The organism is Micromonospora sp. RTP1Z1 (genome assembly GCF_033804685.1).
Taxonomy (GTDB): Bacteria; Actinomycetota; Actinomycetes; order Mycobacteriales; family Micromonosporaceae; genus Micromonospora.
Genome location: NZ_JAPFQV010000010.1, coordinates 54,832 through 110,080 on the forward strand (window position 1 = coordinate 54,832; position 55,249 = coordinate 110,080).

55 protein-coding genes, 1 tRNA gene and 1 pseudogene (2 of these 57 running past the window's edge) are annotated in these 55,249 nt (G+C 73.4%); 21 read left to right on the forward strand and 36 right to left on the reverse strand.

Features of this window, described 5'->3' with window-relative positions; translation table 11 throughout:
* From SLP03_RS07880 to SLP03_RS07895, 4 genes are all read left to right on the forward strand, one after another.
* On the forward strand, window positions 1–158 hold the 3' portion of the coding sequence (locus tag SLP03_RS07880; RefSeq protein WP_319459852.1) for a hypothetical protein. 22 nt of this gene lie to the left of the window's left edge; 158 of the gene's 180 nt are visible here — the last part of the coding sequence; the start codon falls outside the window, past its left edge; the stop codon is at window positions 156–158.
* A 13-nt stretch (window positions 159–171) separates the two neighbouring features.
* Entirely contained in the window at window positions 172–636 is a 465-nt protein-coding gene (locus SLP03_RS07885) for an AraC family transcriptional regulator (RefSeq protein ID WP_319459928.1), read from the forward strand.
* A gap of 5 nt (window positions 637–641) precedes the next feature.
* Entirely contained in the window at window positions 642–1,268 is a 627-nt protein-coding gene (locus SLP03_RS07890) for a glyoxalase (protein ID WP_319459853.1), read from the forward strand.
* A gap of 123 nt (window positions 1,269–1,391) precedes the next feature.
* On the forward strand, window positions 1,392–1,844 hold the full coding sequence (locus SLP03_RS07895; RefSeq protein ID WP_319459854.1) for a pyridoxamine 5'-phosphate oxidase family protein: 453 nt from the start codon (window positions 1,392–1,394) through the stop codon (window positions 1,842–1,844).
* Window positions 1,845–2,001: 157 nt separating this feature from the next.
* Here SLP03_RS07895 and SLP03_RS07900 read toward each other — a convergent pair whose 3' ends face one another.
* The 6 genes from SLP03_RS07900 to SLP03_RS07925 form a co-directional block, all read right to left on the reverse strand.
* Window positions 2,002–2,127, reverse strand: coding sequence for a hypothetical protein (locus tag SLP03_RS07900; RefSeq protein WP_319459855.1), 126 nt, complete (start codon window positions 2,125–2,127; stop codon window positions 2,002–2,004).
* 405 nt (window positions 2,128–2,532) lie between these two features.
* Window positions 2,533–3,756, reverse strand: coding sequence for an FUSC family protein (locus tag SLP03_RS07905; protein WP_319459856.1), 1,224 nt, complete (start codon window positions 3,754–3,756; stop codon window positions 2,533–2,535).
* A gap of 369 nt (window positions 3,757–4,125) precedes the next feature.
* Window positions 4,126–5,145, reverse strand: coding sequence for a low temperature requirement protein A (locus SLP03_RS07910; protein ID WP_319459857.1), 1,020 nt, complete (start codon window positions 5,143–5,145; stop codon window positions 4,126–4,128).
* A 7-nt stretch (window positions 5,146–5,152) separates the two neighbouring features.
* Window positions 5,153–5,245: a low temperature requirement protein A gene (locus tag SLP03_RS07915; protein ID WP_319459858.1), complete on the reverse strand. Its 93-nt coding sequence runs from the start codon at window positions 5,243–5,245 to the stop codon at window positions 5,153–5,155.
* A 795-nt stretch (window positions 5,246–6,040) separates the two neighbouring features.
* The gene (locus SLP03_RS07920; protein WP_319459859.1) at window positions 6,041–6,247 is read right to left on the reverse strand and encodes a bleomycin resistance protein; all 207 of its coding nucleotides are present in this window, start codon (window positions 6,245–6,247) and stop codon (window positions 6,041–6,043) included.
* A gap of 30 nt (window positions 6,248–6,277) precedes the next feature.
* Window positions 6,278–6,703, reverse strand: a complete 426-nt coding sequence (locus SLP03_RS07925; protein ID WP_319459860.1) for a VOC family protein — start codon at window positions 6,701–6,703, stop codon at window positions 6,278–6,280.
* Between the two features lie 322 nt (window positions 6,704–7,025).
* Between SLP03_RS07925 and SLP03_RS07930 the strand changes: the two genes are divergently transcribed.
* Together SLP03_RS07930 and SLP03_RS07935 are read left to right on the forward strand one after the other, a co-directional pair.
* A complete protein-coding gene (locus SLP03_RS07930; protein ID WP_319459861.1) occupies window positions 7,026–7,214 on the forward strand; it encodes a hypothetical protein in 189 nt (62 codons plus the stop codon).
* 310 nt (window positions 7,215–7,524) lie between these two features.
* Window positions 7,525–8,271: a phosphotransferase family protein gene (locus SLP03_RS07935; RefSeq protein ID WP_319459862.1), complete on the forward strand. Its 747-nt coding sequence runs from the start codon at window positions 7,525–7,527 to the stop codon at window positions 8,269–8,271.
* A 590-nt stretch (window positions 8,272–8,861) separates the two neighbouring features.
* On the opposite strand, the gene SLP03_RS07940 is transcribed toward SLP03_RS07935, so the two are convergent.
* Window positions 8,862–8,945, reverse strand: a tRNA-Tyr gene (locus SLP03_RS07940).
* Window positions 8,946–9,094: 149 nt separating this feature from the next.
* On the opposite strand from SLP03_RS07940, the gene SLP03_RS07945 reads away from it, so the two are divergent.
* Entirely contained in the window at window positions 9,095–9,589 is a 495-nt protein-coding gene (locus SLP03_RS07945) for a YajQ family cyclic di-GMP-binding protein (RefSeq protein ID WP_319459863.1), read from the forward strand.
* Between the two features lie 271 nt (window positions 9,590–9,860).
* Here SLP03_RS07945 and SLP03_RS07950 read toward each other — a convergent pair whose 3' ends face one another.
* The 9 genes from SLP03_RS07950 to SLP03_RS07990 all read right to left on the reverse strand — a co-directional run bounded on the left by SLP03_RS07950 (window position 9,861) and on the right by SLP03_RS07990 (window position 19,403).
* On the reverse strand, window positions 9,861–11,123 hold the full coding sequence (locus tag SLP03_RS07950) for an MFS transporter (protein ID WP_319459864.1): 1,263 nt from the start codon (window positions 11,121–11,123) through the stop codon (window positions 9,861–9,863).
* A gap of 136 nt (window positions 11,124–11,259) precedes the next feature.
* Window positions 11,260–12,138 carry a zinc metalloprotease HtpX gene (htpX, locus tag SLP03_RS07955; protein WP_319459865.1) on the reverse strand — a complete coding sequence of 293 codons (879 nt, stop codon included), beginning with the start codon at window positions 12,136–12,138 and terminating at the stop codon, window positions 11,260–11,262.
* A gap of 128 nt (window positions 12,139–12,266) precedes the next feature.
* Window positions 12,267–13,760: an NADH-quinone oxidoreductase subunit N gene (locus SLP03_RS07960; RefSeq protein WP_319459866.1), complete on the reverse strand. Its 1,494-nt coding sequence runs from the start codon at window positions 13,758–13,760 to the stop codon at window positions 12,267–12,269.
* Between the two features lie 43 nt (window positions 13,761–13,803).
* Complete coding sequence (locus SLP03_RS07965) at window positions 13,804–15,306, reverse strand: NADH-quinone oxidoreductase subunit M (RefSeq protein ID WP_319459867.1); 1,503 nt, start codon at window positions 15,304–15,306, stop codon at window positions 13,804–13,806.
* 55 nt (window positions 15,307–15,361) lie between these two features.
* Entirely contained in the window at window positions 15,362–17,314 is a 1,953-nt protein-coding gene (locus tag SLP03_RS07970; protein WP_319459868.1) for an NADH-quinone oxidoreductase subunit L, read from the reverse strand.
* Window positions 17,311–17,709, reverse strand: a complete 399-nt coding sequence (gene nuoK / locus SLP03_RS07975) for an NADH-quinone oxidoreductase subunit NuoK (protein ID WP_319459869.1) — start codon at window positions 17,707–17,709, stop codon at window positions 17,311–17,313. The genes SLP03_RS07970 and nuoK overlap by 4 nt, the downstream gene beginning before the upstream one ends.
* Window positions 17,706–18,227: an NADH-quinone oxidoreductase subunit J gene (locus SLP03_RS07980; RefSeq protein WP_319459870.1), complete on the reverse strand. Its 522-nt coding sequence runs from the start codon at window positions 18,225–18,227 to the stop codon at window positions 17,706–17,708. The genes nuoK and SLP03_RS07980 overlap by 4 nt, the downstream gene beginning before the upstream one ends.
* A complete protein-coding gene (locus SLP03_RS07985) occupies window positions 18,224–18,814 on the reverse strand; it encodes an NADH-quinone oxidoreductase subunit I (RefSeq protein WP_319459871.1) in 591 nt (196 codons plus the stop codon). The genes SLP03_RS07980 and SLP03_RS07985 overlap by 4 nt, the downstream gene beginning before the upstream one ends.
* A 157-nt stretch (window positions 18,815–18,971) precedes the next feature.
* Window positions 18,972–19,403: an ester cyclase gene (locus SLP03_RS07990; RefSeq protein WP_319459872.1), complete on the reverse strand. Its 432-nt coding sequence runs from the start codon at window positions 19,401–19,403 to the stop codon at window positions 18,972–18,974.
* 56 nt (window positions 19,404–19,459) lie between these two features.
* On the opposite strand from SLP03_RS07990, the gene SLP03_RS07995 reads away from it, so the two are divergent.
* Entirely contained in the window at window positions 19,460–20,554 is a 1,095-nt protein-coding gene (locus SLP03_RS07995) for a glutathione S-transferase family protein (protein WP_319459929.1), read from the forward strand.
* 9 nt (window positions 20,555–20,563) lie between these two features.
* On the opposite strand, the gene nuoH is transcribed toward SLP03_RS07995, so the two are convergent.
* Together nuoH and SLP03_RS08005 are read right to left on the reverse strand one after the other, a co-directional pair.
* On the reverse strand, window positions 20,564–21,526 hold the full coding sequence (nuoH, locus tag SLP03_RS08000; RefSeq protein WP_319459873.1) for an NADH-quinone oxidoreductase subunit NuoH: 963 nt from the start codon (window positions 21,524–21,526) through the stop codon (window positions 20,564–20,566).
* Window positions 21,526–22,296: an NADH-quinone oxidoreductase subunit C gene (locus SLP03_RS08005; protein WP_319459874.1), complete on the reverse strand. Its 771-nt coding sequence runs from the start codon at window positions 22,294–22,296 to the stop codon at window positions 21,526–21,528. Before SLP03_RS08005 ends, nuoH begins: the two co-directional genes overlap by 1 nt.
* Before the next feature lie 116 nt (window positions 22,297–22,412).
* Here SLP03_RS08005 and SLP03_RS08010 point away from each other — a divergent pair, with 116 nt between their 5' ends.
* On the forward strand, window positions 22,413–23,459 hold the full coding sequence (locus SLP03_RS08010) for a glucose 1-dehydrogenase (protein ID WP_319459875.1): 1,047 nt from the start codon (window positions 22,413–22,415) through the stop codon (window positions 23,457–23,459).
* A 19-nt stretch (window positions 23,460–23,478) separates the two neighbouring features.
* On the opposite strand, the gene SLP03_RS08015 is transcribed toward SLP03_RS08010, so the two are convergent.
* Together SLP03_RS08015 and SLP03_RS08020 are read right to left on the reverse strand one after the other, a co-directional pair.
* Window positions 23,479–24,795, reverse strand: coding sequence for a DUF2252 domain-containing protein (locus SLP03_RS08015; protein ID WP_319459876.1), 1,317 nt, complete (start codon window positions 24,793–24,795; stop codon window positions 23,479–23,481).
* Window positions 24,796–24,831: 36 nt separating this feature from the next.
* Complete coding sequence (locus tag SLP03_RS08020; RefSeq protein ID WP_319459877.1) at window positions 24,832–25,407, reverse strand: NADH-quinone oxidoreductase subunit B family protein; 576 nt, start codon at window positions 25,405–25,407, stop codon at window positions 24,832–24,834.
* Window positions 25,408–25,542: 135 nt separating this feature from the next.
* Here SLP03_RS08020 and SLP03_RS08025 point away from each other — a divergent pair, with 135 nt between their 5' ends.
* From SLP03_RS08025 to SLP03_RS08040, 4 genes are all read left to right on the forward strand, one after another.
* Window positions 25,543–26,109, forward strand: a complete 567-nt coding sequence (locus tag SLP03_RS08025) for a sigma-70 family RNA polymerase sigma factor (RefSeq protein ID WP_319459878.1) — start codon at window positions 25,543–25,545, stop codon at window positions 26,107–26,109.
* On the forward strand, window positions 26,102–27,310 hold the full coding sequence (locus SLP03_RS08030; protein ID WP_319459879.1) for a hypothetical protein: 1,209 nt from the start codon (window positions 26,102–26,104) through the stop codon (window positions 27,308–27,310). The genes SLP03_RS08025 and SLP03_RS08030 overlap by 8 nt, the downstream gene beginning before the upstream one ends.
* A gap of 146 nt (window positions 27,311–27,456) precedes the next feature.
* On the forward strand, window positions 27,457–28,395 hold the full coding sequence (locus SLP03_RS08035; protein ID WP_319459880.1) for a hypothetical protein: 939 nt from the start codon (window positions 27,457–27,459) through the stop codon (window positions 28,393–28,395).
* A gap of 148 nt (window positions 28,396–28,543) precedes the next feature.
* A complete protein-coding gene (locus tag SLP03_RS08040) occupies window positions 28,544–29,482 on the forward strand; it encodes a hypothetical protein (protein ID WP_319459881.1) in 939 nt (312 codons plus the stop codon).
* Between the two features lie 69 nt (window positions 29,483–29,551).
* On the opposite strand, the pseudogene SLP03_RS08045 reads toward SLP03_RS08040, so the two are convergent.
* Both SLP03_RS08045 and SLP03_RS08050 read right to left on the reverse strand, forming a co-directional pair.
* Window positions 29,552–30,106 (reverse strand): annotated as a pseudogene (locus tag SLP03_RS08045) (aspartate aminotransferase family protein); the annotation flags it as partial.
* A gap of 1 nt (window position 30,107) precedes the next feature.
* The gene (locus tag SLP03_RS08050) at window positions 30,108–30,422 is read right to left on the reverse strand and encodes an MGMT family protein (protein ID WP_319459882.1); all 315 of its coding nucleotides are present in this window, start codon (window positions 30,420–30,422) and stop codon (window positions 30,108–30,110) included.
* Between the two features lie 13 nt (window positions 30,423–30,435).
* Here SLP03_RS08050 and proB point away from each other — a divergent pair, with 13 nt between their 5' ends.
* Window positions 30,436–31,593 carry a glutamate 5-kinase gene (gene proB, locus SLP03_RS08055; protein ID WP_319459883.1) on the forward strand — a complete coding sequence of 386 codons (1,158 nt, stop codon included), beginning with the start codon at window positions 30,436–30,438 and terminating at the stop codon, window positions 31,591–31,593.
* A 10-nt stretch (window positions 31,594–31,603) separates the two neighbouring features.
* Window positions 31,604–32,845, forward strand: coding sequence for a glutamate-5-semialdehyde dehydrogenase (locus SLP03_RS08060; protein WP_319459884.1), 1,242 nt, complete (start codon window positions 31,604–31,606; stop codon window positions 32,843–32,845).
* A 13-nt stretch (window positions 32,846–32,858) separates the two neighbouring features.
* Here SLP03_RS08060 and SLP03_RS08065 read toward each other — a convergent pair whose 3' ends face one another.
* The 6 genes from SLP03_RS08065 to SLP03_RS08090 all read right to left on the reverse strand — a co-directional run bounded on the left by SLP03_RS08065 (window position 32,859) and on the right by SLP03_RS08090 (window position 40,732).
* The gene (locus SLP03_RS08065; RefSeq protein ID WP_319459885.1) at window positions 32,859–33,776 is read right to left on the reverse strand and encodes a squalene--hopene cyclase; all 918 of its coding nucleotides are present in this window, start codon (window positions 33,774–33,776) and stop codon (window positions 32,859–32,861) included.
* Window positions 33,777–33,831: 55 nt separating this feature from the next.
* Window positions 33,832–35,052, reverse strand: a complete 1,221-nt coding sequence (gene moeZ / locus SLP03_RS08070) for an adenylyltransferase/sulfurtransferase MoeZ (RefSeq protein WP_319459886.1) — start codon at window positions 35,050–35,052, stop codon at window positions 33,832–33,834.
* Between the two features lie 70 nt (window positions 35,053–35,122).
* Window positions 35,123–35,875, reverse strand: coding sequence for a DUF3152 domain-containing protein (locus SLP03_RS08075; protein ID WP_319459887.1), 753 nt, complete (start codon window positions 35,873–35,875; stop codon window positions 35,123–35,125).
* A 234-nt stretch (window positions 35,876–36,109) separates the two neighbouring features.
* Window positions 36,110–37,018, reverse strand: coding sequence for a DUF3152 domain-containing protein (locus SLP03_RS08080; RefSeq protein ID WP_319459888.1), 909 nt, complete (start codon window positions 37,016–37,018; stop codon window positions 36,110–36,112).
* 5 nt (window positions 37,019–37,023) lie between these two features.
* A complete protein-coding gene (locus SLP03_RS08085) occupies window positions 37,024–37,998 on the reverse strand; it encodes an alpha/beta hydrolase (protein WP_319459889.1) in 975 nt (324 codons plus the stop codon).
* Window positions 37,999–38,044: 46 nt separating this feature from the next.
* Window positions 38,045–40,732: a hypothetical protein gene (locus SLP03_RS08090; RefSeq protein WP_319459890.1), complete on the reverse strand. Its 2,688-nt coding sequence runs from the start codon at window positions 40,730–40,732 to the stop codon at window positions 38,045–38,047.
* A gap of 148 nt (window positions 40,733–40,880) precedes the next feature.
* Here SLP03_RS08090 and SLP03_RS08095 point away from each other — a divergent pair, with 148 nt between their 5' ends.
* Both SLP03_RS08095 and SLP03_RS08100 read left to right on the forward strand, forming a co-directional pair.
* A complete protein-coding gene (locus tag SLP03_RS08095) occupies window positions 40,881–41,519 on the forward strand; it encodes a TetR/AcrR family transcriptional regulator (RefSeq protein WP_074472473.1) in 639 nt (212 codons plus the stop codon).
* Between the two features lie 65 nt (window positions 41,520–41,584).
* Window positions 41,585–41,812, forward strand: a complete 228-nt coding sequence (locus SLP03_RS08100) for a DUF3107 domain-containing protein (protein ID WP_007073114.1) — start codon at window positions 41,585–41,587, stop codon at window positions 41,810–41,812.
* Between the two features lie 63 nt (window positions 41,813–41,875).
* On the opposite strand, the gene SLP03_RS08105 is transcribed toward SLP03_RS08100, so the two are convergent.
* The gene (locus SLP03_RS08105) at window positions 41,876–42,529 is read right to left on the reverse strand and encodes a ferritin-like fold-containing protein (RefSeq protein ID WP_319459891.1); all 654 of its coding nucleotides are present in this window, start codon (window positions 42,527–42,529) and stop codon (window positions 41,876–41,878) included.
* 314 nt (window positions 42,530–42,843) lie between these two features.
* Between SLP03_RS08105 and SLP03_RS08110 the strand changes: the two genes are divergently transcribed.
* From SLP03_RS08110 to SLP03_RS08120, 3 genes are all read left to right on the forward strand, one after another.
* Window positions 42,844–44,580 (forward strand): DEAD/DEAH box helicase, encoded by a 1,737-nt coding sequence (locus SLP03_RS08110; RefSeq protein WP_319459892.1) that lies wholly within the window; start codon window positions 42,844–42,846, stop codon window positions 44,578–44,580.
* 154 nt (window positions 44,581–44,734) lie between these two features.
* Window positions 44,735–45,901, forward strand: a complete 1,167-nt coding sequence (locus SLP03_RS08115) for an SAM-dependent methyltransferase (protein WP_319459893.1) — start codon at window positions 44,735–44,737, stop codon at window positions 45,899–45,901.
* Between the two features lie 214 nt (window positions 45,902–46,115).
* Window positions 46,116–46,532, forward strand: a complete 417-nt coding sequence (locus SLP03_RS08120; protein WP_319459894.1) for a helix-turn-helix domain-containing protein — start codon at window positions 46,116–46,118, stop codon at window positions 46,530–46,532.
* A gap of 4 nt (window positions 46,533–46,536) precedes the next feature.
* On the opposite strand, the gene SLP03_RS08125 is transcribed toward SLP03_RS08120, so the two are convergent.
* The 4 genes from SLP03_RS08125 to SLP03_RS08140 form a co-directional block, all read right to left on the reverse strand.
* A complete protein-coding gene (locus tag SLP03_RS08125) occupies window positions 46,537–47,544 on the reverse strand; it encodes a hypothetical protein (RefSeq protein WP_319459895.1) in 1,008 nt (335 codons plus the stop codon).
* Complete coding sequence (locus SLP03_RS08130; protein ID WP_319459896.1) at window positions 47,537–47,767, reverse strand: heavy metal-associated domain-containing protein; 231 nt, start codon at window positions 47,765–47,767, stop codon at window positions 47,537–47,539. Before SLP03_RS08130 ends, SLP03_RS08125 begins: the two co-directional genes overlap by 8 nt.
* 151 nt (window positions 47,768–47,918) lie before the next feature.
* Window positions 47,919–50,045 (reverse strand): RecQ family ATP-dependent DNA helicase, encoded by a 2,127-nt coding sequence (locus tag SLP03_RS08135; RefSeq protein ID WP_319459897.1) that lies wholly within the window; start codon window positions 50,043–50,045, stop codon window positions 47,919–47,921.
* A gap of 114 nt (window positions 50,046–50,159) precedes the next feature.
* Window positions 50,160–51,977, reverse strand: a complete 1,818-nt coding sequence (locus SLP03_RS08140) for a BTAD domain-containing putative transcriptional regulator (protein ID WP_319459898.1) — start codon at window positions 51,975–51,977, stop codon at window positions 50,160–50,162.
* Window positions 51,978–52,118: 141 nt separating this feature from the next.
* On the opposite strand from SLP03_RS08140, the gene SLP03_RS08145 reads away from it, so the two are divergent.
* The gene (locus tag SLP03_RS08145) at window positions 52,119–52,928 is read left to right on the forward strand and encodes a hypothetical protein (protein ID WP_319459899.1); all 810 of its coding nucleotides are present in this window, start codon (window positions 52,119–52,121) and stop codon (window positions 52,926–52,928) included.
* A 64-nt stretch (window positions 52,929–52,992) separates the two neighbouring features.
* Here the strand turns inward: SLP03_RS08145 and SLP03_RS08150 are convergent, their stop codons facing one another.
* The 3 genes in view from SLP03_RS08150 to SLP03_RS08160 are tightly spaced (each overlapping or abutting the next) and all read right to left on the reverse strand, a layout consistent with a single transcriptional unit that may run on beyond the window.
* Entirely contained in the window at window positions 52,993–54,102 is a 1,110-nt protein-coding gene (locus SLP03_RS08150) for a branched-chain amino acid ABC transporter permease (protein ID WP_319459900.1), read from the reverse strand.
* Window positions 54,099–55,007: a branched-chain amino acid ABC transporter permease gene (locus tag SLP03_RS08155; protein ID WP_319459901.1), complete on the reverse strand. Its 909-nt coding sequence runs from the start codon at window positions 55,005–55,007 to the stop codon at window positions 54,099–54,101. Before SLP03_RS08155 ends, SLP03_RS08150 begins: the two co-directional genes overlap by 4 nt.
* Window positions 55,004–55,249, reverse strand: the 3' end of a protein-coding gene (locus tag SLP03_RS08160; RefSeq protein ID WP_319459902.1) for an ABC transporter ATP-binding protein. 483 nt of this gene lie beyond the right edge of the window; the window shows 246 of its 729 coding nt (coding positions 484–729); its start codon lies beyond the right edge, outside the window; it ends in the stop codon at window positions 55,004–55,006. The genes SLP03_RS08155 and SLP03_RS08160 overlap by 4 nt, the downstream gene beginning before the upstream one ends.

Genomic DNA, 55,249 nt, shown 5'->3' on the forward strand with positions numbered 1-55,249 from the left:
CCTGCGAAGAATGCGGCGGCCAGCGCTTCCAGGCCGCTGCCCTCGACCACCCCCTCGGCGGCCGCACCATCGCGGTCGACTCCGGCAAGTCGGTCATCGTCATCGAGCACCTCGCCGCCTGCTCGGCAGGTAACCCAGGTGCTCGCGGACATCGATGAAAGGAGTTCTCTCATGTGTCACCCCTCGTGGGGGCGTGCACTCGCCGCGGCGCAGCGCCTGAGCGACCTCGCGCGGCTGCGCCGTGTCCGCGACCGGATCGACCGGGAGTACGCGCAGCCGCTGAACGTCGAGGCGCTCGCCCGCGGCGTGAACATGTCGGCCGGGCACCTCAGCCGCCAGTTCCGGCTGGCCTACGGCGAGTCGCCGTACGCGTACCTGATGACGTGGCGCATCGAGCGCGCGACGGCGCTGCTGCGTCGTGGCGACCTCAGCGTCACCGAGGTCTGCTTCGCGGTCGGCTGCTCATCGCTGGGCACCTTCAGCACCCGCTTCACCGAGCTGGTCGGCATGCCGCCCAGCGCCTACCGGCGCCGCGCAACGGGCGCTGCGGCGGGGATGCCGCCGTGTGTGGCGAAACAGGTGACAAGACCGGTCAGGAATCAAGAAGCACCGGTCGCCGAGCCGCAACTAGCGTGACGGCCATGGCATCCATCGAATCCGTCATCCTCGACGTGGCCGACCCCACGGCCGCCAACCTCTTCTACACCGCCGCCTTCGGTTTGGACACGCAGATACGCCTGCGGGCCTCGGAGGCACCGACGACCGGCTTCCGTGGGTTCACGCTGGCGCTCACGGTGTCCCAGCCGGCCACCGTCAACGGCCTCATCGGCGCTGCCCTGGACGCCGGTGCCACGCCGCTGAAGCCTGCCGCGAAGTCGCTCTGGGGCTACGGCGGTGTCGTACAAGCCCCGGACGGGACGATCTGGAAGGTCGCGACCTCGGCGAAGAAGGACACCGGCCCGGCCACCCGGCAGATCGACGAGATCGTGCTCCTGCTGGGAGTCGCGGACGTGGCCGCGAGCAAGCGGTTCTACGTCGAGCACGGCCTCGCCGTGGCGAAGAGCTTTGGCCGCATGTACGTCGAGTTCGCTGCTGGGTCGAGTCCCGTCAAGCTGGCGCTGTACAGGCGCCGTGCCCTTGCCAAGGACGTCGGCGTCGCTCCCGACGGCACCGGATCGCACCGGCTCATGATCGGCGGCGATGCCGGGCCTTTCACCGACCCGGACGGGTTTGCATGGGAGGCCGCATCGCTGGCACCCACGCCCTGATGGGTCACTGCTGCCTGCCCTACCTGGCGGCCGATCACGAGACGGCCGCCGGGCGAACCGACTGATGACCGATGGAGCCCCTCCCCTGGAGGAAGGGCTCTCCACGAAGTGACCGGAGGAAGCATGACGGGCGCGCCGCCCCGTGGGCTTGAGGAGAGGCTGCGGGACACCCGCGCGAAACTGGAGAGCGACGTCGATCTCTGGGTCGCGACGTCGGGCTCCCCGGGCGTCCACCTCATCCCGCTCTCGTACCTCTGGGACGGGGCCGCGTTCCTCATCTCGACGCCGCGTGCCTCGGCCACCGGCCGCAACCTGCTGGCGGACGGCCGGGTGCGACTCAGCCTTGGGCCGACGCGCGACGTCGTCGTCGTCGACGGCGCCGCCGAGCCGGTGGACACCGCCGACCTCGGCCCGGAGACGGGCGACGCGTTCGCGACCAAGACCGGTTTCGACCCGCGCGAGCTCGACGAGCCCTACCAATACTTCCTGATCCGGCCGCGGCGCATCCAGGCCTGGCGGGAGGCGAACGAGCTGCAGGGACGCGTGCTCATGCGCGACGGCCGCTGGCTCGGCTGACCGCCGCACGGGAACACACCCGCCCCGCCCGGCGAGCGGTGCGGGTAAGGATGTGGACTTCCAGCGGGGACTCCTCACTCGGATCGAACAGAGCTGACGCATCTCAGACCGCCAGTTCCAGTAGACGGACACCTTCGGAGCGAAGGGGAAGACGATGTCAGGCGTCGAACACCGGCGGGATCGCTGCGGTGATCGAGAAGCCGTGCGTGGTTTGGCCAGCGAGCCAGGCGACCTCGCTCGCCGTGCCGATCCGCCAGCTTCGCCCGTCCTTGGTGACCTCCATGAAGCCCATCCAAGCCGACGCGTCGGTTCCGGTAGGCCGATATTCGGTGGAGGTCGCGCGTCTGAACGCCGGCCACGACCAGGTGGAGAGGCGAACTGGGGACCAGGTTGGCAACCGCGTCCAGGTGCTTGCCGGACCACCCCGGACACCAACAGACGGGCTGACCACACGCGCGGCCACCAACCAGTGATCCGCGATCTTCTTCTAGTCTGAAGGCCGGCATGGGCCATCCGTGGGCCAGTAACCATGGCGCGCAGCGGGCACGAGCGGGCACGAGACGCAACCGAGCCAGCCGTCGCCCGCAGGCGTTTCGGGCATCGCGACCGGTTGAGCACGCTCTACCAAACTGACGGTGCGGGTTCGATTCCCGTCGCCCGCTCCAACGCCCTCCAGCACCACCGTTCACTACTGGGACCCGGGTCCCCGCCCGTCCGTGACCTCGACGTCCGCCTCCCGGGACGCGACCCGGTGAACCAGCCTGTTCGCGTCGTCCTTGTCGATCCCGGTGGCCCGCAGCAGGTCGCTGGTGACGGTCCTGACCTGGGCCACGACCACCGTCCCGGAAAGGCCGACCCCTCTTCTGTACGCCGTCCCGGCCTCGCTCACCCCGAGCAGCGCGCAGTGCCGCGCCTCCCGCGGGACCCGGCGGCCAACGAAATCACGCCGGTACAGGCGGACCGCCTCGGCCAACCGGCCGATCGACGAGGGCAGCTCGGCCGGCGCCGGCTCCCCGTCCTCGATGACCGTCACCGACCGGCGGATCAGCGCCTTGCTGTTGAGCGCGGCCCGGTCCATGTGCTCCACCGCGCTGGCGTACGCCGCCACGACCTGCCGCCGGTGCCAGCGGGCCGGCGCGAGCGAGACCACCTCCTGCGCTCCGCTCAGCGCCTCGCGTACCTGGTCGAAGTCCTGGTTGATGCTCCGCAATCGGGTCAGGGCCTGCTCAGCCGCGGCGGCGTCCCGGTCGGTCAGCGCGCGGGCCGCGGCGTCCAGCTGGTCTGCGAGCACCTCCGCCGGCCGCGCGGCGGCCCGCTCGACGGCCCGCAACGGGTTGAGCGGCAGCAGCAGCACCACCACGATCATCCCGATCGAACCGCCGATGGCCGCATCGACGAACCGCGGATACTCCAGCTTGCCGACGGACGGAGACAGGGTCGCGATCAGCACGGCGGTACCACCGGCCTGGGCGACCAGCGTGCCCCGGCCACCCACCGCCAGGGCGACGATGATGGACAGCACGACGATCACGCCGAGCTGCCAGGCCCCGGTCCCCAGCAGCACGATCAGGAAATCGCCGATCGCCACGCCCACCGCGACCCCGATGATCAGCTCGACGGAACGCCGGAGCCGCCGGCCGATGGAGGAGACGATCGTGCCGACCGCAGCGCTCGGGGCGAAGACCGGCTGCTGGTTGTGGAGCAACTGGTGGGCCACGAACCAGGCCAGCGCCGCCGCGAGCCCCGCCTGCACCGCCACGATCAGCCCGAGCCGCAACTGGCGTAGCCGGTCCTTGCCGGTCGACTCGGTACGGCGGCGGAGCCCTGCGAGAGCCTCCTCAACGCGCTGCTTGTCAAGGTCGACCGGCGGGGATCTCCGGTGCCCGGCGGGCCCGCGGAGGCGGGAGAACATCTCCTCGGCTACCCGCTGAGGCGGAGCACAATCGCCGGGGCGGCTGGCCGAGAGCCCCCGGCTGGGCCGAGCCTGCCCGACCGAGCAGACCTCGCCAGCCAGGAGTGAGGGGCGACACCGAGCCGGAGACAGCAAAGGCCCCCGACCGGCGTTTCCGCAGGTCAAGGGGCTTGCAGTTCCCTGGTGGCGGGTAGCGGATTCGAACCTCTGAAGCTTTCGCGACGGATTTACAGGGCGTCGCCGTTCCGCCTACTACCAACCCACTTGACCTGGACTTTTGCGATTCGGGCATGGCGAAGGCGGCACTTTCCCCAACCCCAACCAACCCGGCCAACCCGGCCAACCCGGCCAACGTTTGTGGTCAGAGCACTAGCCGGGTGGTGACGGCGGCTCGGGTGGGCGTCCTCGGGCGCGGGCTGCATCGGACACGGCGATCCCGGCAAGGACGAGGGCAGCGGCGGCGGCGACCACCAGCGGCGGCAGCAAAATCATTGTCGGTGAGATGGCGGCGAGCACTCCGAACCCGATCAACCGGTTGCGGGACACCCGGCTGAACACCCCGTACTCGAAGAGGGCGCGTCCCGCCAGGAACAGCGCGGGTCCGCCGAGGATGACGGCGATCAGGGCAGGATCGGTGTGCCCGAACGGGTGCTCGATGACAAGCTCGTCGCCGACGGCGATGGCGAGGATGCCGATGATCATCACCAGGTGGGCGTGTACCGCCAACGTACCGACGCGGACTGGGTTGGAGGCCGCTGCGATGGCTTCCGCCAGCAGTTGCCCGGCGCGGTGGATGTAGATCCGCCACAGCAGCGCGGTGGTGGCGAACGCTATCGCCGTCGCGGCGCTGCTGTCGGCCCCGAACCCGCTGCCGCTGTAGGTCAGCCCGGTGACCAGGATCAGCTCGCCGAGCGCGATGATGAACAGCTGCTGGAAGCGCTCGGCCGCGTGCTCGCTGGAGACCTCGAAGTCCGCCGGGCTCGCGCGGCCCAGCCCTGGCGTGGAGTAGCCGAGTGCGGTTGCCGCGTACTCCACGGCCACCGCCAGGGTCCACAGCACGATCCGCGCCGTGTCTTGAGCGACGGCGCCCGCGATCCACGGCACCGCGGACACGACGGACCAGAAGAGTAGTCGTATAAACAGGCGCTGCGCCTCGTGGCCCGACAGCATGAGCACGACGACGGTGTAGCGACCGACATCCGTGGCGACGTACGCGCCTGCGAAGATCATGCCTCGCTCGTGGAACGCCTCAGGCGCTGCGGCGGCCATCACCAGCGTGCCGAACATGCTCGCCATGACCAGCACCTGTATCAGCGGTTGCCGCGGGTCCAACCGATCGGTCAGCCCTGCCGTACGCGTCCAGACCCCCCACAGGGCGAGCAGCAACACCAGCGTCTTAAAAGGCTTCGCTCCAGGTCAGATGCTCGACCAACCCCTGCGAGAGCTTTGCGAGCGCGAAGACGAACACCAGGTCGAAGAACAGCTCCAAGAACCCGGCTCGCGGTTCCTCGGGTCTCCGCAGCAGTCTTACTGCCCTACTCGTGGTCATCGGCTCGCCCGCTTCTGCCGCTTTTGTCGGCCTCTGCAGCAGTCGTACCATGCGGCAGCGCTCGTCGATACGAATGTGCCGCCGCTGCCTGGGGCCGATTGGCCGGGTTACACGCGACGGGCGACGGGCGACGGGCGAGGCCGCTGAGTTCCCTCCAGCCGTCGCCACCAGTTCTGATCAGCTCGTCGACCTTGGCCAGGCGTCGGGCCAGTGCCACACGTCGCGGAGTGTTACCGCCGGCGGCCGTTCAAACTTTCTGTACGTCTTCAACCTCTTCAAGGCGGCCCTTGACGGGCCGCACGCGCCGCCGCCTGGGCGCGCGTCCGACGCTCCGCTGTCGCTCCATGCCAGCCACGCAACACGCCCGGCCGCTGGCGCGGAGAGCGGGAAGCCCGGGGCCGCCGCAGACGGTAGCGCCGAGAGTGGTTGAGGTCCGTGGGCCGGCAGCCGGCCGCGCCGCGCGGCGCAGGGAAGGGCACGCCGGGTCCGCGCGGCGCGTCGCGCCGGTCGCCGGGTCGCTGTCAGTGCGCCTCGGGCAGGGGCGCAACGACTCCAGGATGGTCGGGGCTCCGTCCGCCGCCTGCCGGCACCTGGACGGTATCGGCCGGCACCAAACCGGATCGTCGCACTTTGCAGGGATGGGCCGAGAGCCGCGCGCGCAGCGTTGCCGGCGAGCTCGGCTGTTGCCAGAAGAGCCCACCGTCAGGTTCTTCAGTTCAGATACCGGTGCGGACGTCAAGCGGGTGAGACGACAACGTGCTTGACCTCTGCCATGTAGCGCCCGGCGGCCGTGGAGGCATCGTCCGGGGGGCTCCCGGTTTCACGCGCACGCATGTACGCCGCGTACCAGTCCCACCAGTCGTGCGGTGGGGCGACCGCCTCAAACGAGCCGTGGTGTTCGGCCGCCTCATGCAGGAGCTGCGCAAGATCTTCAACGTCCATCAGTCAAACCTCCTCGGTCGCGCGGACTGGTCACCGTCCGGGTTGCCGCTCCTTGACCTCCTGCAGCAGCCACCCGTTGCCGTCCGGGTCGGTGAACGAAGCGAATGAGGCGTAGCTGCGACGGTCTGGGGCGGGGCCGTCCACCCGTTCTTGGTCGCCGGTGTCGTAGACGTTGTGGTAGACCTCGCTCACCTCCACGCCCCTGCTGATCAGGTCGGCGCGGGCTTGATCGATGTCGTAGACCACGAGGTAGGTGCCCTGGGCAGTGCCAGGCGCCGCGGGGGTGAGCCCGCGGCCGAGGTGGATCGAGCATGCCGACCCCGGCGGCGTCAGTTGCACGATCCTGAACTTCGGGCCGGCCTCGTAGTCCGCATCGAGCCGCCACCCCAAGCCCTGGTAGAAGCGCAGGGCGCGGTCGACGTCAGCCACAGGGATGACGACGACCTCGAGTTTCATAGGCGTGGTCGGCTCCTTGACGACGTCCGTTGTGCCGGCCTGGTCTTCCTGCGGGTGCTCATGTCGACCTCCCGTGACGGATGTCTGGTTCGGTTCATGGCCCTGGATGAGCCTCCACCGGCCGGGGAACCGAGCGCCGGCTCCGGGTCATCCGTGGACCGGCTGACACGACAATTGTGGCTTGCCGGACACCGCCGATGAGGGCTTTTGGCGCGACGCGCTCCCACCTCGGCAAACGCCCGTAGCTGCGTGGTCTTTGCCTTCGGCGGGTTTCCGTCCGGCGGCCGCTTCACGACCCTGACCCCGTACGAGCACCGATCCCTTGAAGTTGATCGAGCCCTGCCCGATGTGCCTCGTCGCCTGTTACTGGGCGCGGATACCCCGGCTGATCTTCGGAGCCAGTAGTCACGACGTCGCGACCTACGGCTTCGAAAACCTCCAGTTCTACCGACAGGTCGCCCAGCCGATCGAACGCCGGTCGTTGCCGGTACTGGTCGAGCCCAAGTTCTGACCGCTGTCAGCTGTGCAGGGGCGGAACACCCTTTCTATGCCGATGTGAGTGAGTCGGCTAGGTCGCATTTGTTGCGCGACAGCGCTCGCTCGACCTCATCGAACCGACAGTCTCGGTCGCGTCGAGGTCACCGACCGTAACGACATGCCGCTTGGACTTCACGTTCCACGTGCCGAGGCCCGGCGGACCGAGGCAGTGCTCGACCCGTCAGCGGTCGGTGGCGTGCACGAGGCCGCCGGGCAGCGGGACGCGGTCAGCCGCGCAGTCGCACGCGATAAACCCGGTGACGTCGGTGGTCATCCCCGCGAAAATGGCCGACGTGGAAGAGGTCGAGGTCGTCGTCGCCCATCACGAACGCGCGACCCTGCGCGTCGGCGACGTGTTCCTGAAGATCGACGCTGATCAGACGCGCACCGACGTCGAGGTCGAGGCGATGGCTATCGCGCCGATCCCGACCCCGGAGGTCCTGTGGCGGAAGCCGCCCGTGCTCGCGCTCGCCGCCCTCCCAGGGACGGCACTCGGCCGCCTCGGCGAGCCGTCGACCGCGTCGCCGGCGGCGTGGGCCGCGGCGGGTGCCGCCGCCCGGATGCTGCACGACGCGCCGCTGCCGCCATGGCCCGGTCGGAGCCTCGACGAGCTCGCATCGCGCCTCGCCGGCGAGTGCGAATGGCTCGTCGCCAACGACGTCCTTCCCGCTGACGTGGTCACACGCAACCGCCGGCTCGCCGAGACTGCGCTCCGGCCGTGGACACCGGTGTTCATCCACGGCGACCTGCAGGTCGACCACGTCTTCGTCGCCGGTGACGAGGTCACCGGCGTCGTCGACTGGTCCGAGGCGTCCCAGGGCGACGCGCTCTTCGACCTCGCCATCCTCACGCTCGGACACAAGGAGCACCTTGGCGACGTCGTCGCCGGCTACGGCACCGACGTCGACCGCGACCTCATCCACGCATGGTGGTCGTTGCGATGCTTGACTAACGTCCGCTGGCTGGCCGAGCACGGCTACGGGTCGCCGGACGAGTTCCCCGAGGTCGCCGTGCTGAGATCCCGGCTGTGAGGCTGCACGAGCCCGACGGCCACGAGTGCCGTTCTGCCGCACCGAGCGGGCCATCTCATGAAGCGCGTCGTCTTCCGGACCGACGAGGTCATGGTCCTCTAATCGCGCTTGACCCCAGTGCACCCGATCACGTGCGGCCGGTCCAAGGCTAGAAACAGCATGAACGCACAGGGCGGGTCTTTCACTGTCACCTTGCCCAGCCGTACGAGTTCCGTTCCGCAGTCCCGAAGTTGCTCCACGGCCTCCCGCAGCCCGATCGTCCGTTGGCCTGTTCTCCGGGTGTGTCGCTCGCGGCGCCGATAGATCGTCTCCAGCTGCGATGCCGGTATCCCGTCATCCCAGACGACAAACTCAGCGCCCTGGAGCAACGCCTGCCGGCACGCGCGATGCGCCGGTACGTCATCAACAAGCGCGCTCAGAAGCTCGTCTCGCGTCACCAACCAGCTCCCGTCTGGGCCGTGCCGCAGCTCCAGGACGTGCCCGCCACGTGCCCGATCGGCCGGAGGATGAGGGACAGCAACGGTCAACCATCGCAGGAGACGACAAAGGCCCCTGATGCGTTTCCGCAGTTCAGAGGCCCTGCCGTTCCCTGGTGGCGGGTGAAGGATTCGAACCTTCGAAGCTTTCGCGACGGATTTACAGTCCGCTCCCATTGGCCGCTCGGGCAACCCGCCAGGGCATCGCCACCACGCCATGCGCGGCAGCGGAAGCAAGGATAGCGGTTGCCCCCCGAGACGACGCAACCGGGTACCGTCAGGGGGTCGTGCCGCTGGTCAGCGGCCGATGGAACACCTTCAGACCGCCGGACAGCAGGAGCATGAGCATGGCAGCCAACCCGTCGTTCGACATCGTGAGCAAGGTCGACCGCCAGGAGGTCGACAACGCCCTCCGCCAGGCGGAGAAGGAACTCGCGCAGCGGTTCGACTTCCGCGGCACCGGCGCCGAGATCTCCTGGTCGGGCGAGGAGGCGATCAGCCTCCAGGCGGAGACCGAGGAGCGGGTCCAGGCGGCGCTGGACGTCTTCAAGGAGAAGCTGATCAAGCGGAACATCTCGCTCAAGTCGCTGGACGCCGGCGACCCCCGCGCCTCGGGCAAGATCTTCAAGATTGACGCCAAGGTCATCCAGGGCATCGAGACCGACAAGGCCAAGGCGATCAGCAAGAAGATCCGCGACGAGGGGCCGAAGGGCGTGCAGGCGCAGATCCAGGGTGACCAACTCCGGGTCACCGGCAAGAAAAAGGACGACCTCCAGGCCATCATCGCGCTGCTCAAGGGCGAGGACTTCGGCGTCGCCCTGCAGTTCACCAACTACCGCTGACGAGCTGACGGCGCCGGTCAGCGCGAGAAGATCAACAGCAGGATCACCGTCAGGATCGCGCTGATCAGGATCGAGCCGAGGCAGCCGATCCGGCTCGAGAAAAAGACGAACACTCCCGTGCTGTACCCGCCCGGGACGCGTTGAGACCCGCCAGCCGAGCCCCGCGTCGAGCGGTCACCCCCATCGGGTGACCGCTCGACGCGTATCAGTGTCGGATCCGGCTATAACCGTCCGGCCCGCCGCGGGGCCGCATGCTGCGGTGAGCGACGGGTCAGACGGCGACGGTCTGCTCGGGGCGTACCGCGGATCGGGTCTCCGCGCGGGCGATGGGGCCGGCGGGCAGTGCGGCGACCGCGGCGCCGACGGCGACCGCCGCCCCGGCGAAGAGGAACGCCCAGGGCACGCCGCCGGCGTGGTCGACGATCAGGCCGGCCACGGCGCCGCCGGCGGCGCTCGCCGCCACCGACATGGTGACCACCCAGGTGTACGCCTCGTTCAGCATGCTGGCCGGGGCGATCCGCCCGACCAGGGTGTTCTCCAGGGTCAGCGCGGGCGCGATGGTGGCGCCACCGAGCACCAGCGCGACGCCCAGCGCCGCCGGGGCGGCCATCGCCGCGAAGACGGCGAAGCTGGCGGCCACCGCGCCGAGCAGCCACGCGAACTGGCGGGTCATGTTCGCCGACGGCTTGCGTACGCCGAACCAGAAGCCGCCCGCGGCGCTGCCGATGCCCCAGACGGCCAGCAGCAGGCCGGCGAGGCTCTCCGGGTCGTCGGCGGTGGCGTCGCCGGCGAAGGCCGGGACGATCACCCCGGCCGCGCCGAACGCGATGCCGAGGCTGGCGACGCAGACCAGCAGCGCAGGGAAGCCGCCCACCCGCAGCGGGCCGAGGCCCTTGGTGTGGTGCTCACCCGGGTGCGGCTGCCAGCCGCGCATCACCCGGCCGAGGGCCACCGCGGCGGTGCCGACCAAGGTGACCACGGCGGCGCCGACGAGCGCGGCGGCGGCGTCGGCGACCAGCACGAACGCGGCCACCAGCAGCGGGCCGAGCACGAAAACGATCTCGAAGAGCGAGGTCTCCGCGGCGAGCGCCGTGTTGCGCAGGTGGTACCGGCCGGAGGTGGGGCCGGTGAGGTCGTTCCAGGCGCCCCGGATCGCGGCGGTCAACGGCGGATAGGTCGCCCCGGCGATCCCGGCGGCCAGGTAGATCAGGGTCAGGTTGCCGGACTCGGACCGGCTGGCCCCGAGCAGCCCGAACAGCGCGAGGGGGTGGGCGACGGCGGTGGCCAGCAGAACGGGGGTGGGGCCGACCCGGTCGGCGATCCGCCCGGCGACCGGGCTGAGCACGGCGCCGGAGAGCGCGTAGATGCCCCCGGCGACCGCGGCGAGGGAGTAACGCCCGGTCACCTGCTCGACGACGAGCAGCAGCGCCAGCGGGGTCATGCCGATCCCGAGCCGGCCGATGATGCCGAGGATCAGCAGCATCGGCGCGCCGGGAACCCGCCAGACGCCCAGGTACTGGCGCAGTGCGGCCACGGTCGACCTCCGGGGATGTAACGGGTGAGAGACGTTTCGACCCTAACGCCAGCAGGACGGGAGGGAAACGGTTAGTGCCCCGACACACGACTCCGCCCGCGTCCGGACGGGACGCGGGCGGAGGTGTCGGCGTGGGTCAGCGCTGGAACTGGACCGGACCGCTGTTGGCGGCCAGCTGCTCCAGCCGGGCGACCCGCTCCTCCATCCGCGGGTGGGTGGAGAAGAGCGCGGCGATGCCGCCGCCCCGCTTGAACGGGTTGTCGATCATCAGGTGGGCGGTGCTGGTCAGCTGCCCCTGCGGCGGCAGCGGCCGCGCCTGGATGCCCGTGTGGATCTTCCGGAGCGCGCTCGCCAGGGCCAGCGGGTCCCGGCTCAGCGCGGCACCGGACTGGTCGGCCTGGAACTCCCGGCTCCGGCTGATGGCCAACTGGATGATGGTCGCCGCGATCGGGCCGAGGATCAGGGTGAGCAGCAGCACGGCCGGGTTCGGGCCGTCCTCGTCGTCGGAGGAGCCCAGCGGGATGAACCAGGCGATGTTCGCCAGCAGGGTGATGATGCCGGCCAGCCCGGCCGCCACGCTGGAGATCAGGATGTCCCGGTTGTAGACGTGCGACAGCTCGTGCCCGATCACCCCGCGCAGCTCGCGGTAGTCGAGGATCTCGGTGATGCCCTGGGTCACGCAGACCGCCGCGTGGGCCGGGTTGCGACCGGTCGCGAAGGCGTTCGGCTGGGGCGTCGGGCTGACGTACAGGCGGGGCATCGGCTGCCGCGCCTCGGTGGCCAGCTCACGCACCATCCGGTACAGGTCGGGAAACTCTGCCTCGGTGACCGGTTGCGCCCGCATCGAGCGCAGCGCGAGCTTGTCGGAGAAGAAGTAGGTCACGCCGTTCATCAGCAACGAGGCGACGACGGCGATGACCAGCCCGCCGCTCCCGCCGAACCAGTAGCCGACCGCGAGGATCAGCGAGGTCAACAGGCCGAGCAGCGCTGCGGTCTTCAGACGGTTGTGATGCACGATCGCTCCTTTGGTGCGCGGACCCGCGCGGGACCCGCTGACCGGTCCAACAACCCGGTACCCGTCAACCATCCTGCTCATGGCTGAAAGTTGGCTGGAAAAAGCTGTGCGTCGGCTGTGCGGCCGGATCAGCGGGCCGCGAGGTCGAGCAGGAGTTGCGGGGCGAAACCCACCACCACGGCCACCGCGGTGGCAACCGCCAGGGCCAGGCCGACGCTTGCGGCCGGGCGGATGCCGGCCGACCCGTCCGCCGGGGCGGGCGGCGCGTCGGCGTCCGGGGCGGCCCAGAGGCTGGCGGCCAGGCGCAGGTAGTAGGCGAGGCCGATCACCGCGTTCAACGCCACCACCAGGGCGAGCCACCCGGCGCCGCCGTCCAGCAGCGACCGGACCGCGGTCACCTTGGCGAAGAGGCCGGCCAGCCCGGGCGGCAGCCCGGCCAGGCCGATCAGCGCGAGCGCGAACGCGCCACCCACCCAGGGGTGCCGGCGGGCCGCCCCGCGCAGGTCGTCCAGGCTGCCGCCGTCGGCGTCCGCCGGGCGCAGGGCCACCACCGCCGCGAAGGCGGCCAGCTCCAGCACCACGAAGAAGACGGCGTACGCGACCGCGGCCGCGTACGCGCCGGCGCGGGCGTCGGCGGCACGGCCGGCGGCCAGCGCGAGCGCGCCGAGCGGGGCGAGGATGTAGCCGGCCTGGGCCACCGAGGACCAGGCGAGCAGCCGGACCGTACGCCGCTGGCGCAGCGCCACCAGGTTGCCGACGGTCATGGTCAGCACGGCGAGCAGCGCCAGCACCGGACCGGTGACGGTGGCCGGCAGCGCCCGCTGGACCACGGCGAGCAGGGCGACCACCCCGCCCAGCTTCGACGCCGTCGACAGGTACGCGGCCACCGGCAGCGGTGCGCCGTCGTACGTGGCCGGGGCCCAGGCGTGGAACGGCACCGCAGCCACCTTGAAAGCAAGCCCCAGCACCACCAGCGCCACCGCGACCGTGGCGAGCGGCAGGTCCAGCAGCTCCGACCGCTCGGTGAGGGTGGCGCCGAGCCGGCCGAGGTGCAACCCGCCAGTCACCGCGTAGAGCAGCGCCGCGCCGAGCAGGGTCAGCGTGGTCGCCACCACGCTGACCACGAAGAAGGTCACCGCCGCCTCGGCGCTGGCCAGGCTGCCCCGGCGCAGCCCGACCAGGACGTAGAGCGGCAGAGTGAGCGTCTCCAGCGCCACGATCAGGGTGATCAGGTCACCGGCCGCGCCGAGCACCACGCCGCCGGTCAGCGAGCAGGCGAGGAGGAAGCAGTACTCCCCGACCGGCGTCCGGCCGGCCCGCAGCAGCGGCCCGGAGAGCGCGAGAACGCCGAGGGTGAGCAGCGCGAACACCACCGCGACCAGGGCCGCCCGGCCGCCGTACACCCAGGAGCAGTCCGCGCCGACGCAGAAGGTACGCCGCTCGTCGCCCGCCCCGACCAGCGCCGCGCCGAGCGCCGTGGCCGCCGACCCGACGCCCGCCACGGCGACCGTCGCGGCGGCCCGAGCCACCAGGAGGTCGGCCAGGAGCACGAGGACGGCCGTCCCGGCGGCCAGGTACGCCGGCAGCAGCGCCACGTTGTCCACGCTCTGCACCAGGCTCACGCCGCCACCTCGCCGTGGAGCCGGCCGTCCTGCGTCCGAGACCTCATCGGAGCACCTCCACCAGGGCATCGACCGGGCCGGACGCGTAGCCGAGCACCAGCGCGGGGGCCAGGCCGACGGCCAGCGCCAGCAGGACCAGCGGGGCCCACGCCGTCAGCTCGGCCCCGGCCAGCCCGGGCGCCAGCCGGCCCACCGCCGGGCTGGGTCGCCCGTGGGTGACCTGGCGCAGCAGCCGCAGGAAGTACGCCGCGGTCAGCGCCCCGCCGACCGCGGCCAGCACCGCCAGGGTGGTCCACAGCCCGCCGCCCCGCCGGACGGCGGCCACCACGGCGAACGCCTCGCCCCAGAAGCCGGCCAGCCCGGGCAGCCCGAGCGAGGCGATCGCGGCGAAGCCGAGCAGCCCGGCCAGCCGGGGCGCGGTCTCCCGCAGCCCGGACAGCTCGGCCAGCGCGCCGGTGTGGGTACGGTCCTTGACCGCGCCGGCGAGGAAGAAGAGCAGACCGGTGATCACCCCGTGCGCGATGTTGCCGATCAGCGCCGCCTGGATGCCGGTGGCGGTCAGCGTGGCCACCCCGAGCAGCACGAAACCCATGTGCCCGACGCTGGAGTACGCGATCAGCCGCTTCAGCTCGTCCTGCGCGAGGCAGACCAGCGAGCCGACCAGGATCGCGGCGACGGCGAGCATGCCGAGCACCGGGGCGGCCCAGCGGGCGCCCTCCGGGGCCACCCCGACCGCCACCCGGATCAGGCCGTACGTACCCATCTTGAGCAGCACCCCGGCGAGGATCACGCTGCCGACGGTGGGCGCCTGGGTGTGCGCGTCGGGCAGCCAGGAGTGCAGCGGCCAGAGCGGGCTCTTCACCGCGAACGCCAGCGCGAGCAGGGTGAACGCGGCGAGCTGGGTGCCCCGGGACATCCCGGCCCCGCCGGTCAGCGCCACCAGGTCGGCGGTGCCGGCGGCGGCGACCACCACGTAGACGCCGACCAGCAGCAGCACCGAGCCGGAGAGCGTGTAGAGGACGAACTTCCGGGCCGCCCGTCGCCGGTCGTCGCCGCCCCAGCCGGCGATGATCGCGTACATCGGGAGCAGGACGACCTCGAAGAACACGAAGAAGAGCACCAGATCGAGGGCGAGGAAGGTACCGAGGATGCCCACCTCGACGACCAGCAGCAACGCGACCAGCGCCCGGCCGCTGCCACCGGCCGGCACCCGCCACAGCGTGTACCCGCAGCAGAGCAGGGTGAGCAGGGCGGTGAGCACCACCAGCGGCCAGGAGATGCCGTCCACCCCGAGGTGGAAGCGCAGGTCGAGGCCGGGCACCCAACGCAGGTCGAGCCGGTGCCAGGGCTGCACGGCGGGACGCGGCCCGTAGCCGAACCAGCCGTGGTCGCCGCCGACCAGGGGCAGGGTGGCCAGCAGGGTGAGCGCGGCGGCGACCGTGCCGACCAGCCGGGCCGCCGGGTCGTGCGGGATGGCCGCCACAGCCACCGCGCCCACCGCCGGCACGGCGAGGACCGCGACGAGCAGGAACTGTCCGAGGCTCACGTCACCACCTCAGTTCGCGACTGCGGGGCTCGCAACACCGGCTCGCTCCTCGCGCTCACGATGCTCCGCCGATCAGCGCCACGGCGAGGCCGATCAGCAGGGCGCCGGCCAGCACGCCGGCCGCCGCGCGCGGCAGGGCCGCGCGGTGCAGCGCGGCCAGGCCCCCACCCAGGCCCACCGCGGCGCGGCCGCTGCCCTCGACCGCCCCGTCCACCACCAGTTCGTCCCCGGTACGCGCGGCCCGGGCGAGCGCCGTCGCCGGGCGTACCACGAGGGCGTGCTGGATGTCGTCGAGCCGGAACGCCCGGGCGAAGACCGGCCGCAGCGGACCCAGGAAGCGGGCCGGGTCGGCGGCCGGGTCCCGGCGCCAGCCGGCCCACGCCACTCCCGCGCCGACCAGCAGCAGGACCAGCGGGAGCAGCACCGCAGGGGTGAGGTGGGCCAGCGAGTCGCCGAAGTCGGTCAGCTCGGCCTCGGTGATCGGCGCGAAGATCCGGTTGGTGAACGGCCCCCAGAAGCCGGCCAGGCCGAGCAGCGCCGCCGGGACCGCCAGCAGCAGCACCGGCCAGCGCATCAGCGCCGGCGGATCGTGCGGATGCGCCAGCGGGATCCGGGTGGCGCCGAAGAAGGTACGCAGCAGCAGGCGGGTGGCGTACCAGGCGGTGACGGCGACGCCGAGCAGCCCGGCCAGCCAGACCAGCCAGCCGACCCACTGCGGCGCCGGGCCGGCGCCGGCCAGCGCGGCGGCCTCGGCGGCGGCGAGCACGCCGTCCTTGCTCCAGAACCCGGACAGCGGCGGCACCCCGGCCAGCGCGCCGAGACCGACCACCGTGCACCAGAAGGTCACCGGCATGGTGCTGCGTAGACCACCCATCCGGGACATCAGCGTGGTGCCCACCGCGTGGATGACCGCGCCGGCCGCGAGGAAGAGCAGCGCCTTGAACGCGGCGTGGCTGAGCAGGTGGAACAGCGCCGCGGTGGGCGCGCCGACCGCGAGCGCGCCGGTCATGTAGCCGATCTGGGAGACCGTGGACCAGGCCAGCACCCGCTTGATGTCGTCCTGCGCGGTGGCCGCGAATGCGCCCAGCAGCAGGGTGATCGAGGCCATCACCCCGAGCACCGCGAGCGCCATCGGGGCGCGCTCGAAGAGCGGGAAGAGCCGGGCCACCGCGTACACGCCGGCGGCGACCATGGTGGCGGCGTGGATCAGCGCGGAGATCGGGGTCGGGCCGGCCATCGCGTCCGGCAGCCAGGTGTGCAGCGGGAACTGGGCGCTCTTGCCGGCGACGCCGGCGAGCAGCAGCAGGCAGGCGGCGGTGAGCGTACCGGTGGAGTAGGGGTGCGCGAGCACGTCGGCGATCCGGAAGCTGCCGGCGGAGACGCCGAGCAGCGCGATGCCCAGCAGGAAGCCCACGTCACCGACGCGGGTGACCAGGAACGCCTTCACCGCGGCGGCGGGCGCCTCCGGCAGCCGACGGTCGTGGGCGATGAGCAGGTAGGAGCAGATGCCCATCACCTCCCAGCCGACCAGCAGCATGATCAGGTCGCCGGAGACCACCACCACCAGCATCGCGGCGGTGAACAGGCTGATCTGCGCCGCGTACGGCGGATAGCGGTGGTCCACCTCGACGTCGTCGTGCGGGCCGCGCTTCAGATAGGCGATCGAGTAGACCTGCACGGCAAGGGCGACCGCGGCCACCGCCGTGGCCACCAGGACGGCCACCCCGTCCAGCCGATAGCCGAGCGTGACCCGCAACCCGCCCAGGTCGACCCAGGTGGTCGAGCCCTCGACCAGATGGTCCACCCGGCTCAGCAACGCCAGCGCGGCGAGCAGCGCCCCGGCCGCGCCGGCCACACCGAGCGCGATCGCCACCTTCCGGGCCCGGTCCTCGCCGGTCGCCGCACCGCGCGGCGACGGCGGCAGCAGCAGCCCCACCAGGCCGGCGGCCAGCGGCAGGCCGGGCAGCAGCGGTACGAGCGGCGCCAGCCGCCCGAGGCCCTCGCTCATCCGCGCACCTCCGGCCCGTCGACGCCGCTCACGGTCTGCGGCCCCTCGGCGGCGGCCGCCGGCCGGGTACCCGCCGGGACGGGCGTCGGAGCCTCGGTCAGCGGCACCTCGTCCACCGCGACGCTGGCCCGCAACCGGTAGAGCTGGAGCACGATGGCCAGCCCCACGCCGATCTCGGCGGCGGCGAGCACGATCACGAAGAGCGCGAAGACCTGCCCGGCGTGCGGCAGCTGCGCCCGGACCGTGGTGTCCGCGGTGACCAGGATCAGGTTGACCGCGTTCAACATCAGCTCGACCGCCATCAGCACCAGCACGGCGTTGCGGCGGCGCAACACGCCGTAGCCGCCCAGGCCGAAGAGGAGCGCGGCGGTGACGTACGGGATGACCGGCCTCACGCGCGCCCGCCCTCGTCCGCCGGGCGGCCGATGTCGGGGCGGGACAACACGATCGCGCCGACCAGGGCGGCGAGCAGCAGCACCGACAACACCTCGAAGGGCAGCACCCAGGAGCGGAAGACCTGCTCGCCGAGGCGGTCGGCGGTGCCCGCGGCGGGTAGCTCCACCCGGGACCAGCGGAACGCGTCGACCAGCAGCACGGCCAGGCCCAGCCCGCTGCCGCCGCCGATCAGCGCCGCCGGCCAGCCCGGCCGGTCCAGGTCGTCCGAGGCGCCGATCGGCGCGCGGGTCAGCATCACCGCGAAGAGCAACAGCACCACCACCGCGCCGACGTAGATCAGCACCTGCACCCAGGCCACCAGCTCGGCGGTGAGCACCAGGTAGTCGCCGGCCAGCGCACCCAGGCAGACCACCAGGTAGAGCCCGGCCCGGACCAGGTGTTTCGTGCTCACCACCAGCACACCCGCGCCGACCGCCACCGCGCCGAGGGCGACCAGCAGCACGTCCGCACCCGTCATGGGGCCGTACCTCCGTCGGCGGCGGGGCCGGGCTCGGGGCGTACGGCGGCGGGGCGGGCCGGGGCGACGGCCTTGCGCGCGGCGGTGATCTCCTCCTTGGCCGGGTCGCCGTGGGGGTCGTGCGCCGGCGGCGGCGGGACGGTGGCCATCCACTCGCCGAGGTGGTCCTTGTCGTGCAGCAGGTCCTTGATGTCGTACTCGGCGTACTCGAACTCGGGCGACCAGTAGAGCGCGTCGAAGGGGCAGACCTCGATGCAGATGCCGCAGTACATGCAGAGCGAGAAGTCGATGTCGAACTTGTCGAGCACGTTGCGCTGGCGGGGGCGGGCGGCGCCGGGCACCGCCACCTCCTCCTTGTGCGAGTCGATGTAGATGCACCAGTCCGGGCACTCCCGGGCGCAGAGCATGCAGACCGTGCAGTTCTCCGCCAGCAGCGCGATCACGCCGCGGGAGCGGGGTGGCAGCTCGGGGGCGACATCCGGGTACTGCTGGGTGGTGGCATGGCGGGTCATCGTCTTGAGCGTGACCGCCAGCCCCTTCACCAGCCCCTCGCCGGGCACACCGCTCCGCTCGCTCATGCCGCCCATCCTGCCCTGTGCCCCCGGCGCGCGCGACCACCACCCGGCTCTTACCGGCGGTACGGTGACCGAGGGCGTGGAGGTGCGGTCCACCCGGAGACCGGGCGATGGACCAAGTTCGTGGACACCGGGGAGCCGTTCCCGGTGAACCTGTCGATCGATCGGATCACGCCCCGGGGTCGGTGACGCCTCGCCGCGGCGGGAGCATCTCGACGCCGAGCTGCTGGAGGAGCTGGAACAGCTCGTTGACGCTCCACATGTCGAGGATCCGGCCGGTCTCGTCGAAACGCAGGAACGTCGCCCCCGAGTAGCTGACCACCCGCCCGGTCGGCGGCACCGCGCCGAACTGGCCGGCCTGGGTGCCGGCGGCCCGCCAGTGCACGGCTACCCGGTCCCCGGCCGCCACCACGTCGACGATCTTGTAGCGCAGGTCCGGGAAGGCCGCCCGCCGATCCCGGTGCCAGGCGAGCGTCGCGTCCGGCCCGGTCCCGCCCAGCCCCGGGCAGTCCTCGGCGATCAGGTCGTACGCCGTCTCCTCGCGGCCGCCGTTCCACACGTCAGTGATGAAACGTCGGGCCGCCGCCTCCACATCGGTCACCGCGGCAGCCTAGTCCCCGGCTCGTCCGGCTGCCCCGGGACTCCCGAGCGACCATGATGGGACTCGGACGCCGGCAGGGCCGGCGCGGTGGACGACGGCGAGGAGGCGGCGTGAGCGCGGACAGCGACGAGGCCCGGACCGACGGCACGTACGTCGAGCCCGGCGGCGAGTTCACCCGGGACCAGCGCTACATCGCCACGCGGATCACCGCCGACGGCCGCGACGGCTGGCCGGTGGAGCCCGGTCGGTACCGGCTGGCGGTCAGCCGGGCCTGCCCGTGGGCCAACCGGCTGATCATCGTCCGCCGGCTGCTCGGGCTGGAGGACGCCATCTCGATGGCGGTGGCCGGGCCGACCCACGACGCCCGGAGCTGGACCTTCGACCTGGACCCGGGCGGACGGGACCCGGTGCTCGGCATCGAGCGGCTGGCCGAGGCGTACTTCAAGCGCTTCCCCGGGTACGAACGCGGCATCACCGTGCCGGCGATCGTGGACGTGCCGACCGGGCAGGTGGTCACCAACGACTACTCCCGGATGAGCCTGGACCTGTCGACCGAGTGGACCGCGTACCACCGCGAGGGCGCGCCGGAGCTGCACCCGGAGCGGCTGCGGGACGAGATCGACGAGGTCAACGCGGTGGTCTTCGCCGACGTCAACAACGGCGTCTACCGGTGCGGCTTCGCCGGCAGCCAGTATGCGTACGAGATGGCGTACCACCGGCTGTTCGACCGGCTGGACTGGCTGAGCGAGCGGCTGGCCGGGCAGCGGTACCTGGTGGGCGACACGATCACCGAGGCGGACGTGCGGCTCTTCACCACGCTGGTCCGCTTCGACCCGGTCTACCACGGCCACTTCAAGTGCAACCGGCAGAAGCTGACCGAGATGCCGGTGCTCTGGGCGTACGCGCGGGACCTGTTCCAGACCCCCGGCTTCGGCGACACCATCGACTTCGACCACATCAAGCGGCACTACTACGAGGTGCACCGGGACATCAACCCGACGGGTGTGGTCCCCCTCGGCCCCGACCTGTCCAATTGGCTGACCCCGCACGACCGCGAGTCCCTGGGCGGTCGCCCCTTCGGCGACGGCACGCCGCCCCCACCGCCCCCGCCGGCTGAGCGGGTCGACCCCGCCCACACCCCGCTGCGCTGAGGCGTCCGGTCAGAGGGCGAGGCGGACGGCGGCGGTCAGGACGAGCTGGGCCAGGGCCAGCGGGACCAGCACCAGCCAGCAGAGGCGCTGGAGCTGGTCCTCGCGGAGGCGGGGGTAGGACACCCGGAGCCAGATGATCACGAAGGCGACGGCGAAGACCTTCATCAGGGTCCAGAGCCAGCCGAGCTGGGCGTCGGCGAACGGGCCATGCCAGCCGCCGAGGAAGAGCACGGTGGTCAGCGCGGCGATCACCACGATGCCGACGTACTCGGCGAGCAGGAAGAAGGCGAAACGCAGGCCGGTGTACTCGGTCATGTAGCCGAAGACCAGCTCGGAGTCGGCCACCGGCATGTCGAACGGCGGTCGCCGGATCTCGGCCAGCCCGGCGACGAAGAAGACCACCATCGCGGGCGCCTGCCAGAGCAGCCACCACGGCCGCCACGCCTCGACGATGCCGGAGAGGCTGAGCGTGCCCGCCGCCATCGCCACCGACGCGGCGGCCAGCACCAGCGGCAGCTCGTAACCGAGCAGCTGGGCCGCGCCGCGCAGGCCGCCGAGCAGGCTGTACTTGTTGGCCGACGCCCACGCCGACATCAGCACCGCCACCACGCCGACGCCGACCACCGCGAGGACGAAGAAGAGGCCGATGTCCAGCGGCTGTCCGACCAGGTCACCCGGGCCGAGCGGGATCACCAGCAGGGCGAGCAGGTACGGCACCAGCGCCACCGCCGGGGCCAGGCGGAAGACCGCCCGGTCCGCGTCGCGCGGCGTGACGTCCTCCTTCTGCACGAACTTGATCCCGTCCGCGACCAGCTGCGCCCAGCCGTGGAAGCCGCCCGCGTACATCGGGCCGAGCCGGCCCTGCATGTGCGCCATGACCTTGTGCTCGACCTGCCCCACGACCAGCGGCAGGGTGAGGAACGCGACCAGCACGGCTGCCACCCGGAGGACCAGCTCCAACCAGGTCGGCATCAGGCGTTTCCTTCCTCAGCCGTGGGCTCGTCGCCGGCCACCGGCTCGGCGCGGGTCGGCCCGGTCGGGCGCTCGGCGGCTCCCGGGCGGGCCGGACGTTCGCCGGGGGCCGGCCGCGCGGGACGCTCCCGGGCCGGGCGGGCCGGCGTGCCGCCGCGCGGGCCCTCGCCGGCGCCGGCCGCGCCGGCCGGGGTCGGCGTGGCGCCCCACTCCCCGGGCGCCGGCACGCCCGGCGGGCGGATCGGCCGCCGGCCGCCGCCGGCCGCCGACTCGCCCGGCTCCTTGGCGCCCGGCCAGGGCTTGGCCACCCGGGAGGCGAGGATGAACTCCTTGCGCAGCGGGTGCCCCTCGAACTCCGGCGGCAGCAGCAGCGGCTTCAGCTCGCCGTGCCCGTCGAAAGCGATGCCGAACATCTCGTACGTCTCGCGCTCGTGCCAGGCCGCGCCCGGATAGAGGTCGACCACCGACGCCACGGTCGCCACCTCCCGGGGCACCCGGGTCCGCAGCAGCAGCCCGTGCCGCCCGGTCGTCGACCAGAGGTGCACCACCACGTCGAAGCCGTCGGCCAGCTCGTCGACCGCCGACAGCCAGTCGAAGAAATTCAGGCCCAGCTCGGCGTCGTCGCGGGCCGCGCGCACCGCGTCCCGCCAGCTCGCCGGGGGTACGTCGACGGTGGCCCGGGCGTACCCCTGACCGCCGGAGACCGACGCGGTGGCCTCGACGGGCGCGAGCAGCGCGACCAGCCGCTGGCCGACCTCTTCCGGAGTCATGCCGCTGATCCTATGGCCGGCTGGCCGCACCCGTGTCGGGCCGCCCGCGCTCCCGGCCGGGAGGTTCTGGTCGCTTTGCCGGGCGGGCGGTGCCCGGGCGGGGAAAGATGAAGACCGTGCGCGCTGTGACTGTGACTCCCGGTGTCCCCGATTCGCTGCGCCTGACCGAGGAGTGGCCCGAGCCGGCCTCCGAGGAGGGTGCGATCCTGGTCGAGGCGCTGGCGGTGGGCATCTGCGGCACCGACCAGGAGATCATCGCCGGGGCCTACGGGGAGGCGCCACCCGGTCAGGAACGGCTCGTGCTGGGCCACGAAGCGCTGGGCCGGGTGCTGGAGGACCCCACCGGCACCCTCCAGGCCGGCGACCTGGTGGCCGGCGTCGTCCGGCACCCCGACCCGCTGCCCTGCCCGAACTGCGCGGTGGACGAGTGGGACATGTGCCGCAACGGGCAGTACACCGAGCACGGCATCAAGGCGCTGTCCGGGTTCGCCCGGGACCGGTGGCGGGTACAGCCCAAGTTCGCCGTCGGCCTGGACCCGGTCCTCGCCCCGGTCGGGATGCTGCTGGAACCGACGAGCGTGGTGGCGAAGGCCTGGGACCACATCGAGCGGATCGGTCGCCGCACCGAGTGGAAGCCGCAGACCGTGCTGGTCACCGGGGCCGGGCCGATCGGCCTGCTGGCCGCCCTGCTCGCCACCCAGCGCGGGCTGTCGGTGCACGTGCTGGACCGGAACACCGAGGGGCCGAAGCCGGACCTGGTCCGGGCGCTCGGCGCGACGTACCACACCTCGCCGGTGAGCGAGCTGGAGTTCGAGCCGGACGTGGTCGTGGAGTGCACCGGGGCGCCGGTGGTGGTGCTCGACGCGATGTGCAAGGCCGCGCCGACCGGCATCGTCTGCCTGACCGGGGTGTCCAGCGGCGGCCGGACCATCGACTTCGACGCGGGCGCGCTCAACCGGGCCCTGGTGCTGGAGAACAACGTGGTCTTCGGCTCGGTCAACGCCAACAAGCGGCACTGGGACCTGGCCGCCGAGGCGCTCGCCCGGGCCGACCAGGCCTGGCTGAACTCGCTGATCACCCGCCGGGTGCCGGTGGCGGCGTACGCCGAGGCGTACACCCCCGGACCGGACGACATCAAGGTGGTGCTCGACTTCACCGCCTGAGCGGCCGGGCCGGGGCGGCTCAGATGCCGGGCAGCCTGCCGTTGCGGAACAGGTCCACGAAGAATTGGTGGTCGTGGCGGGCCTGGACGCCGTACCCGTGTGCGAAGTCGACCAGGTGCCGGACGAAGGTCTCCGCGTCGGCGTCGACGGCGGCGACGATCGCCTCCTCGGTGGAGTAGTCGACCAGGTCGTGGCTGGACTCGTCGTCGGCGACCGAGTGCATCCGGGCCACCGCGCGCCCCAGGTCGGTGAGCACCCCGGCCAGCTCCTCCGGCTCGTTGACGTCGGCCCAGTCCAGGTCGGCCGCGTACGGCGAGACCTCGGCGACGAGCTGGCCGGTCCCGTCCAGCTCGGTGAAGCCCACCCACGGGTCGGCGTACGCCTGGAGCGCCCGCTGCGACTCGGCGGTCCGGTGGCCCTGGTGCGTGAAGTAGCCGCGGACCCGCTCGTCGTCGATGTACCGCGCCACCGCCGGCACCTGGGCCTGCTTCATGTAGATGACCACGTCGTTCTCCAGCGCCTGGGTGTGCCCCTCCAGCAGCAGGTTGTACGACGGCAGACCGGCCGAGCCGATCCCGACCCCCTTGCGCAGCACCACGTCCTTGATGTTCGCCGCAATCGGGCGCAGCCGGATCGCGGACTCCGGCCGGGTGTCGAGGTAGTCGTGGAAGGCGGCGCGGACCTGCTCCCGGGTCTCCTCGTCGACCTCGAACACGCCGTCACCGAGGGAGAACCGGCGGTCGTAGTTGTCGATGGTCGTCTGCGTCCCGAGCAGCTCGACCCGGGTGTTGAGCCGGGCCTGCTGGAGCACCCGGCGCAGCACGCCGTCGGCGTTGTCCAGGGTGATCGAGCCGATCGCGTCGTCCCCGCCGGCCGCGATGGCCCGCAGTTCGGTGAGGTAGGAGCGGGCGAAGCCGCTGACCAGTTCCCCGATCACCCGGTCGGAGAGCGCCTTGCCGTAGCCGAGCAGCGCCACGCTGGCCGCGAAGCGCCTCAGGTCCCAGGTGAACGGCCCGACGTACGCCTCGTCGAAGTCGTTGACGTTGAACACCAGCTGCCCGGAGGCGTTCATGTACGTGCCGAAGTTCTCCGCGTGCAGGTCGCCGTGGATCCAGACCCGGCTGGTCCGCTCGTCGAGGAACCGGTCGTCGGCGAAGTCGCCGCGCTGGTCGGCGTAGAACAGCGAGGCGCTGCCCCGGTAGAAGGCGAACGGGGACGCCGCCATCTTGCGGAACTTGCGGCGGAACGCCGCCGGGTCGAGCGCCATCGACGCGCCGAACTCCTCGGTCAGCACGTCGACGATGAAGGCGGAGCGCTTGTCCGCGGACTGGGTCATGGTCCGCAGGCTAATCCCCGACCGCCAGTGCCGTCCTCAGCCGGCCGGAGGACGTACCGGTGGCGCGGTGAGGGATGCCACCGGGCGCGGCGCGGCCTCCGCGGGCCCGGCGTCGACCGGCGGGGCGAGCGGGTCGGGGCGGCTGACGCCGCCGATGCCGGACTGCTCGGCGGCGATCTTCTCCTGGAGGCGGAGGATGCCGTGCAGCAGCGCCTCCGGCCGGGGCGGGCAGCCGGGCACGTAGACGTCGACCGGGATGAGCTGGTCGACGCCCTTGGTCACCGAGTACGAGTCCCAGTAGGGGCCACCGCAGTTGGAGCAGGCGCCGAACGAGATGACGTACTTCGGCTCGGGCATCTGGTCGTAGAGCCGCTTGATCGCCGGGGCCATCTTGTCGGTGACCGTGCCGGAGACCACCATCAGGTCGGCCTGCCGGGGACCGTGGGCGAACGGGATCACGCCGAGCCGGATGAAGTCGTGCCGGCCCATGCTGGTGGCGATGAACTCGATGGCGCAGCAGGCCAGCCCGAAGTTGAACACCCAGAGCGAGTAACGCCGTCCCCAGTTCAGCACGAACCGGATCGGCTCGCCGAGCACCGCCGGTAGCTGCACCTCGGGCCTCCCTCGCGTGTCCCCGATCTGACAGTCAACCACAGCGCTCCGGCGGCAACCGGCGCAACCGTCGGGAGCATCGACACGTGTGACGAGCGTCGACCGCATCGGCGGCGACGGCACGGGGAGGACCAGATGATGGTGACGGGGGAACCGAGGCTCGACGAGCCTCCACCCGAGCGGGCCGCGGGCCGGCGGGAGGGCCGGGAACGGACCGACGGGGTCGACTTCGACGAGTTGTACCACGCGCACTTCCGGTCGTTGACGCTCCAGCTCACCGCCTACTGCGGTGACCTGTCGCAGGCGCAGGACCTGGTGCAGGAGGCGTTCTGCCGGGCCTTCGCCCGCTGGTCCCAGGTGTCCCGGTACGACGATCCGGTGGCCTGGGTGCGGCGGGTCGCCTGGAACCTGGCCAGCAGCCGGTGGCGGCGCCTGCGGACCGCGCAGACGTGGCTCCTACGTCAGCGGGAGGAGCACGTGCCCGGGCCCGGCCCGGACCGGGTGGCGTTGACCGCCGCCCTGGCGCTGCTGCCGGCGAACCATCGCCGCGCCGTGGTGCTGCACTACCTGGCGGATCTCTCCGTCACCCAGATCGCGCAGCAGGAGGACGTGCCGGAGGGCACGGTCAAGTCCTGGCTGCACCGGGGCCGAGCGGCGCTGGCGACCGAGCTCGCCACGAACGAGGTGAACGACCATGACTGACTTCGACGACATGCTGGTCAGCGGGGAGTTCGCGGCGTACCGCGAGGCCCTCACCCCGGCCGTGCACCCGGCCGGTCCGGCCGCCGTCCGGACGACCGTGCGGCGCCGGCGGCGGCGGGCCGTGGTGGTCACCGCGGCGGCCGTGGTGCTCGCCGTGGCGGTCCCGGTCGGCGCGAACGCGGCCCTGGACCGGCGGTCCGGCCCGCCGCCCGCGCCCGCCCAGACCGGGGAGCCCACCCCGTCGCCGGCGACCCCGGCACCTAGCCCGTCCACCGCGTCGCCCACGCCGAGCACCGCCAGCCCCACCCCGGCGGCGCCGGACGGCCGGATCAGCCGGGCCCAGCTCCTCGCCACCCGCGTCGACCTGGCCGTCTGGCCCGGGGAGATGCCGCCCACGACATGCACCAGCAAGGACGTCCGGCTCCGGACCGGCCCGCTCAACGAGTCGCTGCCGGCGGTGCTGGGCGACCTCGCCTACGGCGACCTGGACGACGACGGCGCGACCGAGACGGTCGCCCTGGTGGGCTGCCGGTACGGCGAGGCCTCGGAGAAACAGCTGGTGGCGTTCGACCGGGACGGAGCCGGACGGATCGTCACGATGGGCCGGGTGGTCGGCACCCGCGACGGGATGGAGGACATCACCGCGTTCTCCGTCGAGTCCGACCGGCAGGTCCGGGTGCATGTGGCCGACATCCAACCCTGCTGCAGCACGCCGTCATGGGCACCGCAGCGGCAGTGGCGGACGTACGCCTGGATCGGCGACCGGTTCGACCAGACCGCCGGGCCGACGAAGTTCGGAGTCGACCCCCGGCTGACCGACCTCACCCTGACGGCCGGTGACCTGGTCGTCGGGCCGCCGGACGCGACGGGCAAGCGGACCGGCTCGGTCACCGTCATCGTGGTGAACAAGGGACCCGTGGACGTGCCCCTGCTCGGCTTCTCCGACTTCTACAGCATCGGCGAGCCCGCCGGCGGGGACCTGGCCCGGTGCCGGGAGGTGCGGTCGGAGGGGTCGGGCGCCTGTGTCCTGGACGGCCTGCCGGCCGGGAAACGGAAGACGTACACCTTCACTTTCCGGTACGACCCGCCGGGCATCGGCGGTCCGCCGACCCTGAGTGTCATCCACTACGACTCCCAGGAGCGGTACTGGAGCGACCTGAAGTGGAAGGACAACCAGGTCGACCTGAAGACGGTCGGCTAGCCGCGCGGCGACCCGGTGCCCCCGGGTCGCCGCGTCACATTGGCGACAGGCCGTGCCGCAACCGACCGTCCGAGATGGACGTGTCACCACCATCGGGCGGACGGAAGCGCCGCCGCCCACCAACGGGGATCCACGGGAGGACCAGCATGACCACACGTACGGCACGGATCGCCACCGCGCTGCTCGGCGGGGCCGCCGCCCTGCTCACCCTGACCGCGCCGGCCGCCGCCGCGCCGACCGGAACGACCGGCGGCACCGACATCACCGCCCAGCGGCTCGTCCTCGACCCGACCGACCGGGGGTACGTCGGGACGCTCACCGCCACGGTGACCAACCGGAGGTCGACCGCGACGTCGGTCAACCTGGTCATCACCGAGCCGGCCGCCGCCTCGTTCAGCACGATCGAGCCCGGCGGCGCCTGCCTCTACGACCGGCTCGTGGAGAACCGGCTGGTCGTCGGCTGCATGGGCGACCGGATCGAGGCCGGGCAGAGTGTCACCTTCCGGCTTGGCTTCCACGTCTGGACCACCGCCCGCGACTACCCGATGATCGCCGACGGCGGCCGTATCGAGGTGGTCCCGGACGGCGCCACCCGGGCCGCCGACAGCACCCGCTTCACCACGCTGCTCCGCTCCACCACCGGGAGCCTGAAGAAGCCCCGGCCGTACGTGCAGGCCACCGAGACCGACCTGAGCATCCGGGGCGGCGCGGTGGTGCTGACCCGGCAGGCGGACGGCAGCCTGCTCGGCCGGATGCCGGTCACCGTGCGCTACGGCAACGACGCCCCGACCTTCATGCTCAACGTCGACGCCGCCCTGCCTGCCGGGGTGGCGGTCCACCACATCGAGCCGCAGGACATGCCGAGCTTCCCCAACTGGTTCACCGTGCCGGGCGGCCGGTTCATGCCGGGCGAGGAGCGGACCTTCGACGTGATCCTCAGCGCGCCGGCGGGGACCACCGCGGGCGAGCTGGGCACCGGGACGTTCACCGTGGCCGGCAGCTACTTCTGGGGTGCCGACCCGCAGGACGTGGACCCGAGCGACAACACCGCCTCGTTCACCGTGACGGCGGCCGACGCGAGCTGAATGCCCCGAGAACGGGCCCGGCACACCGCGCCGGGCCCGTTTCGTCCGCCGGGACCACACTGATCGGCCCGCGCCGATATGGTGATCGTCGATTGGCGCCGGGGGACGGCGCACAACGGGGACCACGGGGAGGAACACCTTCATGTCCATGACCATTTCCACCGGGCGCCGACTCGCCGCCGCCACGCTAGGTCCGGCGCTGGCGCTGCTGGCCTTCGCCGCACCTGCCGCCGCGGCGCCGGAGTCGACCGGCGCCATGTCCGTCACGGCCGAGCGCCTGGTGCTGGAGCCCACCGACCAGGGGTACGTCGGCACCCTCACCGCCGTCGTCACCAACGAAGGAACGGTGGCCGACTACCCGAGCCTGACCTTCACCGAGCCGGCCGGGGCCTCGCACACGACGATCACGCCGGGCGGTCCCTGCTTCTTCATCGGGCAGGAGGCGAACCGGCTGCGTATCCAGTGCCTGGGCGAGCAGGTCCAGCCCGGCGACAGCCAGACGTACTCGCTGGGGTTCCACGTCTGGACCACCCCGCGCGACTACGCCATGACGGTCGCCGGCACCGAGATCGCCGTGGAGCCGAACGGAAAGCCGGAGTTGGCCGACACCGCCGCCTTCACCACCCTGTTCCGGTCCACGAAGGGCAGCCTGAAGAAGCCTCGGCCGTACGTCCAGGCCGTCGACAGCGACCTCCGGATGACCGCCGGGAACGTCACCCTCGACCGGCTGCCCGACGGCAGCCTCAGCGGCCGGATGCCGGTCACCGTCCGGTACGGCAACGACGCCCCGTCGTTCGACCTGCCGGTGACCGCCAGCCTGCCGGCCGGGGTGGTCGTCCACCACATCGAGCCGCAGGACATGCCGAGCTGGAGCGATGGATTCAGCGTGCCTGGGGGCCGGTTCATGCCGGGCGAGGAGCGGACCTTCGACGTCATCCTCGCCGCACCCGCCGGCACGCCGGCCGGTGATCTGGGCGTGGGTTCGTACACGGTCTCGTCGAGCTACTTCTACGGCGCTGAGGTGCAGGACGTGGACCCGAGCGACAACACCGCCTCGTTCACCGTGACGGCGGCCGACGCGAGCTGAACGACCCGTCACCCGGTCGGGGACGATGCCCCGGCCGGGTGACGCGTCTCGTCACTGTTCGGCGACGCCGGGGCCGGGGCCGATCGCCGAGACGGCCGCCGTCACGCCGCCGAGGCCGAGGCCGGCGGCGAGCCCGGCGATCAGCTCCGGGGTGAGCGCCTTCGGGGTCAGGCTGCCGGCGAGCGCCAGCAGCTCCGCCGGCAGCGCGACCGGACCGGCTGCTCGGGCCGCCGCGACCGCGTCGGCCAGGTCCGGGCCGAACTCGGCCACCCGGGGGGCCACCGCCGCGGTCACCGTCAGGTGCACGCTGGCCGGCAGGCAGGCGTACGACAGCTGCGGCTGGGTGTGCCCGCCCCGGGCGGTCAGCTCGTCGACCAGCACGAAGAGGTCGGGCCCCGGGTCGGTGCTGGTGAAGCAGACCACGGTCGACTCCGGCTCGGCCATCAGCCGCAGGCCGTCGACCCCGCGGACCGCGTCCGCCAGCCCGGCCACCGCGTCCCGGGTGAGCGCCGCGAGCCGCAGGTAGCCGGACTCACCGAGGTGCCGGCGCGCACCCGGCGGGGCAGCCGCCCGCTCGGCCCCGTCGCGTCCATGGGGCCGAATGTTACTCACGGTATGGCCCGGGTCACATCCCCTCCTCCGGCGACCAGACCGCCGCCTTCATGTCCACCCCGGACGGGCGCAGCGGGCAGCCCTCGGCCCGCAACCGGGCCCGCGCCTCCCGCTCATGCCCCGGCGGCAACCGGCCGGCGGAGTTCACCACCCGGTGCCAGGGCACCCCGCCCCCGTGCCGGGCCATGATCGAGCCCACCAGCCGGGCCGACGCCCGCCCCGAGCGCTCGGCGAGCGCGTCGGCCACCGCCCCGTAGGACATCACCCGGCCCGGCGGGATCCGCTCGACCAGGTCGAGCACCGCCTCCACGTACTCGTCAGGTGTCACGGCCAGCCACGATATGGGAACGGCGATCGGCACGGCGGCCCCGACCGCGCAGAATGGTCGGGTGCGCGAAGCAGTCACCTCGGCCCGGCGGATCGTCGTCAAGATCGGCTCGTCCTCGCTGACCACGGCGGCGGGCGGGCTGGACGACGCCCAGGTCGACACGCTGGTCGACACGCTCGGCGCGCTGGCCGCCGGCGGACGCGAGGTGGTGCTGGTCTCCTCCGGCGCGATCGCCGCCGGCCTCGCCCCGCTCGGGCTGGCCCGGCGCCCGCGCGACCTGGCCACCCAGCAGGCCGCCGCCAGCGTCGGGCAGGGCCTGCTGATCCGCCGGTACGCGGCCAGCTTCGCCCGGCACCGGCTGACCGTCGGGCAGGTGCTGCTCACCGTCGACGACGTGACCCGGCGGGTGCACTACCGCAACGCGTACCGGACCCTGCGCAAGCTGCTCGACCTGCGGGCGGTGCCGATCGTCAACGAGAACGACACGGTGGCCACCGAGGAGATCCGGTTCGGTGACAACGACCGGCTGGCCGCGCTGGTGGCCGCCCTGGTCCACGCCGACCTGCTGGTGCTCCTGTCGGACGTGGACGCGCTCTGGACCGGCGACCCGACCCGGCCGAAGAGCACCCGGATCGCCGAGGTCCGCGACGACCGGGACCTGGCCGGGGTCGACATCGGCGGCACGGGCCGTGCCGGGGTGGGCACCGGCGGCATGGTCACCAAGGTGGAGGCGGCCCGGATCGCCACCGGCTTCGGCATCCCGGTGGTGCTCACCGCCGCACCGCTGGCCGCCCCGGCGCTGGCCGGCGAGCCGGTCGGCACGCTCTTCCACCCCGGGCGGCAGCGCCCCGCCGCCCGGCTCTTCTGGCTGGCCCACGCCACCACCCCGCGTGGTCGGCTGCACCTCGACCCGGGGGCGGTGCAGGCCGTGGTGGGCCGGCGCAAGTCGCTGCTGCCGGCCGGGATCGTCGCCGTGGACGGAACGTTCACCGCCGGGGACCCGGTGGACCTGGTGGACGTCGACGGCGCACCGGTGGCCCGGGGGCTGGTCAACTACGACGCGGTGGAGCTGCCCGGACTGCTCGGCCGCTCCACCGGAGAGCTCGCCGCGGCGCTCGGCCCGGCGTACGAACGGGAGGTCGTCCACCGCGACGACCTCGTACTGCTGTGAGGAGTGCAGGATGAGCGTCGTCGAGCAGGCCCGGCGGGCCCGGGACGCGGCGGAGGCGCTGGCCGTCGCCACCCGTACGGTGAAGGACGCCGCGCTGGTCGCGATGGCCGACGCGCTGGTGGCGCGTACGCGGGAGATCCTGGCCGCGAACGCCACGGACCTGGCGGCCGGGCGGGAGGCCGGGCTGAGCGCGGCCGTGCTGGACCGGCTCGCGCTCGACGCGGGCCGGGTCGCCGGCATCGCGGACGCGCTGCGCCAGATGGCCGCGCTGCCCGACCCGGTCGGTGCGGTGGTCCGCGGCTCGACCCTGCCCAACGGCCTGGAGCTGCGGCAGGTCCGGGTGCCGTTCGGGGTGGTCGGGATCATCTACGAGGCCCGCCCGAACGTCACCGTGGACGCCGCCGGAATCTGCCTGAAGTCCGGCAACGCGGCCCTGCTGCGCGGCTCCTCCTCGGCGGCCCACTCGAACGCGGCGCTGGTCGCGGTGCTCCGCGACGCGGTCGCCGGCGCGGGGCTGCCGGCGGACGCGGTGCAGCTGCTCGACGCGAGCTCGCGCGACTCCGTCAAGGAGCTGATGCGCGCCCGTGGCCTGGTCGACGTGCTGATCCCGCGCGGCGGCGCGTCGCTCATCCGGACCGTGGTCGAGGAGTCGACCGTGCCGGTGATCGAGACCGGGGTGGGGAACTGCCACGTCTACGTGGACGCCGCCGCCGACGTCGCCAAGGCCGTCGCCATCACCCTGAACGCCAAGACCCAGCGCCTCTCCACCTGCAACACCACCGAGTCGCTGCTGGTGCACGCGGAGATCGCCGACGCGTTCCTGCCCGCGATGCTCGGCGCGTTCGCCGACGCCGGGGTGACCGTGCACGGCGACGCCCGGGTGGCCGCCCACTCGGCCGCGGTGGTCCCGGCCACCGAGGAGGACTTCGCCACCGAATACCTCTCGGCGGACATCTCGGTCGCCGTCGTCGACTCGCTGGACGCGGCGGTCGCGCACATCCGCCGGTACGGCACCGGCCACACCGAGGCGATCGTCACCGACTCGCAGAGCGCGGCCCGGGAGTTCGTGGCCCGGGTCGACGCGGCGGCGGTGATGGTGAACGCCTCCACCCGGTTCACCGACGGCGGCGAGTTCGGCTTCGGCGCCGAGATCGGCATCTCCACCCAGAAGCTGCACGCCCGCGGCCCGATGGGGCTGCCCGAGCTGACCAGCACCAAGTACGTGGTCACCGGGGACGGCCACCTGCGCTGACCCCGGCCGTCGCTCAGCCGCCCGGGGCGGCCGACGCGACCGCCGGGCGGCAGGCCCGGATCGCCCGCAGCGTGGTGTGCACGTCGAACTGGTGGCCGTCGTCGCTGTCCCAGCCGCCGTCGGTGCGTTGGGTCTCGGCTAGCCGCTTGCGCGCCGACACCAGCAACCACTGCTCCTCGCCCACCTCGACCCGGCGCAGCGTCGCGGCCAGCCACGCCACGTCGGCCGGGGACATCTCCGGGATCCGTTCTGCCAGCACCGCCTGGATCCGCGCCGACTCGTAGTACAGCTGCTGCCGGTGGAGCACCGCCGCGCTCAACCAACCGGCGGGGAGAAACGACGGCCAGCTCCCGTCCGGAGCGAGCTGCGCGGCGAGCGTCTGCGCCGCGGCCTGCACCACCCCGGCGTACGCCCCGCCGACGCGGTGGTCGAGCGGGCCGGCGGCGCGGGCGTCCAGCCCGGCGACGGTCAGCCAGAACCCGGCGTTGGCGGTGAGGTAGAGCCGGGCCTCCGGGTCGCCGGGGCGGGCCCACTCGGGGGCCAATCCGGCCAGCGCCGAGTCCTCGTCCCAGCCGCCGTCGGAGAGCTGCCGGGCGGCCAGCCAGTCCAGGGCGTGCCGGGCCGCCGGACGGCCGAGCGCGCCGAGGTCGTCCAGCTCGCCCAGTCGGAAGCAGGTCGCGTCGACGGAGGCGATGTCGCTGGCCAGGGTGGCCGGCCAGCCGCCATCCGGCGTCTGCCCGGTCTCGGCCGCGTCGAGCAGTTCGGCCGGCGTCGGGGCGCCGGTACGCAGCCGGGAGAGGCGGGCGCGGTCCACCGCGTCACCGTGCGCCACGACGAAGCCGATCGCGGCATCCAAGTCGACCACGGCGGACACCCTACCGGCGCAAACGCGGTTACGCCTCGGTATCTCGGCCGAGGTGGCCCAGCCCACCGGCGGGTACGCGAAGGGGCCCTCCCGGCATCGGAAGGGCCCCGTCGACGACGACTCAGTACGCGGGCAGCGACGGATCGATCTGCTTGATCCAGGAGAGCACGCCGCCCTGGACGTGCACCGCGTCGCGGAAGCCGGCCGCCTTCAGCGCGGCGAGCGCCTCGGCGGAGCGGACGCCGGACTTGCAGTGCAGGACGATCTGCTTGTCCTGCGGGAGCTTGGCCAGCGCCTCGCCGGAGATGATCTCGCCTTTGGGGATAAGGGTGGCGCCGGGGATCCGGACAATCTCGTACTCGGCGGGCTCCCGGACGTCGACCAGGAAGACGTCCTTGCCGGCGTCCTGCCACTCCTTCAGTTCCAGCGCGGTGATGGTCGCGTCGACCACCGCCTCCTGCGCCTCCTCGGAGACCGCGCCGCAGAAGTCCTCGTAGTCCTCCAGCAGGTCGGTGACCGTCGGGTTCTCCCCGCAGAGCACGCAGTTCGGGTCCTTGCGAACCTTGATCTTGCGGTACTCCATCTCCAGGGCGTCGTAGACCATCAGCCGGCCCACCAGCGGCTCGCCGATGCCGGTGAGCAGCTTGATCGCCTCGTTGACCTGGATCGAGCCGATCGACGCGCAGAGCACGCCGAGGACGCCGCCCTCGGCGCAGGACGGGACCATGCCGGGCGGCGGGGGCTCCGGGTAGAGGCAGCGGTAGCAGGGGCCGTGCTCGGCCCAGAACACCGACGCCTGACCGTCGAAGCGGTAGATCGAACCCCAGACGTACGGCTTGCCGAGCAGCACCGCCGCGTCGTTGACCAGGTAGCGGGTGGCGAAGTTGTCGGTGCCGTCGACGATCAGGTCGTACTGGGAGAAGATCTCCTTGACGTTCTCCCGGTCCAGCGCGGTGTTGTGGATCTCCACCTGGACCAGCGGGTTGATCTCCCGGATCGAGGCCGCGGCGGACTCGGCCTTGGAACGGCCGATGTCCGAGACGCCGTGGATGATCTGCCGCTGCAGGTTGGACTCGTCGACGGTGTCGAAGTCGATGATGCCGAGCGTCCCGACGCCGGCGGCCGCGAGGTACATCAGGGCCGGCGAGCCGAGACCGCCGGCGCCGACGCAGAGCACCCGGGCGTTCTTCAGCCGCTTCTGCCCCTCGACCCCGACGTCCGGGATGATCAGGTGGCGCGAGTAGCGGCGGATCTCGTCAACGGTCAGCTCGGCGGCGGGCTCGACGAGCGGGGGCAACGACACGGTGGACTCCCCGGGATCGGCGGTCGTGAACCGCGCCATTGTCGCTCGGCGGGGCACCCGCCGGCCATGAGGAGGGACACGTCGCCCGACATACGGGAGCGGGAATAACTCAGATGCCGTCGACCGGATGGCCGGAGTAGCGGGAGCCGTCGACGTACGGCCAGGCGTTGGCGACGCAGCCGTCCAACCCGTACGTCTGCTGCTGCATCACCGGTGCCGGCTCGCCCGGCCCGGGGCAGGACTGGTGCTCCTCGCCGAGCTCGTGCCCGACCTCGTGGTTGATCACGTAGGTCCGGTAGACCTCCAGCGGCGCGCCGTAGTCGGGCACCGACTCCATCCAGCGGGCCAGGTTGATGATCACCTGGCCGGGAAGCCGGCAGGAGGTGTACCGCTCGGTGGTCAGCCCGCCCTCGGCGCACATCCGCTCGGAGGTCGCCGGGGTGACCAGGTAGATCGTGAAGTCGGCGACGATCTCCTCGGCCACCCGCTGCACCCGCAGCTCGTCCGAGCCGATCCAGCTGCGCCGGTCGCCGAGCACCTCGTCCACGGTGGCGGCGAAGGCGTCCACGTCCTGCCCCGCGCCCTGCTCGACGGCGACCCGGTAACGCCGCAGCGGCCCGTCGTATCCGCGTACCGGGGAGCGGCCGTCGGCGGCGGCGAAGCTGCCGGAGGCCTCGGTCCGGTACGGGCCGGGCTCCACCCTGGCGCCCGCGCCGACCCTGTTGACCGAGCGTGGATCGGCAGCCCCCATGCGTGGCCGCTCCGTCCGCTGGTGGACCAGATCGGTGAGGCCGGCCGCCGTGCCGGCCACCGCCAGCACGGCGACCAGCAGCAGTACGGCCCGCCGACGCCGACGCCGCACCCGACGCAGACCCGGGCGGACAGGCGCAGGATGCCCGACTCCGGGGTGGGCCGGGGGGCGGTCGAAGTCGAGTCGGGTCGGACGACCGGGGTGGGCCGCAGCGTGGTCACGCTCGGCAGGCGGGTCGTAAGGGGACGACGACGTCATGACGTCAGCGTGTCACGCAATTCGGAGCATTTAGCCGCGTTTACCGCTCTTGCCGCGAAATGCGCCCCATTGCCATCTTCAGGACGATCACACCAGCGGTCCGCTGTATCGCCGCCCCTCGACATACGGCCAGGGATTGGGCGTGCAGCCGCTCAGGAAGAGCGTCTGCTGCTGCATCACCGGCGCCGGCAGGCCCGCACCCGGGCAGCGCTCGTGGTGGTGCCCCAACTGGTGGCCGACCTCGTGGTTGATCACGTAGAGCCGGTACCGCTCCAGCGGCACCCCGGCCTTCACCATGTGCGGCACCGACAGCAGCCAGCGGTCCAGATTGATGATCACCTTGCCCGGGGTTCGGCACGAGGTGTACGGATGCCCGCCCACCCGGATGTCGGTGCCCCCGGCCAGACACATCCGACCTGCCGTACCGGCCGTCGCGAGGTAGATCGTGAAGTCGTAGCCGGCACCGGCCGGCACCCGCTGCAACCGCAGCTGGCCGCTGTCCACCCAGCTCCCCGCCCCGGCGAGCGCCGTCTGCACCGCATCGCCGAAGGCGCGCACGTCCTCCCCGGAACCGTTCTCCACCGCCACCCGGAAGCGCCGCAGCGCACCCGACCGGCCCAGCACCCCGCCCGGCCGGTCGTCGTACCCGAAACTGCCGCGCCCCGCCGAGGGCACCGGGCCAGGCAGGCTCAGCACCGGCCCGGCCGGCGTCGACGGGCTCGGCACGGGCCGGCCGGACGGCGACCCGGACGGCGACGGGGGCGGCGCGGGCGCGGCCGACTGGGCGGCCGGTTGGGCGGCCAACCCGTCGCTCACCAGCACCTCGGCACTGGCCGGCAGCCGCTGCGCCGCCACGCCGACGGCGACCCCGGCGGCGACCAGAAACGCGGCCACCACGACCGCCGGCCGCCAGCGGGGCGGGGTGGGTCGAGCGGACGGGGCGACGGCGGAGGCGGGCCGCGCGGAGCCATGACGCGGCCGGGGGGAACTGGGCATCCGGCTCAGCCTGCCATGTCGTGACCCCGCGCGCTCTCCTCCGTTTCGGCGAGCAGTCCCACCACCGCCCGCGCCACCGTGCGCGGCACCTCCAACTGCGCCACATGGCCGACACCGTCGAGCATCAGCAGCCGGCAGTCCGGAATGACCCGGGCGGCCTGCGGCGCCACCCGGACGTCGACCAGCCGGTCCTGCCGACCGCCCACGACCAGCGTGGGCGCCCGCACCGTGGCGGCCAGCCGCCAGAGCGAACCCGAGCCGGGCAGGTACGACCGCAGGAAGCTGGAGACCAGACCGCGAAACGTCCGGACGTACGCGGTGGCGTAGTGCGCGGCCTCGTAGCGGATCCGGATCTCCTCGATGGCCTCCTGCCGGCGCTGCTCGCTGATCCGGGTCAGGTCGGCGACGCAGGCCTCCATCACCTGCTGGGCCGTCACCTCCGGGGCCAGTTGGGTCAGCCGCCAGGCGGCCAGCCGTTCACCCCGTGGGATCGCCAGCAGCGGCAGCATCCGCCCCTGGAGAGACCGGCGGAAATCCAGGAACGGCAGCGCCGGGGAGATCAGGGTCAACGTCCGCACCAGGTCCGGCCGCACCGCCGCGACCTGCACCGAGATCGCCCCGCCCAGCGAGTTGCCGACGAGGTGCACCGGCCCCCGGTCGCTGTGCTCGATCCAGCGCACCACCCGCTCGGCGAAGGAGGGGATCGTGTAGCGCCGGCCCGGCTCGCTGCGCCCGAAGCCGGGCAGGTCGATCGCCTGACCGTCCAGCCGGTCGGCGAGCAGGCCGGCCAGGTCCGTCCAGTTCTGCGACGAGCCACCCAGGCCGTGCACGTAGAGCGCCGGCTCGGCACCGGGCGCGGTCGCCGGCGTGTCCCGTACGTAGGTGACCGTGCCGTCGAGGCATACCTCGCGACCGGGCCAGGGCGGCGGTACGTGGTGCGCCGGCAGGAGATGGTCCGGCAAGAGGGTGGCGCGCTTCATGCTCCCAGTGTTTCCCACGCCACCCCCGACCGACACCGACCCCGGATCAGGCCAGCAGCGCCTCGAGCCGACGGTTCACCGCGGCCAGGGTGGCCCGGACCACCGCCTGCCGTGGGTCACCGGCGACCAGCGCGGAACCGGCCAACTGCTCCACCCACCCGTCGCAGACCAGCAGCACGACCACGGTGGCGACCTCGCAGTTGCCGAACGGCACCACGGCGGCGTGCTCCACGAAGCAACGCCCCCGGTCCGACGGCTGGGCGGCGCCGCGCAGCAGCTCGTCCACCGCCGCTGCGGCGGCCACCGCGCAGAGCCGCAGCACGTAGCCGTCGACGGCGGGGCCGGTGGAGTGGCCCTCGGCGGTCCCGTCCCCGGCGATCAGGCGTACCTCGACGGTGGCGTCGAGGCCGAAGGTGCTCACCTGGACGTGGTCGATCACCACGCGGAGCCCCGGCGTGCCGCCGGTGTCCAGCGGACGTGAGGGCGCGGTCTCCGTCGTGCTCATCTGGCCACCGGAGTACGACGTGCCGAGCATCGCCGGACTGCCGGTGGACGTACCGGCCGGCGCGGCGGCGAGCGAGGTCTCCTCCACGGTGGCCCGACCACGGTGGGGCGCGACCGGGCGACGCCGGCGCGGCGGCTCCGGCTCGGCACGCGACTCGTCCCGGCCCGCCGGGGCCGCGGCGGCCGCCTCGGCGGGCCGCGTCTCCGCGGCGCCCCGGTCGGCGCGCCCCTCGGCGGAGCGACGGCGGACCGGGGGCGGCGGAGTGGCCGCCATCCCGGGCAGGTTCTGCGGGGCGGCGGCCAACCCCATCCGATCCTGGAGCAGGCGCGCCACCTGGCGGCTCACCTCGGCCGGGTCGGCGCCGTCGGCCAGGTCGAGCCGGAGGCTGTGTGCGCCGGCCGGGGTCCGGCGCAGGGCGGCGTCCCGCACACCGGCGACCTCCCGGACGGCGTCCAGGATCGCGTTGACGTCGAACCCCTCGGGTCGCTCACGTATCGGCGCGGGCTCGTCGTCACGGCGCAGGTGGGTGGCGATCCGGGCGAGTTCGGGGGTTTCGGCGGATGGTTCCACGGCTGGCGGCTCCGGCACGACGGGCACGTCCGGTTCGGCGGGGACGCGCTGCGGCAGCATCGCCGACGCCCGGTCGTCCGGCCGGGTGTCGGCGACCGGCTCGGCCGTCGGCACCGGTTCGGGGGCGGACCGGCGGGCCGCGTAGGGGGGTGCGCTCGTCGGGGCGGGCGCGGGGGTGCGGTCGAAGCGGGCCGCCCCGCTGGTGGCGGTGGCGGGACCCGGGCCGGCGGGGGGCGGGGGATGGCCACCCGTCCCGGCGGGAGGTGTCGGGGGGATCTCCTCGGCCTGCGGACGCGGTCGGAACGGCTGGACGGTCCGCTCGACGCCGGCCCGGACGGCCGAGGGGAGGACCGGGTCGGACCCGGCGGACGGCGCGGCGGGCGGAACGCTGGCGGGCACGGCGTACGGCGGGGCGCTGGCTGGCACGTCCCGCGACACCGGCGGGGCACTGGTCGGGGCGCTGGTCGGGGCGGCCTGCGGCACCGGCGGGGCGCTGGTCGGGGCGGTGCGCGGCGGCGGGCTGAACGGCGTGGCGGCAGGCGCCCCGCCGGCCCACGCCGGTCGGTCGGCGTGCTCCCGCTCGTACGTCGGGCGGGGCTCGACGTCCGTCCGGGCGGCCTCGTACGACCGGGCGGGGTCGGCCCGTGGCGTCTCGTGCGCCGGTGCCGGCTCGGCGCGCACCGGCTCGTACGGCCGGGCGGGCTCGGCGCGGACCGGCTCGTACGGCCGGGTCGGCTCGGGCGCCCACTCGACGGCCCGCTCATCGCGGGCGCGGCGGCCGCCCGCCTCGTCGTCGCGGGTCCACGGCGGCGCCCAGCCGCTGCCCCAGCTCGGCCGGTTCCAGCTCGGGCCCGGCCACTCCGGCTCCTCGGCGGGCGCGCCGCGGCGCTCGTCGACCGGTTCGGCGCGCCAGCCCGGCTCCTCGGCGGGCGCGGCGCGGCGCTCGACCGACTCGGCGGGGGGCGGCTCCGGCGGGAGCCGGTCGGCCCACCCGCGGGAGAGCGACGGGGCCGGTTCGGGGGCGCCGCGTTCGACGATCGGGGCGTGGAAGCCGGGCGGCACCTCGAACCCGGAGGCGGCGGTGCCGACCGGCGGCACCTGCACGGCCGGCGGCGCGGAGGACGGGACGGACCCCTCCGCCCAGCGCGACCCGCGGCTGGCCGGCGGTTCGTCCGAGGAGTGCCGGGCCGGGCCGGGCTCCGCCTCGGCGGACGGCTGCTCCACCCCGGGCGCCGGCCGCTGGGCCGGTACGACCAGCCGGTCTGCGTCGAGGTCCCGCCGCGGCTCGTCGGCGGGCGGGGCACTCACCGGGGCCTGGCGGGTCACGGGCGGCTCCTCCTCGGCGCGGCGCACGCCGTTGACGTGGGGCCGGCCGTTGACGTGGGGCCGGCCGTTGACCCGGGCCGGCGGCTCCACGGCGGGCGGGCCGGGCAGCGGGACGGGCAGGTCGCCGTGGCGGGAGGACGAGGCACCCCGGCCGGCGGTGGGGTCGGGCTGCGGCCAGCCGGGCGTCGGCTCGCGGCCGGCCTCCCCGCCGCGGGACCAGCCGGCTGCCTGGGGCGCCCACCCGCTGACGGAACGGGCCAGGTCGTCCTGCGGACCCGTCCCGTCGCCGTGCTCTCCCGGGGTGGCGGCTCCGGGTTGCCCTGATTCACTCACCGCGCGCTCCTTGGTCGCCCCCGCTGAGGCTACCGTGTGGTGACAGTGGCGATAAGTTACAGCGGCGGGCCAATTCCGGGACGGGTTCACCTACCCGGCCGGTTCGGGTGATAAGTGCCGGCTCGTACGAAGAAACTCGGAGGCTCCCATGACCGCTGTGGGGAACGGTGCACAGACCGCCGGCCGGCCCACGCGCCTGCCCCGCTCGGCGCGGCGCAAGCAGCTGCTCGCCGCCGCCCAGGAGGTGTTCGTGGCGCAGGGTTACCACGCCGCGGCGATGGACGACATCGCCGAGCGGGCCGGGGTCTCCAAGCCCGTGCTCTACCAGCACTTCCCCGGCAAGATGGAGCTCTACCTGGCGCTGCTGGACACGCACTGCGACGCCATCGTGGCGAAGGTGCATGACGCGATGCGCGGCACCAACGACAACAAGGAGCGGGTCGGCGCGTCGGTGCGCGCGTACTTCGACTTCGTCGACCACGAGAGCGAGGCGTTCCGCCTGGTCTTCGAGTCGGACCTGCGCAACGACCCGGCCGTCCGGCAGCGGGTGGAGCGGGTCGAGCAGGGCTGCATCGCCGCGATAACCGACACCATCATCTCGGACACCGGCGTCAGCCGGGCGCACGCCGAGCTGCTCGCCTCCGGCCTGGTCGGGGCGGCGGAGACGGCGGCGCAGTTCTGGCTGGCCGGCGGCCGGCAGGTGCCGAAGGCGGAGGCGGAGGCGCTGGTCGCGGCGCTGTCCTGGCGGGGCATCGCCAGCTTCCCGCTGCAAGGTGAGTCAGCCTGAACATCGGGCCGCCAGATCGGATAGCCTTCCCACGGCGGCTTTTTCGCCCCAGTTGAGGAGGCACAGTGGAGGTCAAGATCGGCGTGCAGTACGCGCCGCGCGAGCTGGTCCTGGAGAGCGCGCAGTCGCCGGCCGAGATCGAGCAGATCGTGACCGACGCCTTCGCCAAGGACGAGGGCACCCTCTCCCTGACCGACGAGAAGGGCCGGCGGGTCATCGTGCCGGTCAACAAGGTCGCCTACGTCGAGATCGCGGAGGCCTCGCCCCGCGCGGTCGGGTTCACCGTCCGCTGACGATCCGGTCGCCGCGGCAGGTGACGCGCCCGCGTCCCTGCCGCGCGGCACGCCGGGAGCGGCTCAGTTGTTCAGCCCGACGGCGGTCATCCGCGCGGTGTGCGCGGCGGTCAGCCGCCGGAACAGCGCCGGCACGTCCACGCCCTCCCGCCGGGCGATCAGCGCGGTGAGCGCCCCCCGGTCCGCGGCGGCGACCCGCCCAGCCTGGGAGAGCGCCTCCCCGACGAGCCGCCGGGCCCACATCGAGAGCCGGTTGGCCACCCGCGGGTCGGCCGCGATCGCCGCCCGCATCTCGGTGGCGGCGAACTCGGCGTACCGGGAGTCGTGCAGGACGTCGAGGACGAGCCGGCGATCCGGCTCGGCCAGGCCGTCGGCGATCTCCCGGAGGAAGTCGTCGGTGATGGCGTCGCCGACGTACGCCTTGGTCACCGCCTCCAGCCAGTCCTTCGGCTCGGTCGAGTCGTGGTACGCCCGGAGCGCCCCGACGTACGGGGCCATCGCGTCGTCGGGCGGGAGGCCGAGCGCCGAGAGCCGGTCGGCGATCCGCCGGTAGTTGCCGATCTCGGCCGCGGCCATCTCGCTCAGCGCGGCCCGGCGGCGCAGGTCGGGGGCGAGCCGGGCGTCGGCGGCCAGCCGGTCGAACGCGAGCAGTTCCCCGTACGCCATGAGGCCGAGCAGGTCGACGATGGCGGGGTCGGGCACGGTCGGGGCGGACACGAGCGCAGGCTACCCTCCGCCCGTACGGCACGATTGTCCCGTTGGCCTGTGGCGCAGGTCACATGGTCACCCCGGGATCTCGCCCCGTCACCGGAATCGGGACGGCCACCAGGGGGTTCAGGTAGTATGGAACAGTTGCCGTGGGCGTCGATCCGATCAGTGATCCGATCAGTGAACTGGTCGTACCCGACCCGCGGCGCGCGTGCGGCCCGGTCCGGCTCGGCACTCCGCCCCCGACCGTGTGGCCCGCGTCACACCGATCGCGCCCTGAGGACATGACGGGGCGCACCACGAGAGGGCACCCCCAAATCCATATGAGCGAGCAGATTCAGGACACCGTGGGCCAGGAACTGGCTCCCACCGCTCCGGTCCGTCCGGAGGCTCCCACCTTCGCCGAGCTCGGCGCCCGCGAGGAGACCGTCGCGGCGCTGGCCGCCGCCGGCATCACCCGTGCGTTCGCCATCCAGGAGTACGCGCTGCCGATCGCGCTGCGCGGCGTCGACCTGATCGGCCAGGCTCCGACCGGCACCGGCAAGACCCTCGGCTTCGGCGTACCGCTGCTGGATCGAGTTCTCACCACCGCCGAGGGCGGCGACGGCGTGCCGCAGGCGCTGGTCGTCGTACCCACCCGCGAGCTGGGCATCCAGGTCGCCAAGGACCTCGACGCCGCGGGTCGTACCCGGGGCGTCCGGGTGCTGCCGATCTACGGCGGCGTGGCGTACGAGCCGCAGATCGAGGCGCTCCGCCGGGGCGTCGAGATCCTGGTCGGTACGCCGGGCCGGCTGATGGACCTGCAGAAGCAGAAGCACCTGCGGCTCGACCGGGTGCGCGCGCTGGTCCTCGACGAGGCCGACCGGATGCTCGACCTGGGCTTCCTCGACGACGTCGAGAAGATCCTCGCGATGCTGCCGGAGGACCGGCAGACCATGCTCTTCTCGGCCACCATGCCGGACCCGATCGTCGCCCTGTCCCGGCGCTTCCTGCGCCGGCCGGTGACCATCCACGCCGGGCACAGCGCCGAGACCGGACCGTCGCCGCAGACCCAGCAGCTGGTCTACCGCACCCACTCGATGAACAAGGTCGAGATCGTCGCCCGCATCCTCCAGGCGGAGGGGCGCGGCCTCACCATGATCTTCACCCGGACCAAGCGGGCCGCCGACCGGGTCGCCGAGGACCTCGACTTCCGCGGCTTCGCGGTCGCCGCGGTCCACGGGGACCTGGGCCAGGGCGCCCGGGAGCGGGCCCTGCGGGCGTTCCGCGCCGGCAAGATCGACATCCTGGTCGCCACCGACGTGGCGGCGCGCGGGCTCGACGTCACCGGCGTCACCCACGTCATCAACTACGACTGCCCCGAGGACCAGGACACCTACACCCACCGGATCGGCCGTACCGGCCGGGCCGGGGCGACCGGTGTCGCGGTGACCTTCGTCGACTGGGACGACATGCCCCGCTGGCGGATCATCGACAAGACGCTCGGGCTGGAGATGCCGGAGCCGCAGGAGACGTACCACACCTCTGCGCACCTCTACACCGACCTGGGCATCTCGCGGGACGTCACCGGCCTCCTGCCGACCGCCGAGCGCACCCGCGCCGGGCTGGCGGCGGAGGTCGAGGAGGACCTCGGCGGTGGCCGGTCCCGGCGCGGCGAGACCCGCGGCGGCTCCCGGCGCGGTGAGAGCCGCGGCAGCGGTGAGAGCCGCGGCAGCGGTGAGAGCCGCGGCAGTGGTGAGAGCCGCGGCGGCCGCGGCGAGCGCGGCGAGCGCGAGCGCGGCCGGGGCCCCGGCGGCGACGCGGCGGCCAAACCGGAGGGCGGGACGCCCGCCGACGCGTCCGCCGAGGACGGCACCCGGACCCCGCGGCGGCGTCGTCGTCGCCGGGCCGGCGAGACGACGGCCGGCGAGCCCACCGCGGTGATCTCCGCGGAGGACGGCACCGAGCCGGCCACGGCGACCTCCGCCGAGGGCGAGGCGGCGTCGAAGCCGCGTCGCCGCCGGCGCCGCCGTGGCGGCGGTTCGGGCGGCGGTACGCCGGCCGAGGCCACCGCCGACTGACCGTCGCGACACCCGGACGTCCCCCGCACCGGCCCGCCGGTACGGGGGACGTCGGCTGTTCCGGGCCGGCCGGCCCGGACCGGGCGGCCTGCGACACAGGACACCCACGACCGGCCCGCCGGGGAAGCCGGCGGCCGGGAAGGATGATGGAGCGATGCCGGAACCGCTGGACGCCGCCCTGACCGAGGTCCGAGCCCTGCTGCTCGACCCCGCCCTGACCCGGGCGGTCGCCGCTGGACGACGCCGGGGGCACCGGCCCTCGATGGTCCGCGCCGAACTGCGACCGGTCACCCTCAAGGCCGGCCCGCACCTGCAGATCTCCACCTCCGACGGCGCCCGGCCGTACACCCGGAACGTGGCGCCCGGCGCGGAGGCCGGCACGGCGGTCGACGCGCTGCTGGCCGAGCCGTTCGGCAACTGGCACGTGGAGACGGCCGACGCGACGCTGCAACTGCGGGTGACCAAGTCCGGCGAGGCGCAGGTGCACCGGGCGGCGGCGAGCCGGCCGCCGGCCGAGCCGGGCGGCCACGACCGGGAGAAGGGCTACCTGCTCGACCCGGGCGATCCGATCTTCGCCGAGATCGGCGGCTCGGCGGCGAAGCGCCGCCAGGTGGACGCCTTCCTCCGGGCGCTGGCCGCGACCCTGCCGGAGGAGCTGACCGGCCCGCTGCGCGTGGTCGACCTGGGCTGCGGCAACGCCTACCTGACCTTCGCGGCCCACCGGTACCTCACCGCGCGCGGGCTCGACGTCGAACTGGTCGGCGTGGACGTTCGCGAGGACCAGCGGCGGCGCAACACCGAGCTGGCCGAGCGGCTGGGCTGGGCGAACCAGGTCCGCTTCGTCGCCGGCACCATCGCCGACGCGGTGGTCGAGCCGGCCCCGGACCTGGTGCTGGCGCTGCACGCCTGCGACACCGCCACGGACGAGGCGCTGGCCCGCGCCGTCCGGTGGGGCGCCCGCTGGGTGCTCGCCGCGCCCTGCTGCCACCACGACATCGCGGCCCAGCTGCGCTCCCGGCCGGCGCCCGGGCCGTACGAGCTGCTCACCCGGCAGGGCATCCTGCGGGAACGCTTCGCGGACGTGCTGACCGACGCGCTGCGGGCCGGGCTGCTCCGGTTGCACGGCTACCGGGCCGAGGTGGTCGAGTTCGTGGACTCCCGGCACACCCCGCGGAACCTGCTCATCCGGGCCCGCCGGACCGGAACGGCCCCGACCGACGCCCAGCGGGCGGAGTACCGGGAGCTGGTCGATCAGTGGCGGATCACGCCGCGGCTGGAGACCCTGTTGTCCGGGGCGGCGACCGACGGTACGGCGGTCTAGGGCGCCGTTCGGTTGCCGTGGTGGCGTTCCCCGGCGCCCCGCTCGAAGGCGGAGACCCGCCCGCCGTGCCCCCGGCTCGGCCGGGCGCTTTCGCCGGTCCCGCCCACGAGACGCTCCGACCGACCGATCGGTCGGTTGCCTCCGCGTCGAGCCGTACTACCCTCTTAGGCGCACCGTCCGGTGCTCCGGGCCGGGAAGGGAAGACCCCCCAGGGATGGGTTCCGCAGAGGTTTCGCCGCAGATGGCCTTCGCGCGTTTCGTGCGTCGCGCCATCGACGACGCCCGCGAAGAACACGGCTGGACGGTGACCGACCTGGCCACGCACACCGGTGTGGGGCGGTCCACCGTGTTCCGCTGGCTCGCCGGCGACTGGCAGGACTACCCCGAGCTGGCCAAGGTGCGCGGTTTCTGCGCCGCCCTCGACCTGCCCGTGGCCGCGGCCTTCCGGGCCCTCGGCCTGCCGGACGCGGGCCCCGCCGCGCGCCGCCGCACCGAGGACGCGCCGGTGGAAGCGGACGTCCGGGTGATCCTGGAGCGGCTGGCCGACCCCACCGTCCCCGCCGAGGAGAAACACCACATCCGCGACCTGCTCCGCTACCTGGCCCGCCGCCCGGTCCGCCAGGCCGGCTGAGGGGTCAGGGCACCGTCACCGTGAAGGCGGCGGTGTGCACCACGCCGGCCACCTGGAAGTCCAGGAACATCCGGTAGCGACCGGGACCGGGCACGGTGAGCTGGAATGTCACCGCGTCGCCGTCCCGCCCGGTGTTCGGGTGCACGTGCAGGTAGCCCAGGTCCCCTTCGCGGAGCGCGACCAGATGGCCGTACGCGCCGAGGTACGGCTCCAGCGGCGCGGCGGCGTCGCCGGCACGGACCCGGAAGCGCAACGGCGTCGACTCCCCCGCCTTCGGGGTCCCCTCGTAGTCGACGGTGAACCCGTCGACCGTGCCGGTGGTGGCCGGCGCCGGCAGCGGGCGGGGGGCGTACCCACCGGGCGCGGTCAGGTCGGTCCCGAGCGTGACGGCGGTCTGCCGGCCGTCGTCGGCGACCGCGGTGAAGTCCGCGTACGCCCGCCAGACGCCCGGCTGGGTCAGGGTCAGCGGCACCGACCAGGTGCCGTCCGATGCCATGGTCGGGTGCAGGTGCTGGTAGCCGGTCAGGTCGCGGCGGACCACGATCAGGTGCATCGGCTTGTCGTGCACGACGGCGAACCGGGTGACCGCCCGCCGCCGCTCGTCCCGGATCTGGAACCGCAGCTCACCGGCCCGGCCGACCGGGAACTCCGCGGTCGACGGGGTGAGGGTGTAGCCGGCCGCGCTGACCGACAGTCCGGCGGCGTCCGTGGTGCCGCCCTGGTCGACGCCCGCCCCGCCGTGCGAGTGCGCGCCGGCGCCGGGCGGGTGGGTGTGCCCGACGGTCGCCGGGGCCGCGCCGGACGCCGCGCTGGGCGGCGGGTTCAGCCGGCCGAGGCCGAAGCCGAGCAGCACGGCGAGCACCAGCCCGCCGACGACCAGCGCCAGCCGCAGGGTGCTCCGGTCCGGCCCGACGGGCGGCCCCTCCGCGGGGCCACCGGGCTCGGCCCAGGGCGCGGCCTCGGCCGCCGGCGCGCCGGGGGACGCCGGTCCGGCGGACGGCGACTCAGGCAACGCCGCCGGCCAGCTCGCAGCCCGCCTCGTCGACGGCGGCCCGGACCGACTCCACCGGCAGCGGGCCGACGCTGGTGACGGTGGCGGTGCCGGCGGCCAGGTCCACCCGGACCTCCTCGACCCCGGGCAGGGCGGACAGCTCCCCGGTGACCGCCCGCACACAGTGCTCGCAGGTCATCCCGGTGACGGCGTACGTCTGCGTGACGGGTCGCTGCTCGGTCATGGGCCCCACGGTACCGCCGGACGTGGTGCCGGCCCGCGCACGGTCGGTGACGGTGGCGACGCTCGCAATCCGGTGCGGCCGGGAACTTTTCCCCAGCCGGGGACGACCGCCCCGGGGAGCGCGCCGCCGGCCGGCGCGGCGACCCGGCGGGTCAGCCGGCCACGGCCAGGGTGAGGGGCAGGACGTCGGGCGCGCCGGCCCGGCGCAGCAGCCGGGCCACCATGGTCGTCGTCCAGCCCGAGTCGACCAGGTCGTCGACGAGCAGCACCGGCCCGTCCAGCCCGGCGAGGGCGGCGGCCAGCTCGTCGGGGACGGCGAAGGTGTCGTGCAGGGCGCGTACCCGCTGGGCGCTGTTGCCGCGCGGCCCGCCGGCGGCCGCCGCACCGGTCCGGACCAGCCGGCCGAGCAGCGGCAGCCGGCCCACGGTGGCGATCCGCTCGGCGAGCGAGTCGACCAGCGCGGGGTGGGTGCGGGAGCCCACCGCGACCACGCCGGCCGGGCGGCGTGGCCACGGGTCGTCGCCGTGCGCCCAGGCCTTCAGCACCTCGACCACGGCCGCGGCCACGTCGTCCGGGACCGGGCCGTCCGCCGACTCCGGCCCGACCAGGCCGCGCAGCCGCCCACCCCAGCCCAGGTCGGACAGCCGGCCCACGGCCCGCCCGGGCAGCGCCTGCTCCCCCGGCGGGATCCGGCCCTTCAGCGGTACGCCCACCGCCTCCAGACCGGTCGGCCAGAGCTTCTTCGGGGCGATCTCCACACCGGGCCGGCCGAGGAAGGTCTGCGCGGCGGTGAGCGCGGCGTCGGACACCTCGGCGGCGAAGAGCGGGCCGGCGCACCGGTCGCACCGGCCGCAGTCGCCCGCACCGGCGTCGTCCAGGCACTCGCGCAGGTACCGCATCCGGCAGCCGGTCGTGGTCGCGTACTCCCGCATGGCCTGCTGCTCGGCGGTGCGCGCCTGGGCGACGCGGCGCAACCGAGCCTCGTCGTAGACCCAGGGCTCGCCGGTGGCGAGCCAGCCGCCGCGGACCCGGCGGACCGCGCCGTCCACGTCGAGTACCTTGAGCATCAGCTCCAGCCGGGCCCGGCGCAGGTCGACGACCGGTTCGAGGGCCTGGGTGGACATCGGCCGGTCGGTGGGCAGCGCGGCGAGCACGGCCCGGACCTGCTCCTCCGGCGGGAAGGCCAGGGAGGCGAAGTAGCGCCAGATGGCCGCGTCCTCGACGCCGGGCAGCAGCAGCACTTCGGCGTGTTCGACGGCCCGGCCGGCGCGGCCGACCTGCTGGTAGTAGGCGATCGGCGAGGGCGGCGCGCCGAGGTGCACCACGAAGCCGAGGTCCGGCTTGTCGAAGCCCATGCCCAGCGCGGAGGTGGCCACCAACGCCTTGATCTTGTTGTCGAGCAGGTCCTGCTCGGCGGCGCGGCGGTCGGCGTCCTCGGCCTGCCCGGTGTAGGAGGCCACCGACCAGCCCCGCGACCGCAGGAACTCCGCCGTCTCCCCGGCCGCCGCGACGGTCAGCGTGTAGATGATCCCGGAGCCGGGGAGCCGGTCCAGGTGGTCGGCGAGCCAGGCCAGCCGGTGGGCCGGGCTCGGCAGGTCGAGTACGCCCAGCCGCAGCGACTCCCGGTCCAGCGTGCCGCGCAGCACCAGCGCGTCACCGAGCTGCTCGGCGACGTCGGCGGTCACCCGCTCGTTGGCGGTGGCGGTGGTGGCCAGCACCGGGGTGCGCTCGGGCAGGTTGCCCAGGAAGGTCCGCAGCCGGCGGTAGTCCGGCCGGAAGTCGTGCCCCCAGTCGGAGACGCAGTGCGCCTCGTCCACCACCAGCAGGCCGGTGGTGGCGGCCAGCTTCGGCAGCACGGTGTCCCGGAAGTCCGGGTTGTTGAGCCGTTCCGGGCTGATCAGCAGCACGTCCACCGTGCCGGCGTGGATCTCGCCGGTGATCTCGTCCCACTCGTCGAGGTTGGCGGAGTTGATGGTGCGGGCCCGGATGCCGGCCCGGGCCGCCGATTCGACCTGGTTGCGCATCAGCGCCAGCAACGGCGAGACGATCACGGTCGGGCCGGCCTGCTCCTCGGGGCGCTCCCGGAGCAGGGCGGTGGCCACGAAGTAGACCGCAGACTTGCCCCAGCCGGTGCGCTGTACGCAGAGCACCCGGCGACGGTCGACCACCAGCGCCTCGATCGCCCGCCACTGGTCCTCGCGGAGCCGGGCGTGCTCGCCGGCCAGCCGGCGCAGCACCGCCTCGGCCCGTTCCCGTACCGCCGCCCGATCCTGGCTCATCCGGCATTTCTACCAGCGCTCCCCCCGCCCCCACCCCTCCCCGCCCCCGCCGGCTCCCGGTGATCAAGAGGTTTGCGTCACGATTCCGGGTCCAGACGGACGCAACCCTCTTGATCAACCTGGCGGGGTCGGGGTGCTGGACGGCGCGGGGTCGGGCAGCGGGGGGAGGAAGACGAGGAGGTCGCGGAGGGAGTCGGTGAGCAGTGGCGGGAGGAGGCAACGGGCGGCGAGGTCCTCCATCGAGCCGAACGGGCCGCGGAGCCACCGGTCCATCGCCACCTGCCGGGCCTGCGCGGCGCTGATCCCGGGCAGCCGGGCGATCACCTTCTCCCCCACCGCGTTGATGTCCACCAGGCCACCGTCGTCGAAGGTACGGGGCAGGTCGGGCCGGCCGATGTGCAGCTCCTGCCGGGCCGCCGGGTAGTGGTACAGCAGGTAGCGAGCCTGCTCACGCCGGATCCGGCGGTCGTCGCCCGCAGAACCGCCCGCGCCCCCGCCCCGACCCGTGACCGCCGCCCAGACCACGCCGTTGAGCAGGATCGTGTGCAGGACGCCGAGCACCCAGCCGATCAGCCAGGCCAAGATCAGGAAGCCCTCCGCGTCGGTCACGTCCTCCGAGTCGCTGCTACCGATCACCACGATGAACGTGACGGCGAGCGACAGGTAGCAGAGCGCGGCGACCCCGTTGCGCCAGCTCCGCCGCCAGACGGCGTAGACGAGGACCACCAGCCAGGTGAAGAGGCCGACGGAGAGCAGCGCGGTCAGCGCGCCGACGATTGTGGCGCTGACGCTGAGCCAGCGCGGCACCGGCTGCGGCCGGGGACGGGCGGGCGGCTGCTCGTACCGCGGTGGCGGGAGGAACGGGGCGGGCAGCGACCCGGGGAGGACCACCGGCGAGCCGACGGGTCCGGGCGGGAAGCCGACGCTCGGCGCGGACCCGAAACCGGCGGCCGGCGCCGGTACGGGCGCGAAGCCCGTGGCCGCCGAAGGTACGGGCGGGAAGCCGGTGACGAACGGCGACGCGAACCCGGCCGGCGGCGAGGCGGGCACGTCGGGCGTGCCCGCGGGGACGAGCGGGCCGGGCACCTCTCCGGCAGCCGATTCCGACCCGTCCGGCCTCTCCTCGACCGCCGCCTCCACCGGCTCGGTCGGGGCCGCCTTCAGGAGGGTCGGGTCGGAGCGGAGGATGCGGCGGTGCAGCTCCCGGAGCACCTCGCCCGGCTCGATGCCGTACTCCTGCCGGAGCAGGCCGGCGAACTCCCGGTACGCGGCGAGCGCCTCCGCGTGCCGGCCGCTGCGATGCAGCGCCAGCATCAACTGGTATCGCAGCCGCTCCCGCACCGGGAACTCGGCCACCAGCTCGACCAGTTCGCCGACCAGCTCGCGGTGCCGCCCGCTCGCCAGCTCCAGGTCGGCACGGGTCTCCAGAGCGACGGCCCGCAGCTCGACCAGCCGGTGCCGGGCGGCCTCGAAGACCGACCCGGCGAACCCGGTGAACGGATCCCCCTGCCAGAGCTCCAGGGCCGCCGCCAGCTCCGCCATGGCCTCGGCCGTACGCCCCGCCGCGTACCGCTGTCGGGCCCGGTGGACGCCACGCTCGAAGCGGACCGCGTCGACCGCCTCCGGCGTGATCCGGAGCAGGTAACCGGCGTCGGTCAGGCTGAGCACCTGCCCGGGCGCACGCGGGGAGCGGTCCGGCTCCAGCACCCGGCGCAGCCCGGCGACGTACTTCTGCACGACGTTGGGGCCGTTGGCGGGCGGCTCCTCCGGCCAGACCGCCTCGACGATCTGCCCGGTGGGGACCGGACGGCCGGCGGAGAGCAGCAGCACAGCCAGCACGGCGCGCTGCTTGCCGGGGCCGAGGTCGAGCTCCCGGTCGGCGTACCAGGCCCGCTGAGGCCCGAGGATCTCGAAACGCAGCGTTCCTGACATGCGAGTTTCCGCTCCTGACACCCCCTGGGGGCCGGACGGCAGTGCCCGGCAGCCGGACGGCAGCATATCGGCAGCCGGACCGCCGTGGCGGACGGCAGCATCGTCACCGGCAGAAGCCACGCAGCGAGAAAGAGAAGTGCGATGACACAGGCAACGGGCAGCGCCGGCACCATCCGACGGGCGGTCGGCACGGCCGCCGCCCTGCTGGCCGCGACCACCCTGCTCGGGGGTTGCGGGCCGAAGGTCGGATCGACCGCCGCGCCCCGGACGAGCCCGAGCGCCGCGCCGAAGGAGGCGCTCCTCGACGCCGTCCCCGACGGCACGGAGGGAGCCTTCCAATTCACCGGCAAGGACGCGTCCAGCAACCTCACCGGGCGAATCGACCCGGAGTCGAAGGCCTTCGAGATCAACACCGCCATGGCGCCGGACAAGGACGGCATCACGATGAAGATGTCGTTCCTGCTGATCGGGGACCAGATCTGGATGAAGGCGAAGTTCAGCGGCCACCCGGGCCTGCCGAAGTTCCCGAACAAGTGGATGAAGCTGGACCGCGCGAAGCTGACCGACAGCGGGAGCGTGCCGTCCTACGACGGCGCGGACCAGGGCAACGCCGGCCCGCTCATCGACGCGGCCACCTCCGTCGAGGAGCAGGGTCCCGGCAAGTACGTCGGTTTCATCGACGTGACAAGCGGCAACGCGGCGCAGGCGCTGGAGGACGGTGAGGCGGCGGCGCTCGGCGAGGCCGGCAAGCACGTGCCGTTCACCGCCCTGGTCGGGCCGGACGAGCACCTCGCCTCGCTGACGCTGGAGATCCCCGCAGCTGGCAAGCGGAAGGCGTACGAATACGTGGTCACGTACGCCGGCTACGGCAGCACGCCGAAGATCACCGTGCCGACCGGCGGCGCGGCGACGAAGGCGCCGGCGACGGCGTACGAGATGTTGAACAGCTGAACCACGACCCAGGGGGCGGCGGCCGCACGGGGGGCCGCCGCCCTTTCGTCGTCAGCTAGCGGGGTCAGGGGCGGCGGGGAAGGAGCCGGAGGAGGGGCGCCAGGCGGGTACGGAGGCCGGCCAGGCCGCCGGGGAAGAAATAGACCGCGAGGATGAAGACGGTGCCGAGGACGAAGAGGGGCTGGGAGAGGGGGCGGCTGAGGAACGCGGGAAGGTCGTTGACGGCGTCGCTGGTGCCGAAGGCGGTGAGGCGGTGGTCCAGGTACATGTAGAGGACGCCGCCGAGGACCGGACCCCAGCGGGTGCCCGGGCCGCCCAGCACCACCATGACCAGCAGGGACAGGGTCAGCTCCGAGGAGGTGACGTGCGGGGACGCGCCGCCGACGATCAGGCAGTAGACCACCCCGCCGGCCGTCGCCAGCCCGCCGGCCAGGGTGAACGCGACCAGCTTGAACCGGTACGGGTCGAGCCCGAGCACCCCGATCCGCCGCTCGTCGTCGCGCAGCCCGGCCAGCACCCGCCCGGTCGGTGAGCCGCTCACCCGGTGCACCACGAAGACCACCAGCGTCAGGTACGCCAACGCCAGCCAGTACAGGTTGACCGTGTTCGTCACCCCGACCAGGGCCGGCGGCAACCCGGAGACGTCCAGAGGCAGGCCCTCCTCGCCGCCGGTGAGCCCGCCGAAGTCCCGGGCCACCAGGATCGCCCCGACCTGGGCGAAGGCCAGCGTCACCATGGCGAAGGCGATCCCGACGGTACGCAGCGCCACCGCGCCGAGCAGCGCGGCGAGGACCGTCCCGCCGGTCACCGCGAGCAGCGCCGCCTGCCAGAGCGGCAGCCCGGCCCGGGTGACCAGGACGTCCGTGCCGTAGACGCCGGCCGCGAAGTAGAGGGCGTGCCCGAAGGAGAGCATCCCGGTGCGGCCGAAGAGCAGGTCGTAGCCGGCCGCCAGGCCGCCGAAGACCAGACAGATGGCGAGCAGTTGGAGGGTGCCCGGCGAGTTCAGCGGGCCCTCGAAGATTCCCGGGAGGTTCGCCGTCGAGTACGGCACGATCGCCGCCACCACCAGGGCCACCACCGGCAGGAACGGCCGCACCCCGTGCCAGCGGGAATGCCCGGCGGTCAGCTCGTCGGGCACCTGCGCCGGGGGCGCCTCGACCACGGAGTTGGTCATGCGTGAGCCACCTTTCCGGCCAGGCCCTGCGGACGCAGCAGCAGCACCACGGCGAGCAGCGCCACCACGCAGATGTCGCCGGCGCCCGACAGGTTCTCGTGATACTGCACGGCGTAGTAGTTGACGAACTGTTGCAGCAGCGCCACCGCGACCGCCGCGTACGCGGACCCGACCACCGAGCCCATCCCGCCGATCACCACCACGATGAAGGCGAAGATCAGCAGCGAGCCGCCCTGCCCGGGCGAGACGGTGCCGTAGAACGTGCTGCCCAGCGCGCCGGCCAGCGCGGCTGCGGCCCCGCCGATGGCGAAGACCAGGGTGAACGCCTTGCGCACGTCGATGCCGAGCGCCGTCACCATCTCCCGGTTCTCCACCCCGGCCCGGATCACCAGGCCGTAGCGGGTCCACCGGAGGAATGCGAGCAGCCCGCCGAGCACCAGCACCGAGGCGACGATCAGCAGCAGCATGGCGTTGGGCACCTTCGCGCCCAGGATCGAGGTCACCTGCCGGGTCCACGCCGGACGCGGGAACGGCCGCGCGTCGGCGCCCCAGGTGGCCTGGAGCAGCGCCACCCCGGCCAGCGACAGGCCGACGGTGACCAGCACCTGTTCGATGGTGCGGGAGTAGAGCGGCCGGATCAGCACCAGCTCGACCAGCACCGCGACCAGCGCCCCGGCCAGCACGCCGAAGGCGACCGCCACCACGAACCCGAACCCGTCGGAGCCGGCGCCGGGCAGGTTGTCCGCCGCCCACCAGGTCGCGTACGCCCCGACGCCGAGGAAGAGGCCGTGCGCGAAGTTGAGCACGTCGGCGAGGCCGAAGACCAGGGAGAGCCCGGAGGCGACCAGGAAGTAGAGCGCCGCCAGCCCCAACCCGGTCAGCGTCAGCAGGATGACCGCGCTCATGAGTGCACCTCGCCCGAGCCCACGCCCAGCAGCGACTTGGTCAGCGCGGTCTCCAGCAGCAGTTCCTGGGCGTCGCCGGTCCAGGCCACCTTGCCGGCGGAGAGCACCACCGCGTCCCTGGCCAGCCGGCGGACCACGGCGAGGTTCTGCTCGACCAGCAGCACCGGCACCGACTCCGCCACCCGTTCCAGCACCTCGGCCACCTCGGTCACCACCTTCGGCGCCAACCCCTTGGTCGGCTC

Bases quoted from the DNA above. Each gene is read 5' to 3' on its own strand.
- SLP03_RS07905 (WP_319459856.1), bottom strand. From the start codon at position 3,756: ATGTTCTCCCGCCTCCGCGGGCCCGCCGGGCACCGGAGATCCCCGCCG.
- SLP03_RS07945 (WP_319459863.1), top strand. From the start codon at position 9,095: ATGGCAGCCAACCCGTCGTTCGACATCGTGAGCAAGGTCGACCGCCAG.
- SLP03_RS08030 (WP_319459879.1), top strand. From the start codon at position 26,102: ATGACTGACTTCGACGACATGCTGGTCAGCGGGGAGTTCGCGGCGTAC.
- SLP03_RS07885 (WP_319459928.1), top strand. From the start codon at position 172: ATGTGTCACCCCTCGTGGGGGCGTGCACTCGCCGCGGCGCAGCGCCTG.
- SLP03_RS08080 (WP_319459888.1), bottom strand. From the start codon at position 37,018: ATGCCCAGTTCCCCCCGGCCGCGTCATGGCTCCGCGCGGCCCGCCTCC.
- SLP03_RS08130 (WP_319459896.1), bottom strand. From the start codon at position 47,767: ATGACCGAGCAGCGACCCGTCACGCAGACGTACGCCGTCACCGGGATG.
- SLP03_RS07935 (WP_319459862.1), top strand. From the start codon at position 7,525: ATGGCCGACGTGGAAGAGGTCGAGGTCGTCGTCGCCCATCACGAACGC.
- SLP03_RS08060 (WP_319459884.1), top strand. From the start codon at position 31,604: ATGAGCGTCGTCGAGCAGGCCCGGCGGGCCCGGGACGCGGCGGAGGCG.
- SLP03_RS07970 (WP_319459868.1), bottom strand. From the start codon at position 17,314: ATGAGCGAGGGCCTCGGGCGGCTGGCGCCGCTCGTACCGCTGCTGCCC.
- SLP03_RS08155 (WP_319459901.1), bottom strand. From the start codon at position 55,007: ATGAGCGCGGTCATCCTGCTGACGCTGACCGGGTTGGGGCTGGCGGCG.
- SLP03_RS08150 (WP_319459900.1), bottom strand. From the start codon at position 54,102: ATGACCAACTCCGTGGTCGAGGCGCCCCCGGCGCAGGTGCCCGACGAG.
- SLP03_RS08040 (WP_319459881.1), top strand. From the start codon at position 28,544: ATGACCATTTCCACCGGGCGCCGACTCGCCGCCGCCACGCTAGGTCCG.
- SLP03_RS07895 (WP_319459854.1), top strand. From the start codon at position 1,392: ATGACGGGCGCGCCGCCCCGTGGGCTTGAGGAGAGGCTGCGGGACACC.
- SLP03_RS08035 (WP_319459880.1), top strand. From the start codon at position 27,457: ATGACCACACGTACGGCACGGATCGCCACCGCGCTGCTCGGCGGGGCC.
- SLP03_RS08115 (WP_319459893.1), top strand. From the start codon at position 44,735: ATGCCGGAACCGCTGGACGCCGCCCTGACCGAGGTCCGAGCCCTGCTG.
- SLP03_RS07900 (WP_319459855.1), bottom strand. From the start codon at position 2,127: ATGGAGGTCACCAAGGACGGGCGAAGCTGGCGGATCGGCACGGCGAGC.
- SLP03_RS07985 (WP_319459871.1), bottom strand. From the start codon at position 18,814: ATGGGCGGCATGAGCGAGCGGAGCGGTGTGCCCGGCGAGGGGCTGGTG.
- SLP03_RS08145 (WP_319459899.1), top strand. From the start codon at position 52,119: ATGACACAGGCAACGGGCAGCGCCGGCACCATCCGACGGGCGGTCGGC.
- SLP03_RS08110 (WP_319459892.1), top strand. From the start codon at position 42,844: ATGAGCGAGCAGATTCAGGACACCGTGGGCCAGGAACTGGCTCCCACC.
- SLP03_RS07925 (WP_319459860.1), bottom strand. From the start codon at position 6,703: ATGAAACTCGAGGTCGTCGTCATCCCTGTGGCTGACGTCGACCGCGCC.
- SLP03_RS08095 (WP_074472473.1), top strand. From the start codon at position 40,881: ATGACCGCTGTGGGGAACGGTGCACAGACCGCCGGCCGGCCCACGCGC.
- SLP03_RS08140 (WP_319459898.1), bottom strand. From the start codon at position 51,977: ATGTCAGGAACGCTGCGTTTCGAGATCCTCGGGCCTCAGCGGGCCTGG.
- SLP03_RS07995 (WP_319459929.1), top strand. From the start codon at position 19,460: ATGGGACTCGGACGCCGGCAGGGCCGGCGCGGTGGACGACGGCGAGGA.
- SLP03_RS08135 (WP_319459897.1), bottom strand. From the start codon at position 50,045: ATGAGCCAGGATCGGGCGGCGGTACGGGAACGGGCCGAGGCGGTGCTG.
- SLP03_RS08085 (WP_319459889.1), bottom strand. From the start codon at position 37,998: ATGAAGCGCGCCACCCTCTTGCCGGACCATCTCCTGCCGGCGCACCAC.
- proB (WP_319459883.1), top strand. From the start codon at position 30,436: ATGGGAACGGCGATCGGCACGGCGGCCCCGACCGCGCAGAATGGTCGG.
- SLP03_RS07980 (WP_319459870.1), bottom strand. From the start codon at position 18,227: ATGACGGGTGCGGACGTGCTGCTGGTCGCCCTCGGCGCGGTGGCGGTC.
- moeZ (WP_319459886.1), bottom strand. From the start codon at position 35,052: ATGGCGCGGTTCACGACCGCCGATCCCGGGGAGTCCACCGTGTCGTTG.
- SLP03_RS08025 (WP_319459878.1), top strand. From the start codon at position 25,543: ATGATGGTGACGGGGGAACCGAGGCTCGACGAGCCTCCACCCGAGCGG.
- SLP03_RS08005 (WP_319459874.1), bottom strand. From the start codon at position 22,296: ATGACTCCGGAAGAGGTCGGCCAGCGGCTGGTCGCGCTGCTCGCGCCC.
- nuoH (WP_319459873.1), bottom strand. From the start codon at position 21,526: ATGCCGACCTGGTTGGAGCTGGTCCTCCGGGTGGCAGCCGTGCTGGTC.
- SLP03_RS07920 (WP_319459859.1), bottom strand. From the start codon at position 6,247: ATGGACGTTGAAGATCTTGCGCAGCTCCTGCATGAGGCGGCCGAACAC.
- SLP03_RS07890 (WP_319459853.1), top strand. From the start codon at position 642: ATGGCATCCATCGAATCCGTCATCCTCGACGTGGCCGACCCCACGGCC.
- SLP03_RS08015 (WP_319459876.1), bottom strand. From the start codon at position 24,795: ATGACCCAGTCCGCGGACAAGCGCTCCGCCTTCATCGTCGACGTGCTG.
- SLP03_RS08120 (WP_319459894.1), top strand. From the start codon at position 46,116: ATGGGTTCCGCAGAGGTTTCGCCGCAGATGGCCTTCGCGCGTTTCGTG.